Genomic DNA, 56,563 nt, shown 5'->3' on the forward strand with positions numbered 1-56,563 from the left:
GCGAGCGCGGGTGCCCCCGACGGCGGCGAGCTCGACGGCGACATCGCCGACGTGGAGTTCGCCGAGCTCGGCTACGACTCGTTGGCCGTGCTGGAGCTGTGCAGCCAGGTGGAGCGCCGCTACGGCATCACCATCTCCGACGACGCGCTGGGCGAGATGCCGACCCCGGCCCGCGCCGTCGAGTACGTGAACCTGCTGATCGAGAAGGCGAGGGTCTGACGTGGCCGGGCACACCGACAACCAGATCGTCATCGACGCGCCGCTCGAGCTGGTCTGGCGGATGACCAACGACATCCCGTCGTGGCCGCGGCTGTTCAGCGAGTACTCCGAGGCGACCGTCCTCGCGGAACGGGACGGCACCATCACCTTCCGGCTGGCGCTGCATCCGGACGAGAACGGCAAGGAGTGGAGCTGGGTCTCCGCGCGGACGCCGGACGAGGCCACGAAGACGGTGCGCTCGCAGCGCGTCGAAACCGGGCCGTTCAAGTACATGTGGATCTACTGGGAGTACCTCGAGACCCCCGACGGCGTCCGGATGCGCTGGGTGCAGGACTTCGAGATGAAGCCGGGCGCGCCGGTCGGCGACGCCGCCATGCAGGCGCGGCTCGACCACAACACCCCGATCCAGATGCGCCTGATCAAGGAGAAGGTCGAGGCGGCCGCGCGGAGCAGGGTCGGCTGAGGGGGATGACCGTGGGCCCGTGGCTGATCCCGCTCGTGGTGCTGGTCAACGGCCTCGCCGCCGGCGTGCTGGCCGGGACGCAGCTCGGCGGCTGGCCGTTGCTGCAGAGCCTGCCGGCGAAGGAGTACGTGCACGCGCACGCCTTCTTCGCCACCCGCTACGACCCCTTCATGCCGGTCTGCCTCGTGCTGACCGTGCTGGGGGACCTGGCGCTCGGCGTGGTCACGGCCGCGGGATTGGTTCGCGCGCTGTTCCTCGCGGCGGGCGCGCTGGCCGTGGCCACGGTCGTCATCTCGCTCGTCAAGAACGTGCCGGTCAACAAGTGGGTGCGGGCGCTCGATCCGGCGCACCTGCCCGGTGACTTCGCCGCGCGCGACCCGCGCCGGAACTGGGGCGGCTGGAACCGGGCGCGGACCGTGCTCTGCACGCTCGCGCTCGCGGCCAACTGCGTCGCACTCGGGCTCCTGTTGTGAGCCCGGCCAACGGAAAGGACGGCAGTCGGATGGAAGCACCAGCGGGCGGCGCGTTCCGCGTCATGCTCCGGATGCAGATCAAGCCGGGCGTCGAGCAGGAGTTCGAGCGGACCTGGCTGGAGGTCGGCGACTCGGTGACCTCGCACCCGGCGAACCTCGGGCAGTGGCTGGCGCGCAGCGAGGAAGAGGGCGTCTACTACATCGTCAGCGACTGGGTCGACGAGCCGCGGTTCCGCGAGTTCGAGACCAGCGACCGGCACCTGACCCACCGGCAGAAGCTGCACCCGTACCGCTCGGGCGGCTCGATGACGACCATGCGCGTCGTCGCGCACCTGCCCGGCAGCGCGGGATGAGCGGGGGCCTGCGCGTCCTGCTCTACCACGCGACCGACGACGTGGCCGGCATCGAGTCGGCCTACCACGAGGCGAGCGCGCGGCTCGCCGGCGTGCCCGGGCTCCTCGGCAACGAGCTGCTGCACTCGGCGCACGACCCCGAGGGGTTCGTGGTGGTCAGCTCGTGGCGGGACGTCGCGGCGTTCGACGAGTGGGAGCGGGGAGCGGAGCACAAGGAGCAGACGGCGCCGCTGCGGCCGTACCGCGACCTTTCGCTGAGCCGCCCGTTCGCCGTCTACCGCGTCACCGCGTCCTACCGGGAGTCCTGAATGGACGACGGACGGGAGCGGCCGGACACGGGGTTCCGCGGCCGGTGCCGGGTGGTCGGGCGGGTCCTGCTGGCGGCGTCGACCGAGTTCGGCACGGCGCTGGCCGGGCAGCCCCCGTTCGCCGGGCCACCCTGCCACGGCCACTGGGCCGAAGAGGACATCCACGACCACGAGGACGAGGGAAGCGGCACGATATGAGCACCACGGTGAACCGCTTGTCGGACGTGACAAGAGCAGCCCCGGAAGCCGGCGACTGGCTGTCCTGCCCGGACTGCCGATCGTTGTTGTACCGCCGGCGGTTCGAGCGGCAGGGCAAGGTCTGTTACGAGTGCGGCAAGCACTTCCGGCTGACCGCGGCGGAGCGGCTCGACGGGCTGCTCGACGCCGGCTCGGCCGAGTTCGTCGAGCCGGAGCCGTCGGTGCACGATCCGCTCGCGTTCACGGACCTGCAGCCGTACGCGCAGCGGCTGGCGCGGGCGCGGGCGAAGACCGGCAACACCGACGCCGTGCTGGTGGCGCGCGGCACGATCCGCGGCACGCGGGTCGTGGTCGCCGCGATGGACTTCGAGTTCCTCGGCGGCAGCCTCGGTGCCGCCGCCGGCGAGGCCGTCACGACCGCGGCCGAGACGGCGCTCGCCGACCGCGTGCCGCTGCTGCTCGTCACCGCCTCGGGTGGCGCGCGGATGCAGGAGGGCCTGGTGTCGCTGCTGCAGATGGCGAAGACGAGCAACGCCATGGCCGCGCTGGACGAGGCCGGCCTGCTGACCGTCACGCTGGTGACGGACCCGACGTTCGGCGGGGTCGCCGCGTCGTTCGCCACGCTGTCGGACCTGATCGTCGCCGAACCCGGCGCCCGGATGGGGTTCGCCGGGCCGCGGGTGATCGAGCAGACGATCCGGCGGCGGCTGCCCGAGGGCTTCCAGTTCGCCGAGTTCCTGCTGGAGCACGGACTCGTCGACGACGTCCGGCCGCGCGCCGAGCTGCCGCACGTGCTGGGCGCGCTGCTGGCGGCGGGCCGTCCGGTGAGCCGGACGTGGGGGCAGGGCGAGAGCGATCCGGTCGTGCGCGACCACACCGCGCTGGAACGCCGTGACGTCGGGAAGATCCTCGAGCTGGCACGCCACGCCGACCGGCCGACCACCCTCGACCACGCCGCCGCCTGGCTCGACGGGTTCGTCGAGCTGCACGGCGACCGGGCGGGCGAGGACTGCGCGGCGATCGTCGGCGGTCTCGCCCGGCTCGACGGCCTGCCGGTGGTGCTCATCGGCCACCAGAAGGGCCACACCACCCCGGAGCTGGTCCGGCGCAACTTCGGGATGCCGTCGCCTGCGGGTTACCGCAAGGTCGTGCGGCTGCTGCGCCTGGCCGGGAAGCTCGGCGTCCCGGTCGTGACCCTCGTGGACACCCCGGGTGCCTACCCCGGCCCGGAAGCGGAAAGCCACGGGCAGGCGAACGCGATCGCCGAGTGCCTGCGGACGCTCGGCGGGCTGCCGGTCCCGGTGGTCAGCGTGGTCACCGGGGAAGGCGGCAGCGGCGGCGCGCTCGCGCTGGGCGTCGCCGACCGGGTGCTGCTGTGCGAGAACGCGACCTATTCGGTGATCAGCCCGGAAGGCTGCGCCGCGATCCTCTGGCGTGACCCGGCCGCCGCGCGCACCGCCGCGCGCGCGTTGCGGCTGGACGCCCGGTCGCTGCTGGAGCTGGGCGTCATCGACGGGGTGGTCCCCGAACCACCCGGCGGAGCGCACCGGAACCCGGAACGGGCCGGGACGCTCGTGCGCGACGCGGTGGTCTGCGCCCTGCGGGAACTGCGCGACCACGACTGGGCGGGGTTGGTGGCGCGGCGGCGGGCGAAGTTCCGCCGGTTCGGCACGATCGAAGCGGCGCAGCGGATCGAGGTGGGAGTCCGATGACCGACACGCACGTGCCGTTCACGCCCGAGCACACCGCGGACGCCGAGGCCGTGATGGCGGTACTGGGCCGCACCCTCGCCGACGCCGTGAACGCGGCGCCCTCGATCCCCGCGCGGGCCCGGGTGCGCTACGGCGGCGCGAGCATCGAGGTCGAGTGGCCGGTCGCGGGGAGCGTGACGCCCGCCGCGGCGGTGCCGGAGACCGAACCGGACCGGGGCCTGCTTGAGGTGTCCGCGCCGGTCGTCGGGGTCTTCTACCGCGCTTCCGAGCCGGGCGCGCGGCCGTTCGCCGAGGTGGGTGACGAGATCGAGATCGGCACGCAGGTGGGGATCGTCGAGGCGATGAAGCTGATGAACCCGATCCTCGCCGAGCACGCGGGCACGGTGATCGAGATCGTCGCCGCCGACGCCGCGCCGGTCGAGTACGGGCAGCCGCTGATGCTGCTGCGCCCCCGGCTGGACGGGTGAGCACCATGAACCCCGAAGAACCGCCGTTCCGGAAGGTGCTGATCGCCAACCGCGGTGAAATCGCGCTGCGCGTGGTGCGGACGTGCCAGGAGATGGGGATCCGCACGGTCGTGGTGCATTCGACGGCCGACCGCGACTCCGCGGCCGTCCTGGCGGCCGACGAAACGGTACAGATCGGCCCGGGTCCGTCACGCAGGAGCTACCTCTACCCGCCGGTGATCATCGAGGCCGCGCTGCGCACCGGCGCGCAGGCGATCCACCCCGGGTACGGCTTCCTGTCCGAGGACCCGGACTTCGCCGAGATCTGCGCGCGCAACGGCATCGTCTTCATCGGGCCGCGTCCCGAGGTGATGGCGCGGCTCGGGGACAAGGTCGTCGCGCGGGAGCTGATGGCCGAAGCCGGCCTGCCGGTGCTCGCCGGGTCGGCCGAAGCGGTGACCGACGCCGCCGAGCTCGTCGAGATCACCAAGCGCGTCGGCCTGCCGGTGATCATCAAGGCGGCCGCGGGTGGCGGCGGCCGTGGCATGGCCGTGGTGCGCGAGTGGGACGACCTGGTGCCGGCGTTCCGGACGACCCGGGCGACCGCGCGCGGGGTGTTCAACGACGACCGGGTGTACCTCGAGCGGTTCTGGGAGGACGCGCGGCACATCGAGATCCAGGTGCTCGCCGACGGCCACGGCAACGTCGTGCACCTCGGCGAACGGGACTGCTCGGTGCAGCGGCGTCACCAGAAGCTCGTGGAGGAGAGCCCGGCCCCCGGCCTGTCCCCGCAGCTGCGGGCGCGGCTGACGGCGGCGGCCGTGCGCGGCGCGGCCGCCGTGGGCTACACGGGTGTCGGGACGTTCGAGTTCCTCGTCCACCGGGACGAGGCCGCGTTCATCGAGGTGAACTGCCGGATCCAGGTCGAGCACCCGGTCACCGAGGCCGTCACCGGCATCGACCTGATCCGGGAACAGCTGCGGGTGGCCGCGGGCCTGCCGCTTTCGCTGACGCAGGACGAGGTCCGGCCGTCGGGCGTGGCGATCGAATGCCGGGTCAACGCCGAAGACCCGGCCCGCGACTTCGCGCCCTGTCCCGGTGAGCTGACCGAGTTCGTGCCGCCCGGCGGGCCGTTCGTGCGGGTGGACACGCACGCCTACCCGGGCTGGTCCGTGCCGCCGTACTACGATTCGCTGCTGGCGAAGGTGATCGTCTGGGCGCCGACGCGGGACCAGGCGATCGCCCGGATGACCCGGGCGCTCGGCGAGTTCCGGGTGCGGGGGCCGGGGGTCCGGACCACCACGGGTGTCCTCCGGGACATCATGGGGCACCCCGTGTTCCGGGCGGGCACGCACAGCACGTCGTTCCTGCGGGACCTGGCGGGCAATCTCCAAGAAATGCGAAATAACGGATAAAACGGACCTGCGGTACGAGCGTACTCAATGCGGGCGCGGCGAGCGGGTTCCGCCCCGGCGTCCCCGGCACGCGTGAGCCGTCGCTCGCACCGCGGTCCGGCGGCCCGTCTGCCAGCACAGACAGCGCTTGCAAAGATCGTTTGCCGACCGAACTTTGTGTCATCGAATGGCCGATCGACGGTGTTCGGGTGGAGCAGTAACGTACGGCTCGTGCATCTTTTCCACTGGATGTGAAACAACTGGGGTAAGTGCTTTGGGAAACCGGCCGCCGTACGCGGCCGGAGCGGTTCGCGAGCGGGCAGGCTGACGCGGACCGCCTCTCGCCGTCTCGTTTTTCCGTCTGTGGGGAGGTGGACGTACCGGATGCAAACGAAGTCCTGGGGGAATTCGGTATGTTGCTGCAATTCAAGTTGCTGGGGCCGCTGAGCGTCCTTTCCGATGATCGGGACATCACGCCCAGCGCGCCGAAGCTGAGGGAGATCCTCGCGCTGCTGATCGTGCGCGCGAACCAGCGGGTGTCGATGACCGACCTCGTCGACGAACTGTGGGGCGCGCAACCGCCGCGCAGTGCGCAGGTGACCGTGCAGACCTATATTCATCGGCTGCGGAAAACCATGTTCCTGAATGAACCGGCCGAACCGCCGGCGGCGCTGCACACCACGTGGCAGGGTTACCGGCTCGAGATCGCGGCCGACGCCGTCGACAAATGCCGGTTCGAGAACATGGTGCAGCGCGGCAGCGCCGCGCTCGAGAACGGCGTTCCGCAGCAGGCCACGGAATTGCTGAGCCACGCGCTGCAGCTCTGGCGCGGCCCGGCGATGGGCGACGTCGAAACCGGCGAGCTGCTGACCGCCTACGCCGCCCGGCTCGAGGAGAGCCGGCTGCGGGCGCTGGAAGGCCGGATCGAAGCCGACCTCCAGCTGAGCCGGCACCGCGACCTGGTCAGCGAGCTCAAGGAGCTGACGATCACCCACCCGCTGCACGAAAGCTTCCACAGCCAGCTCATGCTCGCGCTGTACCGGTGCCAGCGCCGGGACGTCGCGCTCGACGTCTTCCGGCGCTTCCGCGGCCGGCTGATGGACGAGCTGGCCGTCGAGCCGTCGCAGTACATGCAGCGGCTGCACCAGTCGATGCTGGCCGGGGAGACCGAGACACGGCTGGACCCGGAGCCGCCGTCGGAGCGGATCACCGTCGTCGCCCCGGCCCAGCTGCCGAACGACATCGCGGACTTCGCCGGCCGTGAAGAGCCGATCAAGGCGGCCGAACGCTGGCTCTGCCCGGGCGAACGGGACGACGACGCGCTGCGCGTGGTGTCCGTCGGCGGCATGCCGGGCGTGGGCAAGTCGGCGTTCGCCGCCCGGCTCGCCCAGCGTTTGCGGCCCTCGTTCGAGGACGGCCAGTTCTACGCGACGCTCGGTGCGTCCGAGGCGCGGCCGACGGAACCGGAGGAGGTGCTGGGCCGGTTCCTCCGGGCGATCGGCTTCGGCGAGTCGCGGATCCCGGACGGTGTCGAGGAACGGGCCACGATGTTCCGCAGCTGGAGCGTCGACCGCCGGGTGCTGGTGGTGCTCGACGACGCGGCGTCGGACGTCCAGGTGCAGCCGCTGCTGCCCGCGGGGGCGCGCTGCGCCGTCGTGGTGACGGCCCGCTGCGGGCTCCAGGCGCTGCCGGGTGCGCACACCGTCGACCTCGAGCCGCTGACCGCCGACGAGGGGTTCGAGCTGTTGGCCGGCGTGGTGGGGCGTGAACAGGCCGACGCCGAACGGGACGAGGTCCGGCGTCTCGTGGAGCTGTGCGGGTACCTGCCGCTGGCCCTGCGGTGCGTCGGCGCGCGCCTGCGGTCGACCCCGCGCTGGCCGGTGCGGAACATGCGCCAGCACCTCGAGGCCAACAGCCGGCCGCTGGACCTGCTGCGGTTCAACGGACTCGACGTCCGCGCCCGGCTGGAGAGCTGCCTGCGCACGGTGCCGCCGCCGGCCCGTGGCGTCTTCCGCCTCCTGCCGACGCTCGGCGCCGACCGGTTCACCGCGGTCGAGGTAGCGGCGAAGCTCGACTGCTCACCGAAGTTCGCGGAAGCGATCCTCGCCCGGCTCGTCGGCCACGGCCTGCTGCGCATCCGGCGGGAGGACCGGGACACCACCGGCACCGACGAACCGGTGCTCTTCGAGTTCCACCCGCTGACGCGGCACTTCGCCGACGAGCTGCTCAACGTGGGGAACGGCCCGCTGCCCTACCTGTGGCCGTTGTGGCCGCTGTACCTGCGCTACGGACGGCAGAACGGCCCCGGCTGACAGTTCGCCGCTCGGAGCAGCCAACACGGTGACGGGAACAGCCGACACACCGCCCGGCTCCGACGGCGACCTCGGCCGTCGTCGTGTTGGCCGTTCCGGGTGATGTGTTGGCTCTTCTGGGCGGGACCCGGCGAGGTGGGGCCGTGTGGCCCCACCTCCCGGCGCTCAGTCGCGGAACCCGGCCAGCGCCGGTTCGGCCTGCTCGGCCCGCAGCCGGCGGCCGGCGGCCCGGAGGCTCGGCAGCAGGCGGTACCGGTGCTCGTCCCCGGGCGCGCCGCTGCGCTCGACGCTCAGCAGGTGCAGGCTCGCCAGCTCGTCGAGCACGGCTTCGGCGCGGTAGCCGTCGACGTCGAGTGCGGCCGCCACGTCCTCGAGGCAGACGTCCGGCACGTCGAGCGTGCTGAGCTCCAGGAACGCGCGGCGGGCGTCCGTCCCGGCCATCCGGTAGGACCGGGTGACGCTCGGCTGCAGGCCCAGCGGGTCGTCGGCCGAGTCGTGCGGGGCGGCCGTCAGGTCGGCCCAGGCGAGCATGCGGTGCACCGACCAGTGCGGCCGGAGCCGCAGCCGGGTCGCGATCGTGTGCAGGGCCAGCGGCAGGCCGTCGCACGGCGCGGCCAGCCGCCGCGTGCCCTCGAGGTCGGCCCCGCTGCGCTCCGCCCCGATGAGGTCGACGAGCAGGCCCGCGCCGTCGGCCGGGCCGAGCGGCCGGAGCTGGACCGTCGTGGTGACCCCGGGATCCGACAGCCGGCGGCGGCTCGCGACGACGACCCCGCAGTCGTGGCCCGCCGGGACCAGTGGGGCGAGCTGGCGGTCGTCGACCAGGTCGTCGAGCACGACCAGCACCCGGCGCTCCGCGGTCCAGGTGCGGAACCAGCGGCCCCGCTCGTCGACCGAGTCGGGGATCTGCGGTGCCGGGATGCCGACCGCGCGCAGGAACCCGGCCAGGACGTCACCCGGGTCGGCGGGGAGCCCGGCCGCGTCGGCCAGGACGGCGTGGAACTGCCCGTCCGGGTAGCGCTCCCGCGCCTCGTGCGCGGCGTGGACGCACAGGGCCGTCTTGCCCGACCCCGGCGGCCCCTCGACGGCGACCACCGCGGGACCGTGGCGGTCCGCGGGGCGCAACCCCGCGAGCACCGTGCCCAGCTCGGCCTTCCGGCCGACGAGCCGCGGCCCGGCCGACGGGAGCTGGCGCGGCGGTTCCGTGCGCGCCTGCCGCGCCGGCGCGGTGACGACCCGGTGGTCGAGGCTGCCGTTCGCGGCGAGCACGGCGCGGTGCACGCGCTGCAGCTCCGTCGCCGGGTCGAGGCCCAGCTCGTCGGCGAGGGCGGTGCGGGTCCGCTGGTAGATGTGCAGCGCCTCGGACCGCCGTCCGGACCGGTAGAGCGCCAGCATCAGCTTGGCCTGGAAACCTTCGTGCGTCGGCTGCTGCGCGGCGAGCCGGGTGAGCTCGCCGAGCACCTCCTGGTGCCGCCCGAGCCGCAGGGCGGCGTCGATCCGGTGCTCCAGCGCGTTCTTGCGCATCTCGTCGAGGCGCAAAGCCTCGGCCTGCAGCAGCGGCCCGGGGTTGACGTCGACCAGCGCGGGCCCGCGCCAGAGCCGCAGGGCGTCGTCGAGGGTGCGGAACGCCGCTTCGGCGTCACCGGCGTCGAGCTCGGCCCAGCCGCGCGCGGCCTCCCGGTCGAACCGGGTCGCGTCCAGCACCTCGGGGTCGACCGACAGCATGTAACCGCCGGTGAGGGTGAGGAGCACCGGCTCGCCGCCGGCCGCACCCCGGCCCTGCGGTCTCTGCGCCGCGTCGAGGTTGAGGGACTTCCGCAGCTGGTAGACGTAGGTCTGCAGGGTCGTCTTGACGCTGCTCGGCGGGTCTTCCTCCCACAGCTCTTCGATCAGCTGCTCGGTACGGACGATGTGGTTGGCGCAGAGCGCGAAGAGGCTGAACACGCGCCGGATCTTCGGCGCGGAAGGGGTCACCGCGACGCCGTCGCGAGTGACCTCCAGCGGTCCGAGAAGGTTGATACGCAACACTGAAGCCCCCAGATTTTAGGTTTCCGGCTGCTGTCCGCGCCGTCACACCGTTGTCCTCCCCAGGACTGCCCGGGTCCCCGGGCAGGAAGGGTGTGAGTAACCGTCACGGCACCTTTCCCGTCAAGGATGCCCCCACGAGCTTGACGATCATTCGCAGGGCGCTGACGGAGGCCGTCAGAGACGCTCCTCTCGGAGCCTTCGTTCACCCTGTCGATCTACATAATGCCTGGTCAGAGTCTTTCAGGCGAACGGCAAGGCCAGTCAATTATGTAACTGGTTGACACAGCCGCCTGAAACCTTGATTATGGTCTCATCCGACCAGCAGAAAGAGGGGGTTCCACCATGACCGGACCGCACGACCACGAGACCTCGGTGCTCGTCGTGGGTGGCGGCATCACCGGCCTGTCCGCGGCGTTCTTCCTTGCGCGGCAAGGAGTCGGGGTGACGCTGGTCGAGCGGCACCCGTCGACGGCGATCATGCCGCAGGCGCGGGCGTTCAACGCCCGGTCGCTCGAGATCTTCCGGACGTTCGGGCTCGAGGAGGAGATCCGCGAGCACCAGTCGATCCTGGCCGACATGCCGGAGATGATCGGCGCGGACACCCTGGCCGGCGACGAGCGCTTCCGCATCGACATGCTCGCCCAGGTCCGTCCAGGCGGGATCAGCCCGGTCGACTGGGCGATGATCGACCAGGACGAGCTGGAGCGCGTCGTGCGCGCCCACGCCGAGGAGGCCGGTGCCGACGTCCGCTTCGCCACCGAGCTCGTGTCCTTCGACAACGCCGCCGAGGGCGTGACGGCCACCGTCCGCGACCTCGGCACCGGCACCGAGTCCCGGATCCGCGCCGACTACCTGATCGCCGCGGACGGCAACCGAGCCGGCATCCGCCACCAGCTCGGTGTCGAGGCGGACGGCCCCGGCGTCCTGGGGCACGCCGCGCACTTCCTCTTCGACGCCGACCTCGGCGACGTGCTGCGGGACCGCCGGTTCCTGCTCGCCTACTTCGACCAGCCGAAGACCGGCACGGTGCTCGTCCCGCTGGGCCGGCTCGGCCGGTGGATGCTCGGGGTGCCGTTCCAGGCCGACCAGGGTGAGAGCCTCGACGACTTCACCGAGCAGCGTTGCGCCGAGCTGGCCCGCACCGCCGTCGGCATCCCGGACCTCGACCTCACGCTGGTGCCGCCGGTGCCGGGGTGGAGCCGGATGCTGATGGACGTCCGGATCGGCGCGATGGTCGCCCAGCACTACCGCGTCGGCCGGGTGTTCTTCGCAGGCGACTGCGCGCACGTCGTGCCGCCGACCGGCTCGTTCGGCGCCAACACCGGCATCGCGGACGCGCACAACCTGGCCTGGAAGCTCGCCGCCGTGCTCCACGGGCAGGCCGGGCCGGACCTGCTGGACACCTACGAGGCCGAGCGCCACCCGGTGGCCCGGACCACGATGGACACCGCGCTGCAGATCCTCGACGCCCGCCACTACGCCGAGGGCGACGAGGCCACGCGGATCGACGAGGTGACCATGGCCCACGGCTACCGGTACCGGTCCGCGGCCGTGCGCACCGAGCCGGGCACGCCCGACACACCGGTCGAGGACCCCCGGACGCCCAGCGGCCGTCCCGGGCTGCGCGCACCGCACGTGTGGCTGGAGCGCGGCGGCGCCCGGGTGTCCACAGTGGACCTGTGCGGCGGGACGTTCACCCTGCTGGCCGGCCCCGAGGGCGCGCCCTGGACCGCGGCGGCCGAGGCCGTGGCGGAGGAGCTCGGGATCGAGCTGGACGTCCACCGCGTGGAGGACGACGTCCAGGACCCGGACAAGCGCTTCCCGGAGGCCTACGGCATCGGCCCGTCGGGCGCGTCCCTCGTCCGCCCGGACGGGTTCGTCGCCTGGCGCGCCGACGAGGTCCCGGCGCGCCCGGAGCAGGACCTGCGGCAGGTGCTGCGGGAGATCCTCGCGCTGGCGTAGTGACGACCGGCCCCCGGCGGGAGCAGCGCCGGGGGCCGGCGTCCGGCGCGGGCTCACCGTGCACCTGCGAACAGGTGCGGCGGAAAGGTCCTCGGGCTCGTTTCCCCAGGCGTGGCGCGAGGACCGCACAGGCGAACCCGGGCGGGTACCCGCCCGGGTTCGCCGTGTTCCCGGTGCCGGTCCCGAGCGCCTTGGGTGCATCGCAGTCCGGCACCGCGACCCAGGAGCCCCGCAGCCCGGCAGATCCTGGTGAGACGCGTCCAAAGTCCACATTGGGGAGCATGACCGGACCGCTGTCGACCAACCGCGGACACACGACCGGCCCCGGCGCGAGGTGCGCCGGGGCCGCGATCGTCCGCCGTCCTACGGGCGGGTCGCCTCCAGGACGTACCACGGCCGGGACCGGGCCCGGCTCGCCACCGTCTTCGTGCTGTCGAACCGGTATCCCACGCTCTCGATGAGCGCCACGAACTCCGCCTCGGTCCGCACCCGGCCGCCCGTGACCACCTCCAGCGAGATGCTCATGATGTCCAGCTCGTGCGGGGCCGGGTCGTCCGGGCGGACCCAGTCGATCACCGCCAGCTTGGCGCCCGGCGGGGTGCAGCGGAACGCGTTGGCGAGGATGCGCGCGGCGTTCTCGTCACCCCAGTCGCAGAGGACCGTCTTCAGCAGGTACAGGTCGCCCTTGGGCAGGTCGCTGGCGAAGAAGTCCCCGCCGGTGAAGGAAAGGCGATCACCCAGGCCGTACGTCCGGGCCACCTCGCGTGCGTTCTCCACGATCGGCGGGCGGTCGACGACCGTGCCGTGGACGTGCGGGGCGGCCGGCAGGACCTTCGACAGCAGCAGGCCCATGCTGCCGCCGATGTCGACGATCTCCTGGTACGGCCCGAAGTCGTACTGCTCGGCCAGCGCCTGCCCGGCGTCGGCGGTCAGGTCGGCCATCGCGGCCGCGTGCCAGCCGCGCTCCTCCGGGTGACGGGTGTAGTAGTCGTAAAGCTCTTCACCGCGCTCGTCGCGGATCGGGCGTCCGGTCAGGACGGTCTCGTGGAGCCGGGCCATCCGGTTCCACATGCCCTCGCCCATCTGCATCAGCGCCATGTTGGCCAGCAGCCCGGTGTCCGCGCGCAGCGCGGCGCCGAGTTCGGTGAGGGCGTACTCGCCACGCGCGTTGCGCTCGACCAGGGAGAGCACCCCGCACGCGCGCAGGAACTGTTCGACCGTGCGGGGGTTCCCGCCGATCTCCGCCGCGAACGAGCTCGCGGAACGCGGCCCGTCGGCGAGCTTCTCGGCCAGTCCGAACCGGACGGCGGCGGCCACGAGCTGGCCGTCCCACGGGCGGTAGACGAGGTGGCTGAGCGTCCGGCCCGCCTCCGTCTCGTGCGCCGGGAGCGCGGGCTTCTTCTGGGTGGACGTCATCGCGGTACCTCCGTGTGGGTGGGCGTCACCAGGTGACCGGCAGCTCGTGGGCGCCGTAGATCTGCATGTCGTCGCGCATGGGGACGTCTTCGAGCGGCACGGTCAGCCGCAGCTGCGGCAGCCGCCGGACCAGCTCGCCGAACACGATCCCCAGCTCCAGCCGGGCGAGCTGCTGGCCGAGGCACTGGTGGGCGCCGTAGGCGAACCCGACGTGCCGCTGCCGTTTCCTGGTGACGTCGAAGGAGTCCGGGTCCTCGAACGTGCCCGGGTCCCGGTTGGCGGCCTCGATCGACAGCACGATCGGATCGCCGGCCCGGATCCGCTGCCCGCCGATTTCGGTGTCTTCCTTCGCGGTGCGCGGCAGCCCGAACGGCGCGACCGACAGGTACCGCAGGATCTCCTCGACGCCGTTCTCGACGAGCGCCGGGTCCGCGCGCAGCGCGTCCCACTGCTCCCGGTGGGTCAGCAGCGCGAGCGTGCCCATGGTGATCATGTTCGCCGTGGTCGCGTACCCGGCGATCATCAGCAGGTTGCCGATCCCGGCCAGCTCTTCGTCGGTCAGCGGGACGCCGTCGGACGGGGTGTCCCGGATGAGCCCGCTGATCAGGCCGTCGTCCGGGTTCGCGCGCTTGGTGCGGACCAGCTCGTGCATGTAGGAGCCCATCGCGGTCATCGCGCCCAGCAGCTCGTCCTTGCTGCGCTCGAGCCGCATCATGACGTCGACGTTGCGCTCGAACTCCGCGCTGTCGGCGTAGGGCATGCCGAGCAGCTCGCAGATCACCAGCGACGGCACCGGCTGCGTGAAGTCCCGGACCAGCTCCGCCGGCGGGCCCTTCTCGACCAGGACGTCGAGGTGATCGGTGACGATCTGCTCGATCCGCGGCGCAAGCGCTTTCAGCCGGCGCACGGTGAACTGCCCGGTGAGCATCTTCCGGTAGCGGGTGTGCTCCGGGGCGTCCATCCCGATGAACGAGTCGCCGAACCCGGACGCGACGAACTCCTCCGGCGTCAGCGTCACCGGCGAGACGTTCGTCTGGAACTTCCGCTTGGCGCTCACCGCGGGGTCGACCAGCGCGGCCGCCACCTCGTCGAACCCGGAGACGAGCCAGCCGACGTTGCCGTCCGGCAGCGCCAGCGGGCTCACCGGGCACTCGGCGCGCAGGCTGGTGTACTCCTCCGGCGGGTCGAGCGGGCACCGCCGGGCCAGCGGCAGCGGCCGCGGTGTCGTGTCGGGCATCTTCGTCCTCCCTGTGCGGTTCTCGGCGGTCATCGGTTCAGACGGCCAGTTCGACGTCGTAGTCGCGCAGCCACAGGTCGAGCTGGAGCACCAGCTCGATGTTCATCCGGCTGTGCCACCCGTACGCCTCGGCCGAGTCGTCGGCCGCGGCCAGGCGGGCGGCGTCGACGTCGATCAGCTGCCGCACCGGGGCGTCGGGATCGGCCAGCAGCGTCACCAGCTCGCGGTGCAGCGCGTGGGTGTAGGTCGGGTCCTGCGTCACCGGCCACGGGCTCTTGCGCCGCCACAGCACGTCGTGGGGCAGGACGTCCTCGACCGTCGAGCGCAGGATGCTCTTTTCGCTGCCGTCGAAGGTCTTCATCGACCACGGCGTGTTGTAGAGGTACTCGACGAGCCGGTGGTCGCAGAACGGGACGCGCACCTCGAGCCCCGACGCCATGCTGAGCCGGTCGTCGCGGTCGAGCAGCATCGGCAGCCAGTGGGTCAGGTGCTGGAAGCACACGTCGCGCATCAGGCGTTCTTCGGCGCTTTCGCCGTCCTGGTGCGGGGCGTTCGCGATGGCCTGGCGGTGCAGCGCGGCGTAGTGGCCCGGCATGTCGATCTTGTCGAGCAGGCCGGCGTCGAACAGGCCGCGGCCCAGCCCCGCGGTGCGGGAGCCGTCGTGCAGCTGTTCCCGCGCGATCCAGGGAAAGGTGCCCGCGCCGGTGAACTCCGGCTGGTGCATCCAGACGTACCCGCCGAACAGCTCGTCCGCGCCCTCGCCGAGCAGCGCGACGGTCGAGTGCTGCTTGATGCGGCGGAAGGTCTGGAAGAGCGAGGCGTCCATGTCGCCGTACGGCGTCGGCATGTCCTGGGCGCGGACGGTCGCCAGCCGGGTCGCCGGCTCGACGAGGTCCGCCGTGCCCAGCACGATGTCGACGTGCTCGGTGCCGAACGCGCGCACCACCTTCGCCGCGAACGGGCCGTCCGGCGCGCCGCGGGTGTCGTCGGGGCGGAAGTTGTCGCCGTACCCGTCGAACGTGGTGGTGATGGTCCGCACGCGGCGGCCGTGCGCGCCGAGCGCCTCCGCCGCGAACGCGGTGAGGGTGCTGGAGTCGAGGCCGCCGGACAGTGCCGAGCACAGCGGGACGTCGGAGTTGAGCTCCCGCTCGACGATGTCCTCCAGCAGGGAGCGCACGGTGGCGATCGTCGTCGGCAGGTCGTCGGTGTGCCGGGTCGCGCGCAGCTCCCAGTACCGGCGCTCGCGGATGCCCCGGCGGCTCACCACGGCGGTGTGGCCGGGCTTCAGCTCCCGCATGTCGCGGAAGACCGACGTGCCCGGCGCCTTCGCGGTGGACAGCAGCTCACGCAGGCCCTGCCGGTCGACGACCGGCCGCAGCGCGGGGTTCGCCAGCAGCGCCTTGGGTTCCGAACCGAACACGACGCCGTCGGGCAGCGGCGCGTAGAAGAGCGGCTTGATGCCGATCCGGTCGCGAGCCAGGAAGAGCTCCTCGCGCCGCGGGTCCCAGATCGCGATGGCGAACATGCCTTCGAGGTGGGTCGCGCAGTCCTCGCCCCACTCCAGGTAGGCCCGCAGCACCACCTCGGTGTCACTGTCCGTGCGGAACCGGTGCCCGGCCTTGCTCAGCTGTTCGCGCACTTCGCGGAAGTTGTAGACCTCGCCGCCGTAGGTGACCGCCGCGCGGACCTCGCCGTCGTCCTCGGCCACCATGGGCTGCAGCCCGCCGGCCAGGTCGATGACGGCGGTGCGGGCGTGCCCGAGCCCGGCGTGCCGGTCGAGCCACACCCCCTCGGAGTCCGGGCCCCGGTTGCCCAGGACCCGGGTCATCGTCTCCAGCGTCGCCCGCGCGAGGGTCAGATCGCGGGAGTAGTCCACCCACCCGGTGATGCCGCACATGCTCGCCTCCCTGTCCAGCGAGTCTCGGATGACGGATCGCGGACCACCGGATCGTCGGGGCCGCTGCTCGACTTCCCCTCGACCCGCCGTGAACCCGGGCGGCCGTCAGCGCGGCTCGAGCGCCACCCGCCACGGTGGGGCCATGGAACTGGGGCTCGCGGGGAAGAAGGCCGTCGTCACGGGGGCGTCGCACGGGATCGGGCTGGCCGTGGTCCGCGCACTCGTCGCGGAGGGCGCCGTCGTCGTCGGCGGCGCGCGGACCGTGCCCGAGGAGCTGCGTGAGCTGGCGCCCGCCTCGGCGGCCGTCGATCTGTCCACTGTGGATGGACCAGGCAGGCTGGTTGGGCACGCCGTCGAGACGCTCGGCGGGCTGGACCTGCTGGTGAACAACGTCGGCGGCAGCCCGCCACCACCCGACGGGTTCCTCGCCCTCGACGACGCCACCTGGGCGCACGTGTTCGACCTGAACTTCTTCAGCGCGGTCCGCGCCGCCCGGGCCGCGGTGCCGAGCCTGCTCGCCACCCGCGGCGCGATCGTCACGATCGCCTCGGTCAACGCGCGGCTCGCGACACCGCGGCTGATGGCCTACAGCGCGGCGAAGTCCGCGCTGGTCAGTTTCGGCCGCGCGCTCGGCGACGAGCTGGCGCCCGCGGGAGTCCGGGTGAACACCGTCTCCCCGGGGCCGGTGCGCACCCGGACCTGGACGGCGCCGGAACGCGCCGCCAAGGCGGGCCAGACCGGCGACGAGTTCCTGGCCGCGCTGCCGGCCCGGCTCGGGCTGTCGACGGGAGCCCTGGTCGAGCCCGAGGAGGTCGCGGCGCTGGTGCTGCTGCTGGCCTCGGACCGGGTGCCCAGCGCGGTCGGCACCGACTACGTCCTCGACGCGGGAATGCTCAAGACTTGGTAGAGGAGTGGGGATGGCGAACCTCGACGAGCTGACCGGCCGGTACCGCGACTACCGCGGGTTCCGGCGGACACGGCCCGTGGTGCTCGGTGACGACGGCTGCTGGCACGTGTACCGCCACGCGGACGTCAAGCAGGTGATCAACGACCACGAGCGGTTCTCCGCGAAGGTCCCGTTCGGGCAGAACCTGCTGGGCGAGACCATGATGCGGCAGGACCCGCCGGAGCACCGGCGGCTGCGGACGCTGGCCAACCACGCGTTCACCCCGCGCCGGATCGCCGCGCTGGGCCCGAAGATCGCGGAGCTGGCGGCGAAGCAGCTCGCGGGCACCGGGCCGGAGCCGGACGTCGTCACCACGCTCGCCGCGCCGCTGCCGATCATGGTGATCGCCGAGATCCTCGGCGTCGAACCGCACCGGCACGCCGACTTCAAGCTGTGGTCGGAGATCTTCATGTCCCACGACAAGCGCCCGGACGACGCGGAGGTCGCGCGGCGCCTCGGCGAGATGCGGGACTACGTCGCCGCGACCATCGAGCGCCGCCGCCGCGAGCCGGGTGACGACCTGATCGACGCGCTGATCCGGGCCGAAGTGGACGGTGGCGGGCTGACGCCGGAGGAGCTGGTCGCGTTCTGCTACCTGCTGCTGGTCGCCGGCAACGAGACCACGGCCAACCTCATCGGCAACACGGTGATCTGCCTGGCCTGGCACCCCGGGGTCCTGGCGGAGCTGCGCGCGGACCGGACGCTGATCCCGGCGGCCGTCGAGGAGGCCAACCGCTACCTGTCGCCGGTCCAGATCCTGGTCCGCGTGACGCGCACGGCGGTCCGCCTCGGCGACACGGTGATCCCGGCGGGGGAGCGGGTGTTCGCCTACCTCGGCTCGGCCAACCGGGACGAGGAGCACTTCACGGACCCGGACCGCTACGACCCGCACCGCCGCGAACCGCACCTGGGCTTCGGCCACGGCGTCCACTACTGCCTGGGTGCCCCGCTGGGCCGCCTGGCCGCGAAGGCGGCGGTGGAGGCACTGCTGGACCACCTGCCCGGGGAATGGGCCATCGCCAACCACCAGATGCGCCCGGTGCCGGCGTTCTTCCTGTGCGGCGTGACCAGCCTGCCGCTGACGACCCGCTGACCGCAACGCCCAAGTCCGTGAAGGCCACATCGAGGGACTCAGAGTCCCTCGATGTGGCCTTCACGGACTTTCCCTCAGACCGCGCTGGGCTGCTTCCTCGCCAGCAAGCCGACCAGCACCTCGCGCAGTGTCGCCTCAGGGTCGGCGACCGCGTCGGTGGAGCGCCAGCAGACGAAGCCGTCCGGCCGTACGAGAGTGGCGCCGGTCGCCGACAGGCCGTAGCTGCGTAGGAAATCCCCGTCGACGTCACGCAGTTCGCCGCCGATCCGCTGGGCGGACAGCTCGATGCCGAGAGCCGCGGCGGCGCGAGAAGCCGCGGGAATCCAGTCCTCGCCGTCCGCACCGGCCAGCAGGGTGAACGCGCCGGTGAAGAGGTCCACAGTGGACACCCGGTCGGCCCCCCGCTCCAGCCAGACGTGCGGGGCGCGCAGGCCCGGCCGTCCCGTCGGCGAGTGGGGGTCCTCGACCAGCCCGTCCGGCGCCGGGGCGTCCGTGCGGATCGCCGCGGAGTCGTAGCGGTAGCCGAACATCATCGCCATGTCGTCGATCGAGGCCAGCTCCTCCTGTGAGCCGCCGTGACGCACGTGGAGCAGCAGCAGTGCCTGGTCGAGCGTGACCCGCGCGACCGGCAGGCGCTCCTGCTCGTAGGTGTCCAGCAGCTCCGGCCCGGCCTCGCCCTTGACCACCGCGGCGAGCTTCCACGCCAGGTTGTGCGCGTCCTGGATGCCGGTGGTCGCCCCGTAGGACCCGGACGGCGGCACGACGTGGGCCGCGTCGCCGGCGAAGAACACCCGGCCCACCCGCAGGTTGTGCGCGACCCAGCCGCCGGTCGAGCTGTGCGAGACCTTCCGGTCCCAGCCCGGCACCGGCGGCACCAGGGTGACGTCGAGATCCGGGTCGCCGACGGCCTCGCGGACGAACTCGACGCACTGCCGGTCCACGGTCTCGTCCGACTTGTCGGCCGGCTCCGGCGGGTTCGGCACCCCCAGCATCCAGCGGCCGAGGGTGCGCAGCGGCACCAGCACCGTGCCCTGGGTCGGCCGGTCGAGGTAGGCCAGCAGGAACTTCCGGTCGCGGACGGCGTCGGTGAGGTCGGCGTCGAACACCGCGTACGTGGTCTCGACCGCCGGCAGGAGCACGTCGGCGCCGACACCGAGCAGCTTGCGGACGCCGGCGCGGTGCCCGTCCGCGGCCACGACGTACCGGGCCCGGATCCGCCGCTCGGTACCGGTTTGCAGCTCGCGGACGAGCACCGTGACGCCCTCGTCGTCGGCGTCGAGCGAGACGAGCTCGGTGCCGAACCGGACGTCGGCGCCGCACTCCTCCGCGTGCGCCCGCACGATCCGTTCGAGGTCGTCCTGGTCGATCAGCGCCCAGTCGGTCGGGCTGAGCGCCGCCGCGGGCCGGATCATGGCGAGCTGGTCGATGCGGAAGCGTTCCTGGCCGGTGAGCGTCTCGACGCCGATCATCTCGGGCAGCTCCGCCAGGATCGACGTGCGGCCGCGGATCTCCTCCTCCAGCCCGAGGCTGCGGTAGATCTCCATCGACCGCGGGTTGATCGCCCGCGCCTGCGGCAGGATCGCCGTGGACGGGTGCCGCTCGACCAGTGTCGAACGGACCCCGAGGCGCCCCAGGAAGAACGCCGTGGACAGCCCGGCGATGCCTCCTCCCACAACGAGAACGGTGGTCTCGAGGTCGTACGGCTCGGTCATGGCGTGACCTTCCTCTCCTGGTGCGGCCGGCCGGCCGCACCAGCGCGGCGGACGCTCGGCAGGGCCGCGGTGAACAGCAGGCCCACGACCAGTACTCCAGTGCCGAGCGCTAGCGCCGTCGTCGTGGCGGGCTCGAACCCGCCCGGCAGCCGCGCGAAGAACACCGTGCCGAACAACGCGATCCCGGTCGCCACCCCGAGCTGGACGGTCGTGTTCATCAGGCCGGACGCCGAACCCGCCTGGTACGGCTGGACTTCCGACATGGCCCGGATGATCAGGGAGTTCATCGCGGTCCCCATGCCGAGGCCGAAGGTGACCGCCGGCCCGAGCAGGGCCCACGCGTCCAGGTCGGGGCCGAGCGTCACGACGAGGAGCGCGATGACCCCCAGGCTCACGGCCAGCACCGCCATGGCGACGGCGACCAGCCGGCGGCCCAGCGGCACGGCCAGCCGCACCGCGACGACCCCGCCCAGCACGATGCCGGCGGCCGCCGGGAGGAACGTCAAGGCCGTCTGCAACGGCGAATACCCCAGCCCGAGCTGCAGGTGCAGGGTGAGGACGAAGAAGACGCCCGTCGCCGCGTTGATCGTGAACAGGACCGCCTGCCCCGCGGTCAGGTTCCGGTAGCGCAGCAGGTCCGGCGGGATCAGCGGTTCCCCGCCGCGCCGGGCCAGCGCGCGCTGCTGGTAGGCGAACGCGCCGAGCAGCGGGACGGCCGCGACGAGCAGCACGACCATCCACAGTGGCCAGTGCAGCTCGCGGCCCTGGACCACCGGGTAGAAGAGCGCGAACAGCCCGGCGGTCAGCAGCACGAGGCCGGTCCGGTCGATCCGCTGGCCCGGCGTGCCCGGCCGGGTCGGCATGGTCACCAGGGCGCCGAGCACCGCGAGGACGCCGAACGGCACGTTCACCAGGAAGATCGCCCGCCAGCCGAAGCCGAACAGGTCGCCCTGGGTGATCACGCCGCCCAGCAGCGGCCCGGCCAGCCCGCCGATCGGGAAGGCGCTGGAGCAGATCGCCATCGCGCGCGGGCGTTCGTCGTCGCCGAACTCGGTGTAGACGAACGACATCACCTGCGGGGCCATCAGCCCCGAGCCGACGCCCTGCACCACCCGGGCGGTGATCAGCGCGCCGATCCCCGGGGCCAGCCCGGCCACCAGGGACGCGATCGTGAACGTGGCCATGCCGAGCAGGAAGAGCTTCTTGGTGCCGTACCGGTCACCGAGCCGGCCCCCGGTGATCAGGGTGAGCGCGAACCCCAGCGCGTACCCGGCGGAAATCCACTGCAGCGCGGCTTCGCCGGTGCCGAGCTGGTCCTTGATGGTCGGCAGGGCCACGGTGACGATCTGGTTGTCGACCATGTCCACGAGGATGGCCACGACGGCCACCGCCAGCGCCCACCACCTGAGGGGATGTCTGTTCACGTCGCGGCCCGCTTTCCTGTCGTCCGGTGGGCGTCTTATAATCAATCACATGAGTACTTGTGTCAATCCATTGAGTACTTGACCTCGTTCGATCCACTGGTGACACCGTCACGCGCGGGTATCATTGGGCCGTGCCCCAGTCCAAGCCGCGCCGCTCGCCCAAGCCCCAGGAACGTCAGCGGGATCCCGAACGCACCCGGCGGCTGATCGTGGACGCCGCGGTGGCGGAGTTCGCCCAGCACGGGTACGCCGGTGCCCGCACGAGCACGATCGCGGCCCGGGCGGGGGTCAACCAGCAGCTGATCTCGTACTACTTCGACGGCAAAGAGGGCCTCTACCAGGCGATCTCGGAACGCTGGCGGGAGCGCGAAGGCGAGCTCCTGCACGAGAAGGGGTCGCTGGCCGAGCAGATCCGGCTGTACGCGCTCGAGGCGCTGAAGAACCCCGAGGGCGTCCGGCTGATGGCCTGGGGCGGCCTCGAGTACTCCGGTCCGGAGACCGACTACGACCACGCGCCCCGGTCCGAGCGGCTGCAGCGCAACGTCGACCAGTTCCGCGCCCTCCAGGCGGAGGGCAAGCTGGCCCCCGAGGTCGACCCGGCGTGCCTGACGATCATGCTGATGGGCGCGGCGATGGCGACCACCACGCTCCCGCACGTCATCGAAGGCCTGTGCCGGGCCGACCCCCGCTCGCCCGAGTTCATCGAGCACTACGCCGAGCAGATGGTCGTGCTGGGCAAGCTCCTCGGCCTCGACGTCGTGCCGGGCGAGGACGCGCCGGAGGCGAAGGACGACGAGGAGGACTGAACCTCAGTCCCGGCTCGCCACGACCATCCGGATGCTGCCTTCGGCGAAGTCGTCCTCGGTGGCGACCCGCACCGTGTAGCCGTGGCCTTCGAGCAGCGACGTCACCCGGCCCAGCTGGCCGTCGAGGTCGTGCACCTCGACCACGACCCGCCGGATGGCGGGCCAGCGGTGGGCGCCGACGCTGTCGAGGACGTCCAGCTCGGCCCGTTCGACGTCCACCTTGAGCAGGGCGACCTCGTCGATCCCACGCTCGGTCAGCTGCTGCTCCAGGGTGGTCACCTCGACGGTGACCGTCTGGGGATCGGCCCGGAACGTCGGCCAGAACTCCGCCCGCATGTCCGGCGGCACGTCCCGGTGGTTCATCACCGACTCCATGTTCCGCACGTCGTCGGCGTCGTCGACGAAGAGCGTCGCCAGCGTCGTGTGCCCCGGGTAGTAGGTGAGCTCCGCGGTGCCCGGGCGGGTGCCGATCGCCAGCCGCGAGATGGTCGTCGTCGGCAGGTGCCGCGCCTGGTTCAGCTCGAGACAGGCGTACGACCGCGGTGCCGGCTCGAAGCCGAGGATCTCCAGGCCGGGCACGAGATCGGTGAAGAGGATCGCGGCCAGTCCGATGTGGGCACCGACGTCGACGATCACGTCCCCCGCGCGCAGGCCGGCGACGGCCTCGGCGTAGAGGCCGCTGGTGCGCAGCTGCTCCCAGACGATCTCGGTCTCGAACGCGGCGTCGCAGGCGATCCTGCGCCCGCCGCCGATCTTGATCTCCTCGAACGCGGTCTTCGGTTCGGTGGTCATGCCTCACCTCGCTGTCCAGGCCCGTCGTAACACGGCGCGTACCGGTCGACGAGGCGGTTGAGATACCTTTCGCCGCCGAGTCCGGCGGCGAGCTCGGGCACGTACCGGCGCAGCTTCGCGATGGAAACCAGGGTGCGCCCGGAGCTCCCGGTGACGACCTCGCGGCCCACCGTCGTCCCCAGCCGCCGTTCCACACTGTCCACAACGGACTCGATGGCGAACGGCGTGCCGCTGGCGACGTTGACGATCTCGCGGTTCACCCCGGCTTCGAGCAGGCCGGTCAGGGCCGCGCGGACGTCGCCGACGTCGACGAGGTCCCGGTGCGCCCCGGCGTGCACGGTCACCGTGCCGGTCCGCAGCTGCCCGACCAGGCTGGGCAGCAGGTGCCACGGCGGCTGGTCGCCGCCGACGACGTGGGTCAGGCGCAGCACCAGCCAGTCCGGCACCGCGTCGGCGACGGCCAGCTCCAGCTCGCGTTTGTGCTTGCCGTAGGGGGAAGCGGGCGAGACGGGCGTGTCCTCCGCGGCCGGTTCGGCGGGAGTGCCGTACATGGCGTAGGTCGACGTGGACAGGAGCACCAGCTGACGGCCCTCCCGCCGGCAGCGCGTGGCGACCTGCTGCACCAGGTCCTTCTCGCGGTCGAACTCGGCTTCGGGCACCGAGCGGATCCGCGACACCCCGGCGGCCAGGACGGTCACGCCGGGGAACCGGTCCGCCTCCGGCCGCAGGTTGCGCGCGATGAACCCGGTGCCGACGATCTCCATCAGGACGTCCGGACCGGCTGCCGCACCAGCCGTTCCAGCTCGGCGACGACGGTGGCGGGCAGCGGTCCCGACCGGATCTCGTCCCGCAGCCGCTCGGCGCCCGCGCGGTAGGACGGGTCGTCCAGCACCGCCGCGATCGTGCTCCGGACGTGCGCGATGTCGGCCTGGCCCGCCCGGGTGTCGATCGACCGCCCGGCGCCCGCGGCCTCGAGCCGCCGGCCGTAGTCGAACTGGTCGAACCACTGCGGCAGCACGACCTGCGGCAGGCCGAACGACGTCGCGGTGAGCCCGACGCCGCTGCCGCCGAGCAGGACCATCAGGTCGCACGTGTCGAGGAAGAGGCTCAGCGGGAGCTGCTCGACGACGCGGAAGCTCTTCGGCAGCGGGCCGACGCGCACCCGGTCCGCCGGGGTCAGTGCCACGATCGCCTCGACGTCCGGGAGCCCGTCGATCGCCTCGGCCGCGCGCTGGACCGGCGCGGGCCCGCAGGTCGGCACCAGCGTCCGGCCCGGGCAGAGGCAGACGCGCCGCTTGCCGGACTTCGCCCGCGCCCACTCCGGCATGACCCCGGGGCCGTTGAACGGGAGATAGCGCATCGGCAGGCCGGGCACCGCGCTTTCGTGCTGCAGGCTGGGCGGGCACGGGTCGACGAGCGCGTCGGGATCGGGCAGGCCCGGGAGGCCGAGTTCCTCGCAGAGCGGCTGCAGCTGCTGCCGGGCGCGTTCGCGGTACAGCTCGCCGGTCGGGTCGACGCCCCACCGGTGCGTCACGACCGGGACGCCGAGCAGCGCGCCGAGCGGGCGGGCGATGAGCGCGGTGTGGTCGGCCAGCAGCAGGTCCGGGCGCCACGACTCGGCGAACGCGCGGTACTCGGCGATGTGGTCGGCGGCGTAGGCCGCCTGCATGTCGGCGATCGTCTGCCAGAGGAACCGGCCCAGCTCGGTCTTCTCCCGGTCCGTCCACTCCGGCGCGGGGAAGGTGTCTTCCGGCAGGCTCCCCGCCGCGTCTTCCAGGGGTTTCGCGGACCCGAGCTCGGCGAAGCCGAGCCCGGCCGACAGCGCCGCCTGTTCCAGGTCGGCCGAGCCGGCGACGAGGATGTCGTGGCCGGCCGTGCGCAAGGCCCAGATCAGCGGAACCTGCGCGAGGAAATGGGTCACGGCCATGGCCGGCGGGAGTACCAACACTCGCACGGGAAGCTCTCCTTCGCGCCTCACGACGGGCCCGGACGGCTCGTCCGGGCCGAGTCTGGGGCGGGCCGCTCGGGGCGGCCTGGATTCGTGTTGGGGTGATCACCGGCGACCGCCCGCACGTACGCCCCGTACGGCGAGCCGCCCATCCGCTCGCCGAGCCGGCGGCAGGCGTCCGCGTCGATGAACCCCATGCGCAGCGCGACTTCCTCGAGGCAGCCGATCCGGACGCCGGTGCGGTGCTCGAGCACCTGGACGTACCGGGCCGCCTCCAGCAGCGAGTCCGGGGTGCCGGTGTCGAGCCAGGCGAACCCGCGGCCCAGCCGGACCAGCTCGGCCGTGCCGCGCTCGACGTAGGCCGCGTTGACGTCGGTGATCTCCAGCTCGCCCCGCGCCGACGGGGTGAGGTTCTTCGCGAGGTCGACGACGTCGTTCGCGTAGAAGTACAGGCCGGTGACGGCGAGGTCGGACCGGGGCACCGCGGGTTTCTCCTCGATCGAGACCAGCCGTCCGTCGTCGTCCAGCTCCGCCACGCCGTACCGGCTCGGTTCGTCGACCGCGTGCCCGAAGAGCACACAACCGTCCACTTCGGACGCCTTGCGCCGCAGGAGAGGCGAGAAGTCCGGGCCGTGGAAGAGGTTGTCCCCGAGGATCAGCGCGACCGGATCGTCCCCGATGTGGTCGGCGCCGATGACGAACGCCTCGGCGATCCCGTTCGGCCGCGGCTGCGGGGCGTAGGTGAGTGACAGGCCGAACTGCTCGCCGGTGCCGAGCAGCCGTTCGAACCGGGGCAGGTCCTCGGGTGTCGAGATGACGAGGATCTCCCGGATCCCGGCGAGCATCAGCACCGAGAGCGGGTGGTAGACCATCGGCTTGTCGTACAACGGGAGCAGCTGCTTGGACACCGCTTGCGTGATCGGGTGCAGCCGTGTTCCGCTGCCACCCGCGAGCACGATTCCCTTCACCGGACCAGGGTGGGCCCGCGGGCTCTACCCGGCCTCGGGCGCCGGTGAGGCCGCGCCGCGCACGGCGTCGACCAGCGTGGCCTGGCGCCGGATCTCCTGGGCGTCCCCGGTGTCGTCGACACCGGCGCCGGCGAGGACGTCCCGGGCGAAGGCCGTGGCGGCGTTGCGGAACTGGTCGTCCGCGGGCAGGGCCAGCTCGACCGTCCGATCCGGACGTTCGAGCGTGACGGACGGCCGTTTCGCCGGCCCCGGGGTGAAGGCGTGCCGCACGGTGACGAGCCCCTCGGTGCCCCAGAGCCGGTAGACGTTGCGGTAGTAGTGGTCGAACCCGAACTCCAGCTGCGCCGTCACCTGGTTCGCCGACCGCAGGAGGGCGCTCCCGGCGACGTCCACGCCCCGCGTTCCCGGCCGCAGCACCGCCCCGGCCACCTGCCAGGGCCCGGCCTCGAAGAACTGCGCCAGCCGGATCGGGTAGACACCGACGTCGAGCAGGCACCCGCCGCCGAGCTCCGGCCGGTACCGGACGTCGCCGTCGGGCAGGGCCGGGTGCCCGAACACGGCGGCGATCGACCGGAGGTCGCCGATCTCGCCCCCGGCGACCAGCTCGCGCACGGCGGCGTGCTGGGAGTGGTGCAGGAACATCAGGTTCTCCCGCAGCAGCAACCTGTTCCGCCGGGCCAGCTCGACCAGCTCGGCAGCCTCGGCGAGGTTCGTCGCGAGAGGTTTCTCGGCCAGCACGTGCTTCCCGGCCTCGAGCGCCTGCCGCACCCAGTCGTGGTGCAGGCCGGTCGGGAGCGGCACGTAGACGGCGTCGACGTCGTCGCGCTCGAGGAGGTTCCGGTAGCCGGTGACGGCCGCACCGCCGAACTCGGCGGCGAACTCCGCGGCCCGCTGAGGAGTGCGGCTGGCCACGGCGGTGAGCTCCAGCTCGGGCACCGCGGCGACGGCGGGCAGGAACCGCCGCCGCGCGACACCCGCGCAGCCGAGAACACCGATCCGGACGTGTTTGCCTGGGGACAAGGGGTTTCCCCGATCTGGTCGCGGGGCGCCGGCCGCGGGGAGTCCCGCACACGACCGGCGCCCCGGGGTCTCGGGCGCTGCTCATCGCGCCGGCTTACGCCGACCGCGCCTGGCGTGCGCGCCTTGGGTGCTCCATCCATGCCCCGCCGCCACCCTCAACGGATGCGCTTCGCGCGCAGTGCGGATTCAACGCACCCAACGCCACATTGGCCCGCGAGGTGTCGATGGAGGATTTTGGACGTTCAACGTCCCAAATCCTCCATCGACGAACGCTGGCAGCTGTCCGGCACTGCGCCCCGAGGCGGAGCCGTCACCGGGTTTCGGCGGGACAAGCCCGTTCCAGCGTCCGAGCCCTGCGTCGCGCGAACCCTAAACGGGCCGGTACTCGAGCATCACCAGGCCACCCGGCTCCGGCTCGTTGACCGGCTCGAAGCCGGCCGCGCTCGCCACCTCGTCCCACTCCTGACGGCTGCGCTCGCGGCCGCCGATCACCGAAAGCGCTTCCACGTCGATCAGCTTCGCGGTGTCCCACTCGCCGGGGCCGGTGATCATCTGGTCGACGATGAGCAGCCGCGCCGCCGGGTTGTCGCCGACGGCCGCGCGCACCCGGGACAGGATGTGCTTCGCGGCGTCGTTGCCGAAGTTGTGCAGGGTGTGCTTGACGAAGTAAGCGTCATACCCCGCCGGGACCTCGACGAAGAAGTCGGTCGGCACGATCTCGACGCGGTCCGCGACGCCGGCGTCCTCAAGGACCTTCTTGGCCTCGTTGACGGTCTGCGGCTGGTCGGCCAGGACGCCGGTGACGCCGGGGTGACGGCGGAGGATCTCCGCCAGGAACTGGCCCTTGCCGCCGCCGATGTCGGCGATGGTCTTGAACCGGCTGAAGTCGAACTCCTCGAAGATCCGGTCCGACAGCGGCCAGTGGTTCTGCTCCATCGCCCGGTTGAGCAGCGAGCTGCTGGCCGGGTTGACCTTCAGGTAGTCGTAGAACGGCATCCCGAAGATGTGCTCGAACGCCGTGCCGCCGGTGCGCACGGAGTACGCGACGTCCTCGTACGGCCGCAGGAACATCGGGTCGGAGGCGAACAGGAACATGTCACGGATACCGCGTTCGGCGGTCGAGACCAGGCCCGCCGACAGCGGGGTCAGCTCGAACCGGCCGTCGGGGCGCTCGGCGATGATCCCCGACGCGGACACCGCGCGCAGGACGCGGTAGAGCGCGTCCGCGTGGGTGTCGGTCTTCGCCGCGATCTCCTCCGCGGTCAGCGGGCCATCGGCCAGCACGTCCGGCACCTCGAGCTCGACCACGGCGCGGAGCGCGCCGAGGATCCACTTGGCGTAGAACAGGCCGAGCACCTGCTGCTCCGGGGGCAGGTTCGGGTCGAACAGGTTGAAGGTGCGCCCGGTCTCCAGCGCCTCGACCTGTGTATCCATGGGTTTTCGCCTCTCGTCCGGGTGATCGCCTCCGGCAGCCTCGCGCGCCCGCCTCGAGCCGCGGTGGGAGAAGCGCTCGACCCCGGCCCGCGAAGCTGCGTCGCGGGAGGTCCGACGTGACGAGAGAACCGCAACACCCCGTGCCGGACGCGCTGCTCGACTGGTTTTCCACGCTCTGCCGCGACACCGCCACGCTCCTGCTGTGCCGGGACTCCCGGCGCAGCAGCCGGTCGGTCACCGAGCGGCACGTGCTGAACGTGGCCGCGTCCCACCCGCCCGGCACGCTCACCGCCGGCCGGATCGCCCGGCTGACCGGGCTGTCGACCGGTGCGGTCACGGGCGTCCTCGACCGGCTGGAACGGGCCGGGTTCGTGCGCCGCGCCCGGGATCGCGATGACCGGCGCAAGGTCCTCGTGGAGCTGCTGCCCGGCGGCGCTGAGACGCCGGCTTCGACAGTGCTGCGGCGCGTGCTCGAAGACTTTTCGCCGGCCGAACGGGCCGTCGTCGAACGCTTCACCATCGGGCTGCGGCGCGCGCTTTTCGCCGATCTGCAAGGAGAAGAGCACCGGCGCTCCACCGCGGATCGAGCATCGGACCAGGAGCGGCGGACAGCATCGAGCCCGCGGTTCAGGCGAGCCACCGGCCGGCCGGGGTGATCACGGCGGCCAGAACGGAGGACGGACATGGATCTCGGTCTCAGCGGCAGGACGGCGCTGGTCACCGGCGGTACCCGGGGTATCGGCCGGGGGGTGGTGCTCAAGCTCGCGCGCCACGGCGTCGACGTCGTGACGTGCCACCGGCAGGAGAGCGACGCCGCGGCCTCGCTGGCCCGTGAGCTCAAGGAGATCGGCGGCCGGCACCACGTCGTCCGGGCCGATCTCGCCGACCCGGAGCAGGTCGCCGAGCTCGTCGGCGAGTGCGAGCAGCGGTTCGGCCGGCTGGACCTGGTGGTCAACAACGCCGGGGTGATCAACCACGTCCCGTACGCGAAGCTGTCCTTCGAGGACTGGCAGCGCACGCTCGCCACCAACGTCACCGCGGTGCACCTGGTGATCCAGCACGCGCTGCCGTTGCTGCGCGAGGGCAGCTCGGTGATCAGCATCGGCTCGAAGTCGGTCGACGCCGGAATCCCGCTGCGCGCCCACTACACCGCGACGAAGGCGGCCCTGGTCGGGCTGAACCGTTCGCTCGCACGCGAGTTCGGCACGAAGGGCATCCGCTTCAACGTGCTGTCGCTCGGTGTCATGCGCACCGAGGCGATGGACGCGATGCCCGCCGAGCAGCGCGAGGCGATGACCAAGCGCTACACCGAAAAGATCGCGCTCGGCCGGTTCGGCACCCCGGACGAGGTCGGCGACGCCGTGCTCTGGCTGGCGAGCGACCTCGCCCGCTACGTCACCGGTGCGGTCGTCCCGGTGGACGGCGGGATCGGGTGACGTCGGGGACGGACCTGCTCGAGCAGCGGCTCGCCGACCGGTTCGCGCACTCGGCCGCGTCGCCGGGCGCCGGGGCGGACGACGTCCTCGCCTGGATGGACAAACGGGCGCGGGCCAACGACTTCAGCGTCCGGCGGGTGCCGTTCGCCGAGCTGGCGAACTGGGACTTCGACCCGGTCACCGGCAACCTCGGGCACCGCAGCGGCCGGTTCTTCTCGGTGCACGGCGTGCGCGCCACCGTCCGCGACGGCGCGGTCCCGCAGTGGGAGCAGCCGATCATCGACCAGCCCGAGGCGGCCATCCTCGGCATCCTGGCCAAGGAGTTCGACGGCGTCCTGCACTTCCTGATGCAGGCCAAGATGGAGCCGGGGAACTGCAACCTGGTCCAGCTCTCGCCGACCGTCCAGGCGACGCCGAGCAACCTCACGCGCGTGCACGGCGGCTCGGCGGTGAAGTACGCCGAGTACTTCGTCGAGCTCGACCGGGTGCGGGTGCTGGCCGACGTCCTGCAGTCCGAGCACGGCGCCTGGTTCTTCCGCAAGGCCAACCGGAACATGATCGTCGAGACCGACGAGGACGTGCCGCTGCTGGACGACTTCCGGTGGCTGACCCTCGGCGAGATCGGCGAGCTGCTCCACCACGACAACGTGGTGAACATGGACTCCCGGACCGTCCTCGGCTGCGGGCCCGCGACCGGGGCCGACGTCCCGTCGCGGGCCGCGGTGCGGGGCCTGGTCTCCTGGCTCACCGAGATCCGGGCGCGCGGAGTCCTGCGCGCGGCCCCGGCGCCGTTGACCGGGACGGCGGGCTGGCGGCGTGACGACATGTCGATCCACCACGTCAGCGGCCGGTACTTCAGCATCGTCGCCACCACGATCCGCGCCGCGAGCCGCGAGGTCGGCAGCTGGACCCAGCCGCTGCTGGAGCCGCACGGCCTCGGCGTCAACGCGTTCCTGATGTGCGAGCGGCGCGGGGTGCCGCACGTGCTGGTCCAGGCGAAGCCGGAATGCGGGCTGCAGCACGGGGTCGAGCTGGCCCCGACGGTGCAGGCCATCCCGGAGAACTACCCGGACGCGCGGCCGCGGTTCCTCGACGAGGTGCTCACCGCCGACCCGTCCCGGATCCGGTTCGGCACCGTGCTTTCCGAAGAGGGCGGCCGGTTCCTGAACGCCGTGAGCCGCTACCTGGTCGTGGAGAGCGACGACTTCGCGCCACCGCCCGGCTTCCGCTGGGTCACCCGCGGCGAGCTCTCGGCACTGGTCGAGCACAGCAACTACGTCAACGTCCAGGCGAGGACCCTGCTCGCCGCGCTCAACCTGACGGTCGATTGGAGTTCCCGTGAGCCCGGTGACTGAGCACGAGAGAAAGTCCGTGGCGGTGGTCGGCCTCGGCTACGTCGGATCCTGTGTCGCGGGCACGCTCGCCGATCGGGGCGCCACCGTGGTCGGGGTGGACACCGACGGCGACCTCGTCGAGGAGCTGAACCACGGCTACTGCCGGTTCCAGGAGCAGGAGCTGGCGGAGCTGCTGGGCCGCGCGGTCGGCGGCGGCCGCCTGACCTGCACCACGGACTACGCGGCCGTGGCGCGGGTCGACGTCGTGCTGCTGGTGGTCGGCACCCCGGTGCGCGACGACGGTTCGCTCGACGACCGCCAGCTGCGCGCCGCGTGCGAGACGCTGGCCCGGCACCTGCGCAAGGACCAGCTGGTCGTGCTCAAGAGCACGGTGCCGCTGGGGTCGACCCGGAACCTGGTGCGCCCGCTGCTGGAGCGCAGCGGGCTGACCGCCGGGCGCGACTTCGGCCTGGCGTTCTCCCCGGAACGCCTCGCGGAGGGCACGGCGCTGGCGGAGCTGCGCACCCTGCCGGTCGTCGCCGGCGGCCTCGACGCGGCGAGCACGATCTCGGCCGCGCAGTTCTGGCGGGAGTCGCTCGGCGTCGAGGTGCTCACCATGAGCACGCTCGAAGCGGCCGAGTGCGTGAAGCTCGCGGACAACTGGTGGATCGACCTGAACATCGCGCTCGGCAACGAGCTGGCGAAGTTCTGCGCGCTCTTCGACGTCGACGTGCTCGAGGTGATCAAGGCGGCGAACACCGTCCCCAAGGGCACGGGCAACGTCAACATCCTGCTGCCGAGCGTCGGCGTCGGGGGATCGTGCCTGACCAAGGACCCGTGGATGGTCTGGCGCTCGGCCCGCGACAACGGACTGGACATCCGGACCGCCGCCGTCGGCCGCGAGGTCAACGCGCAGATGCCCGAGTACACCGCCCAGCTGGTCTTCGACGAGCTGGCCGAGCTCGGGAAGAAGCCGGAGGGCGCCCGGATCGCGGTGCTCGGCCTGGCGTTCAAGAACAACACCGGCGACCTGCGCGCCACCCCGGTCAAGGACGCGGTCGACGCGCTGGTCGACCGGGGCGCGATCGTCCGGGTGCACGATCCGCTGGCCGACGACACCGAGGTCAAGGAGCTGTTCGGGATCCGGCCGTCGAACTCGGTGGCGGAGGCGGTCCGCGACGCCGACTGCGTCGCGATCCTCGCCCACCACCGCGACTTCGAGACCATCGACTACGGGTCGCTGCCGGTCGCCGAGTCGTGCGTCGTCGTCGACGGCCGCGCCTACTTCCCGGTGGAGAAGATCGAGTCGTTGCGCGCCATGGGTTTCGTCTATCGCGGGATCGGGAGGTAGACCGTGTCCGAAGTGGTGGTCACGGGTGGCTGCGGGTTCATCGGCAGCCACCTGGTGGAACAGCTCATCACCCGGGGCGACCGGGTCACGGTCTTCGACCGGACGCCGCCCCCGGCGGACCAGGCGCTGGCCCGGGAGCACGCGGAGTTCGTGGCCGGCGACGTCCGCGACGCCGACCGGCTCGCCGACGTCATCACCGGCCGGGTCGACGTCGTCTACCACCTGGCCGCCGTCGTCGGCGTCGACCAGTACCTCGCGCAACCGGTGGACGTGATCGACACGAACTTCTCGGCCACGCGCAACGTCGTCGACCTCACCACCGCGGCGGGGTCGCTGCTGGTGCTCGCCAGCACGAGCGAGGTGTTCGGGAAGAACCCGGTCACGCCGTGGCGGGAGGACGGCGACCGCGTGCTCGGCCCGACCTCGGCGTCCCGCTGGACCTACGCCACGAGCAAGGCGCTGAGCGAGCACCTGGTGACGGCGTTCGTCCAGCAGCACGGGCTCGACGCGACGATCGTGCGGTACTTCAACGCCTACGGCCCGCGGCAGCGCCCCGCCTACATCGTCAGCCGCTCGATCCACCGGGCGCTGAACGGCCGCGTCCCGGTCGTCTACGACGACGGCTCGCACACCCGGTGCTTCACGTTCATCGACGACATCATCGAAGGCACGCTCCTGGCGGCCGACAGCCCGAAGGCGCTCGGCGAGTCGTTCAACCTCGGCAGCATGACCGAGACGACGGTCGGGGAGGTCGTCGGCCTGATCCGCCGGCACACCGGTTTCGCGGAGGAGGCCGTCTCGGTCCGCACGGCCGAGCAGCTCAGCGACAGCTACCAGGACGTGCCCCGCCGCGTGCCGGACAACACCAAGGCCGCGGGTGTGCTGGGCTGGCACCCCGGGACGTCCCTGTCCGACGGGATCGCGAAGACCGTGGCCTGGGCTCGGGACGCCGGCTGGTGGCTGGCCCAGGCCGACACCGGGGCCCGCTGACGTGGCCGGGCCGTCGATCCGCCGCGTGGCCAGCAAGGTCGTCTACCGCAACCGGTGGATGACCGTGCGGGAGGACCGGATCGTCCGCCCGGACCGGTCCGAAGGGATCTACGGGTTCCTGGAGAAGCCGGACTTCGCCGTGGTGGTCCCGGCCGAACGCGGCGGGTTCCACCTCGTCGAGGAGTACCGGTACCCGATCGGCGCGCGCACGTGGAGCTTCCCGCAGGGCAGCTTCCCCGACCGGCGCGCCGTCGACCCCGAGCGGCTGGGCCGGGCCGAGCTGGCCGAGGAGACCGGCCTGCACGCCGCGACCATGACCGTGCTCGGGTTCCTGCACGGCGCGCACGGCACGTCCGACCAGGGTTTCACGGTGTTCCTGGCCACCGGGCTGACGCCGGGGGAGCCCGCGCGGGAACCCGAGGAGCAGGACATGGTGCACCGGTTCGTGCCGCGGGCGGAGTTCTGCCGGATGGTGCGCGCCGGGGTGATCACCGACAGCTCGACCCTGGCGGCCTACGGGCTGCTGCTCATGCACGAACAGGGCTGAACGCACAGAGGCGGGGCCGGGGCACTTCGCCCCGGCCCCGCCTCTGTGCGTTGGTACTACTGGAAAGTCCGGACCCCGGTGGGGCCGGCGTAGGCCCCGATGCTGGGCTTGTCCGGGATCGGGAAGGAGAAGTAGTCCCGCCCGCCGTTGTTCGCGACCGGGACACCCGCACTCAGCGCGGGCGAGCCCGCGAGCAGCCGGTAGCCGGCCGCGGTGCCGCGCGAGGAGGCGGAGCCGGGGCCGAGGAGCATCGGGTCGAGGACCAGCGCGTGCGCGTCGTTCGCCGGGACCGTGGTGACGTGGTAGTAGACGTTGTGGTCGTAGAGGCCGCTCGGGTCGTCGATGGCCGAACCGGCCGCGCGCCCGACGAAGATGTTGTCGGTGAACTTGAGCGCCGGGGACCCGGCGTTGGCGACCAGCCGCTCGGCGGTGGTGCTGTAGAAGGTGTTGCCGTACACGCTCATGTCGGTGACCGCGCCGCAGAGCAGGGTGACCACCCCGATCTTGTCCCCCCAGGGATAGGCACCGGTGCCGTTGTCGTTCTGGCTGATGTTGTAGCGGAACACGTTGTTCTTGGCCGTGACGCCGACGTCGTTGCACATGCCCATCGCGCCGCCGCTGTTGTTCTGGCTGTAGTTGTATTCGAAGACGGTGCCGTTGTTGGCCGTCTCGAAGTAGTACGGCTGGGCGGGCAGGGGCCCCGCGACGCTGGACGCGTCGTTGGAGCGGAAGACCGTGCCGTCGGAGTTGTAGGCGTACATTCCGCCGCTGTACTGCGCGGACCGTTGTGCGAAGTCGCGCAGCACGTTGGCCTCCACGAGCGCGTTCACGCTGTTGAAGACCGCGATGCCGTCACCGCCGACGTTCTTGATCACGTTGTCGTGCACCTTGAGCCCGGTGATCGGGGCGAAGCTCGTGCCGCGGCCCTGCGGGTACTCGGCGCGCTTCTCCCAGTCCGAAGAGGTCACGATGCCCTGGCGGTCGGCCTTGGTGATCGTGTCGTGGTCGACGGAGATGTCGTCGAAGGTGGTGGGCACGGTGGAACCGGCCGCCTTGAACCCGATGCCGCCGCTGGGCACGAGCTGGTGCGGGTTCTGGCAGTCGCAGCCGTTGACGTCGTGGACGTCGACGTTCTGCACTACATAGTGGTGCCCGGTGCCGAAGTCGGTCAGCACGACGTACAGCCCGAACCGGACGTCCGTCGCTTGTGGAGCGGCCCCGGTGTTGGACAGGTCCAGGTCGCGCACCTCCCAGCCCTGGACGTCCTTGAGCAGCACCGCGGCCAGCGCGCCGTTCGCCGCGATCTTCGGCTTGGCCCCCTGCCCGTACGCGCCGGCGTTGATCGGCTGGCTCGCCGTCCCGGACCCCTGTGGCGCGAGCGTCCCGGTGCACTGGGTGCCGCGCTTCAGCAGGATCTTGTCGCCGGCGTGGAAAACGGTGGTGTTGGCCCGGTTCAAGGTCTTCCACGGCTGGGCCGTGCTGGTGCCGGTGTTGCTGTCGTTGCCCCCGGCGCAGTCGACGTACCAGGTGGTCCCGGCCGCCGACGCGACGCCGGGGACGATGCCGAGCGCCCCGGCCGCCAAGGCGACCGCGGCCGCCAGCGACCACGGGCTGCGTGCTCCTCGCATGTTTCCTCCCTGCTTGGTGGGTGTCGGATCCTGTCGGCCGCTGCTCGAGCGGCACTGGAGCGGCGCGCAGAGACCGTTGCGAGGGGACGGTCACTGTGGTAAATACCCGACTGGTTGACAGAGTTACCCGTTTGAAAAATTCCAAGTGGACGGTCGACCGTCCGAAGGGGAGGGACGCCGCCGGGTCCGGTGAGGACGCCTCAGCCGCGCAGCAGCGCGTTGAGCCGCGCGGCCTGCCGGGTGAGGTGGTCGCGTTCCGGGACGCTGGCCGCCGCGCGGGCCGCCTCGGCGTAGAGCCGGGCCGCGAGCGCCGGGTCGCCGTCGCGCTCGTGCAGGTACGCCGCGACGGCCTGGTAGCGGGGCAGCGCGGGGTCGAGCTCGGCCAGTGCGGCCAGCCCGGCCCGCGGCCCGTCGGCCTCACCGACCGCGACGGCCCGGTTGAGGCGGGCCACCGGGCTGCCGGTCAGGCGCACGAGTTCGTCGTACCACTCGACGATCTGCACCCAGTCGGTCTCGTCGGCGGTCTGAGCGTCGGCGTGCAGCGCGGCGATGGCCGCCTGGGCCTGGAACTCGCCCAGGCGGTCGCCGGCCAGCGCCGTCTGGAGGATGTCGACGCCCTCGCTGATCAGCCGGGTGTCCCACAAACCGCGGTCCTGCTCGGCCAGCGGCACGAGGCTCCCGCCGGGGCCGGTCCGCGCGGGGCGCCGTGCGTGGTGCAGCAGCATGAGCGCGAGCAGGCCCGCGACCTCGGCGTCGTGGGTCCGGACCGCCAGCTGGCGGGTGAGCCGGATCGCCTCGGCGGCGAGGTCGACGTCGCCGCCGTAACCCTCGTTGAAGACGAGGTAGAGCACGCGCAGCACGGTGGCGAAGTCACCGGGCTCGGCGAACCGGACCCCCGACACGGTCTTCTTGGCCCGGCTGATCCGCTGGGCCATGGTCGCTTCCGGGACGAGGTAGGCCTGCGCGATCTGCCGGGTGGTCAGGCCGCCGACCGCGCGCAGCGTGAGCGCGACGGCCGAGGCCGGCGTCAGGGACGGGTGCGCGCACAGGAAGTACAGCTGCAGCGTGTCGTCCACCGGCTCGCCCGGGCCGGGCGCGGGCTCGCTCTCGACGCGCACCTCGCGCCGCAGCCGGGAGGTGTCAGCGCGGGCGGCGTCGAGGAACTTGCGCCAGGCCGTGGTGACCAGCCAGCCCTTGGGGTCCCGCGGCGGGGCGTCCGGCCACACGCGCAGGGCCTCGACCAGGGCGTCCTGCACGGCGTCCTCGGCCGACGCGAAGTCGGCCCCGCGGCGCACGAGGGCGCCGAGCACCTCGGGGGTGAGGGTCCGCAGCAGGGCTTCGTCCACTGGACGTCACTCCGTGATGGTCGGCGGCACGGTCATGATCGGGCGCACCTCGAGCCACTCCTGGACCGGCTTCCCGCCCGCGCCCGGAGCCGCGGACAGCTCGCCGGCCAGCTCGATCGCGCGCTCGTAGGAGTCGACGTCGATGATCGTCCAGCCGGCGATCAGGTCCTTGGTCTCGGCGAACGGCCCGTCGGTGACCGGCGGCCGCCCCTCGCCGTCGGACCGCACGAACGTGCCGCCGGGGGACAGCGGCCGGTGCTCGACGAACTCGCCGGTCTCCTCCAGCCGCTCGGCGAAGTCCTGCATGTACTTGATGTGCGCGGTGACCTCCTCCGGCGTCCACTGGTCCATCGGGACGTCGTTCACCGAGGCCGGCGCGCCGCGGTAGTGCTTGAGCAACAGGTACTTGGCCATCGTTTTCTCCTTCTCGGGGCTATTTTGGCGGATGCCAGGGACTCAGGCGCTCTGACGCGCGGCCCGCCGAGCGGCGAGTTCCTCGACGGCGCTGGGCAGGGTCGTCTCGAAGTCGATCAGCTTCGCCCAGGTGGGCGTCACGACGATCCGCACCATGCCGTCGTAGAGCGACCGCACCTCGGCCTCCCACTCGATTCGTTGCTCCGGCGTCATCTCGTAACTGCCGTTCATCTGCAGGTACTCGTCGGGGATGCCGTCGACGACGTCCAGCTCGACGGTCCCGCGGACGAGCAGGATCCGGGGCGGGTGCACCTCGGTGTCGATGGTGAGCGCGACCGCCGGGTTGGCGCGCAGGGCGTGCAGCTTCGGCGCGTTCGTCGAGGTGCACATGACGATTTCCGAGCCGTTCCAGGTGAAGGCGATCGGGATCGACCGCGGAGTCCCGTCCTTGGCGACGTAGGCCAGCCGGGTCAGGTCGCGCTCCAGCAGCTCCCGGCTGATCGGCCGGTTCAGGATTTCGGTGATGGTGTTCTGGTCCATGGTTTGTCTCCTCTTCGGGAAGTTCAGCCGAGCTGTTCGAGTCGTTCAGCGAAAGCGACGATGATGCCCTCGGGGCCGCGGACGTAGCAGAATTTGTGGCTGTCTTCGTACTGCACGACCTCGCCCATGAGCTGGACCCCACGAGCCCGCAGGTCGGAGACGACGCCGTCGAGGTCCGTGACCCCGAACAGAACGCGGCGCAGGCCCAGGGCGTAGACCGGAGCATCGGGCCGGCAGTCGACGGCCACCGGGGCCCGGAACCGCATCAGCTCGAGCCGCCCGTGACCATCGGGCGTCCGCACCATGGCAACGTCGAGCTTGAGGCCGTCGATCCCGACAACCCGGTCCACCCAGGACCCCTCGACCGGCGCCGTGCCCTCGAGCACCATGCCAAGCCCGACGAAGAACGCCACGGCGGCGTCCAGGTCCTCGACGACGACACCGACGTTTTCCAGCCGTTCGATCATGACGCTCCCCGGGTCCCGGCGGCCCTCGCGGCCACTGACACCCCTGGGACGGAGCCGTCACCTCGTTCTCGACATCCGGCGGCAAGAAACTTTTCCGGGATCTGGTCCGGCCCGCGGACATGAATCGGCCCCTACCGCGTGTTCGCTGGTAGGGGCCGGTTTTTCGCAGTGGTACTGGGTGCCCTCGGCAGGATTCGAACCTGCGACACCTGCCTCCGGAGGGCAGTGCTCTATCCCCTGAGCTACGAGGGCCCATCGCTGGGCGACTCCGAAAGCTTAGCGCATCCCCCGCAGCCTGCGCGGGCAGGGCGGGGCAAACCGTATCCGCTGGTCAGCGTCGGAAAGTTGATCGAATCCCACGACAGTCATAGCGTGGAGGGCCCACCTGAAGGAGCTGTCGTGGTTGAGCCGTTCCGGGTCCCGCTCGATGAGGCCGATGTCGCGGATCTGCGGGAGCGGCTGCGGCAGACCCGCTGGCCGGAGGCCGAGACCGTCGACGACTGGTCGCAGGGCGCGCCGCTGTCCTATGTGCAGGACCTGTGCCGCTTCTGGGGTGAGGAGTACGACTTCGGGTTCGCCGCGCGGGTCAACGCCTTCCCGCAGTTCCGGGCCACCGTGGACGGTGTCGGCGTGCACTTCCTGCACGTCCGCTCGCCCGAACCGGACGCGCTGCCGCTCGTGCTGACGCACGGCTGGCCCGGGTCCGTGCTCGAGTTCCTCGACGTCCTCGGGCCGCTGACCGACCCCCGCGAGCACGGCGGGGATCCGGCCGATGCCTTCCACGTCGTCGCGCCGTCGCTGCCCGGGTTCGGGTGGAGTGACAAGCCCGCCCTGAAGATCCCGCGGGTCGCCGCGTTGTGGGACGCGTTGATGACCTCGCTCGGCTACGACCGCTACGGCGCCCAGGGTGGTGACTGGGGTGCGGCCATCACGAACGCGCTCGCCGGCGTCGCGCCCGAGCGGGTCGCCGGGGTGCACGTCAACTTCGTGCCCGTGCGGATGGGGCAGGACGACCCGACGCCGGAAGAGCGTCAGGCCCACTCCGACCTGGAGGAGTTCCGGCGGACCGGCAGCGGCTACTCCGCGCAGCAGGGCACCCGGCCGCAGACGCTCGGCTACGGCCTGACCGACTCGCCGGCCGGGCAGGCCGCCTGGATCGCCGAGAAGTTCTGGGCCTGGACCGACCACAAGGGACACCCGGAGGACGCCGTCTCCCGCGAAAAGCTCCTCGACGCGATCTCCGTCTACTGGTTCACCGCGACGGCCGCCTCCTCGGCGCGGATGTACTGGGAGAACAACGACCGCGACCTGTCCCGGATCACCGTGCCGGCCGGGATTTCCGTGTACCCCAAGGAGATCCTGCGGCCGTCGCGGCGCCAGGCGGAGCAGCGCTACGCCGACCTGCGCTGGTTCGAGAGCCTGCCCGTCGGCGGCCACTTCGCCGCGCTCGAGCAGCCCGGCCTCTTCGTCGAGCAGGTTCGCGGCTTCTTCCGGCTGGTGCGCTAGCCGGCGCCGCAGTGTGACCAGTCCGACTGACGGGAAACCCCTCCTGGTGGATTGGTCCGTGCGAGTGAGCGGAGTAGCTTTCCGGGGGTGAACTTAGGGTGCCCTGTATTGCACATATGCGCATCTGACTATATGTTTGCTCTCGACGGCGAACCGGGAACGGAGGCGAAATGGGGCACGGACACGGGCACGGCCAGTCGGTCACGCCGGCGAGCGCGTCGGGCAAGTACACCCGCGGCCTGACGATCGCCCTGTGCGTCGGCGCCGGGTTCATGGTGCTGGAGTTCGTCGTGGGCTTCACGACCGGCTCGCTGGCCCTGATCTCGGACGCGGCGCACATGTTCACCGACGTCCTCGGGGTCGGCATGGCCCTGACCGCGATCATCCTGGCCCGCCGCTCCGGCCCCACGGTCAGCCGCACGTTCGGCCTCTACCGCGCCGAGGTGCTGGCCGCGCTCGGCAACGCGATCCTGCTGTTCGGCGTCGCGGCCTACGTCCTGATCGAGGCCGTCGGCCGGATCAGCGACCCGCCCGCGGTGCCCGGCCTGCCGGTGCTCCTGGCCGCGACGGCCGGCCTGGCGGCGAACATCGTCTCGTTCGCGGTGCTGCGCTCGGGCGCGAAGGAGAGCCTGAACGTCCGTGGTGCGTACCTCGAGGTGCTGGCCGACCTGATCGGCTCGGTCGGCGTGCTGCTCAGCGGCGCGCTGACGCTGCTCACGGGCTGGCGCTACGCGGACCCGATCATCGGCGTCGCGATCGGCCTGTTCGTGCTGCCCCGCACGTGGACCCTGGCGCGGCGGGCGTTGCGCATCCTCTTCCAGCACGCCCCCCAGGGCGTGGACGTCGGCGCGATCAGCGCGGAGCTGTCGGCGCTCCCGGGCGTCGCGGACGTGCACGACCTGCACGTCTGGACGTTGACGTCGGGCATGGAGGTGGCTTCGGCGCACCTGACGCTGGCCCCGCCGGCGCAGCAATCGGACGTGCTGACCGAAGCCCAGAACCTGCTCTCGACGCGGTACGCGATCGAGCACGCGACCCTGCAGGTGGAGGCGCCGCACTGCGCGCGCCGCTGCCAGGAACTGTCCTGGTGATCAGGGCAGCGGCTGCGCGCCCCGGCCGGTGAGCATCAGCTTCATCTGGTCCATCTCCGCGCCCTGGGACGCGAGGATGCTGTTCACCAAGGCCTTCAGCGCCGGCAGGTTCGAGTGCTGCGACGCGTACTGCGCCATCGACGTGCCGCCCTGGTGGTGGCGGAGCATCAGCTGCAGGAAGTAGACGTCGAACGCGCGGCCCGACAAGGACCGCAGCTTCGACAGCTCCGTGTCCGTCGCCATGCCCGGCATCAGGGCGCCGCCGGACGGCGATACCGACTGGGGGGCCATCGACATGCCGTCGTGGCCCGACATCGGCTCCGTCATCCACTTCATCGGCGCGCCGATCGACTGCTCGGGCTGGTCCCACAGCATGAGCCAGCCCTTCATGCGGCCGACCTGCTCGAGCTGCGTGCGCTCGATGTCGAACGCGAGCTGCTTGATCTCCGGGTCGGTCGTGCGGTCACGGGCGATGCCCGCCATCGTGACCGCCTGCAGGTGGTGCGTCGACATGTCCTGCGCGAAGCCGACCTCGACCGAGTCGCGGGCCGGGGTGGCCGTGGCCGCCGGGTCGTCGACGGCGCGGGTGACGAACATCCCCGCGACGCCGCCGATCAACAGGACCGCCAGCAGCGTCCCGCCGATGATCACCCAGCGCGACCACGTCGGCTGCTCGATGACCTCGTCGGTGTCAGTGTCGAGGTCGGCTTCGGAACTCACTGCGACGGCGCGCCCGAGGCCGGGGCGGAGACGGGCGCGGTCGGCACGCCGCCGGGGGCACCCTGCTCACCCTGGGCGGCGGTGCTGCCCTTGTAGTCCATCGGCTTCGCGTCCGGGCCCGGCTTCGACGGGTCGAACGGCGGCGGGTTGTCCGGGTCGAACGAGCCCGGCACCGCGTCGCAGGACGCGCCGACCTCGGGGTAGACGCCGTTCGGGTTGCTGCGCAGGGCCGCGATGAACTCGTCGATCCGCGGGTCGTCGGCCTTGTCCAGCTTCAGCTGGTGGCCCCAGGACTGCAGCGAGATCGGCTTGTCGAGACCGGGGTAGGGCGACAGCATCGTGAACGGCTTGTCCTTGGCGCGGACGCTCAGCAGGTTCAGCGCGTCACCCGAGATCTGCTGCGGGTTGTAGGCGATCCACACGGAGCCGTGCTCGAGCGCGTGCACCATGTTCTCGGTGCGGACGGCGTTCGGGTAGACGATGCCGGTGCAGGTGGCCCACGTCTGGTCGTGCGGGCCGCCGAACGGCGGGGTCTTGTCGTAGGCGACGCGCTCGGTCGGCAGCACGTGCACGCTGCCGGTGTAGGTCGCGGTGACCACGCCGGGGATGCGCTTCGACGGGTCCGGGTCGGACGCGGTCGGCGCGAACGCGGCGGCGGCCTCTTCACGGCCCTCCTGGTCACGCTTCGGCGCCGACGCGATCATGTAGTAGGTGATCACGGAGGCAGCCAGGGCGACGATGGCCACGACCGCGATGATCGTGCCCCACGGCGTGCCCTTCTTGCTCACGACGGACCCGCGGGCCGCCTTCACGGCCGACCCCTTTTTCCGAGTTGTCCGGTTCGCCATGGCTCCCGCGTTCTCCTCTGGTGACTGCGGACGGATTCCCGCCCGGGCCAGTGTAGAGACCACGCGTCTGATCACGGTTAACACCTCACGTGGATCGCTCCCGTGACGTGGCCGAGACCGCCGAAAGCGTCCGACCTGGGCACACCTAGAATTCGCGGAGTGACTCCCGCCGCTCTCGCCGACCTGGTCCGCAGCTCCGCCGTGCAGGTACTGACCGCACGCGGCATCGACGACGCCGTGCTGCCGGAGCAGGTGACCATCGAACGCCCGCGCAACCCCGACCACGGCGACTACGCGACGAACCTGGCCCTGCAGGTGGCCAAGAAGGCGGGGCTGAAGCCGCGCGAGTTCGCCGAGGCGCTGGCCGAAGCGGTCGCGGCCACCGACGGTGTCGCCTCCGCCGAAGTGGCGGGCCCGGGCTTCCTCAACTTCCGCCTGGCCGCCGCGGCGCAGGGTGACATCGTGCGCCAGGTCCTCGACGCCGGCGACGCCTTCGGCCGCGGCGACGCGCTGGCCGGCACCAAGATCAACCTCGAGTTCGTCTCGGCCAACCCCACCGGCCCGATCCACCTGGGCGGCACCCGCTGGGCCGCGGTCGGCGACGCGCTGGGCCGCGTGCTCGGCGCGCAGGGCGCCGCGGTCACCCGTGAGTACTACTTCAACGACGCCGGCGCCCAGATCGACCGGTTCGTCCGGTCCCTGATCGCCGCCGCGAAGGGCGAGCCGGCCCCGGAGGACGGGTACGCGGGCGGCTACATCAACGACATCGCCGCCGAGGTCATCAAGGCCGAGCCGAGCGCGCTGTCGCTGCCCGAGGACGAGCGCCACGAGACGTTCCGCCGGATCGGCATCAACCTGATGTTCACCGAGATCAAGCAGAGTCTGCACGACTTCGGCACCGACTTCGACGTCTACTTCCACGAGAACTCGCTGCACGAGTCGGGCGCGGTCGACGCCGCCGTCCAGCAGCTGAAGGACTCCGGGAACCTCTACTTCGAAGACGGCGCCTGGTGGCTGAAGTCGTCGGAGTACGGCGACGACAAGGACCGCGTCGTCATCAAGCAGGACGGCAACCCGGCCTACATCGCCGGTGACCTGGCCTACTTCAAGGACAAGCGCAACCGCGGCTTCGACCTGTGCATCTACATGCTCGGCGCGGACCACCACGGCTACATCGCCCGGCTCAAGGCCGCCGCCGCCGCGTTCGGCGACGACCCGGCCACGGTCGAGGTGCTGATCGGCCAGATGGTCAACCTGGTCAGCGAGGGCAAGCCGGTGCGGATGTCCAAGCGGGCGGGCACCGTGATCACCATGGAGGACCTGGTCGAGGCCGTCGGTGTCGACCCGGCCCGCTACGAGCTGATCCGCTACTCCGTCGACTCCACTTTGGACGTCGACCTGGACCTGCTGCGCAAGCACTCCAACGACAACCCGGTCTACTACGTCCAGTACGCCCACTCCCGGATCCGCTCGATCGAGCGCGCGGCCGCCGACCTCGGCCTCGAGTCCGATGTGGACGTCGACTTCGGACTCCTGACGTCGGACGCCGAGGGCGACCTCATCCGCACCGTCGGCGAGTTCCCGGAAACCGTGCGCCGTGCCGCCGACATGCGGGAGCCGCACCGGATCGCGCGCTACCTCGAAGAACTCGCGGGCGCCTTCCACAAGTCCTACAACTCGAGCCGCGTGCTGCCGATGGGCGACGAGGAGGCCACCCCTCTGACGTTCGCGCGGCTCGCGCTCTACAAGGCCGCACGTCAGGTGCTCGCCAACGGCCTCGCGCTGCTCGGCGTCACCGCACCGGAACGGATGTAATCGATGGCGCACCCCGCGGGCCCACGGCACGCCGACGTCTACCCCCACGCCGACTCCTCCGGGTTCCCGCCCGCGAGCGGCGACGAGCTCGACCACCTCTACCCGAAGGTCTGGCCCCGCAACACCTTCCGCGGCGCCGACGGCGTCGTGCGGATCGCCGGCGTCGACGTGCGCGAGCTGGCCGAGCAGCACGGCACGCCGCTGTTCGTGGTCGACGAGGCCGACTTCAAGTCCCGCTGCGCGGACTACGCCGAGGCGTTCGACGACCCGGCGCTCGTGCACTACGCGTCCAAGGCGTTCCTCTCCATCGAGATCGCCCGCTGGGTGGCCGAGCAGGGGCTGAGCCTGGACGTCTGCAGCGGCGGCGAGCTCGCCGTGGCGCAGCGCGCGAACTTCCCGGCCGAGCGGATCACCTTCCACGGCAACAACAAGTCGCCGGCGGAGCTCGAGGCCGCGGTCGTCGCGGGCGTCGGCACGGTCGTGCTCGACTCGTACTACGAGATCGCCCGGCTGGCCGACATCGCCGCGCGCCACGACGTCGCGCAGGCGGTGCTGATCCGGGTGACCGTCGGCGTCGAGGCGCACACCCACGAGTTCATCGCGACCGCCCACGAGGACCAGAAGTTCGGCTTCTCGCTGGCCTCGGGCGACGCCGCCGAGGCGGTGCGGCGGGTGCTCAACGCGCCGTCGCTGAAGCTGGCCGGCCTGCACAGCCACATCGGCTCGCAGATCTTCGACGCCGACGGCTTCGAGGTCGCCGCCCGCCGCGTCGTCGGGCTGCTCGCCGACCTGGCCAAGGAGCACGGCCCCGAGCTGCTCGACCAGCTGAGCCTGGTCGACCTCGGCGGCGGGTTCGGCATCGCCTACACCGACAAGGACAACCCGCCGCCGCCGGCGCAGATGATCACGCAGATCCGCGAGATCGTCCGCAAGGAGTGCGCCTACGCCGGGCTCCCGGTGCCGCGCATCGCCGGCGAGCCGGGCCGCGCGATCGCCGGTCCCGGCACGATCACGCTCTACGAGGTCGGCACCATCAAGGACGTCGCGCTCGGCGACAACGCGGTGCGCCGGTACGTGAGCGTCGACGGCGGGATGAGCGACAACATCCGGACCGCGCTCTACGACGCGGTGTACGACGTCCGGCTGGTGTCCCGCTCCGCGAGCGACAACGATCAGCCGGTGCACGCCGTGCTGTCCCGGGTCGTGGGAAAACACTGTGAGTCCGGCGACATCGTCGTACGAGACTGCTGGCTGCCCGACACGCTGGCTCCCGGCGACCTGCTGGCGGTCGCGGCGACCGGGGCCTACTGCTACTCGATGGCGAGCACGTACAACCGGCAGCCGCGCCCGGCCGTGGTCGCCGTGCGCAACGGCGGCGCCCGGCTGCTGCTGCGGCGCGAGACGACCGACGACATGCTGCGCCTGGAGGTCTGAGAAACCGTGTCTGCCCCAGAAGAACGTCCGGCGATCAGGGTCGCCCTGCTCGGCTGCGGGACCGTGGGCGGCGAGGTCGCCAGGTTGCTGACCGAGCAGGCCGGCGAGCTGGCCGCCCGGGCCGGTGTGCCGGTCGAGCTGGCCGGCATCGCGGTCCGCCGCCCGGACAAGCACCCCGAACTGCCGCCCGAGCTGCTGACCGCCGACGCCGAGAAGCTCGTGACGTCCGACGACGTCGACGTCGTGGTCGAGCTCGTCGGCGGGATCGAGCCGGTGCGCAGCTGGCTGCTCGCCGCGCTGAAGGCCGGCAAGTCGGTGGTCACCGCGAACAAGGCGCTGCTCGCCGAGCACTCCGCCGACCTGTTCGAGGCGGCCGACGCCGCCGGGGCCGACCTCTACTTCGAGGCCGCGGTCGCCGGGGCCATCCCGCTGCTGCGCCCGCTGCGCGAGTCGCTGGCCGGTGACCGGATCACCCGCGTGATGGGCATCGTCAACGGCACCACGAACTACATCCTCTCCGCGATGGACTCCACGGGCGCCGGTTACGCCGAGACGCTCGACGAGGCCAGCCGGCTCGGGTACGCCGAGGCCGACCCGACCGCCGACGTCGACGGCTACGACGCCGCGTCCAAGGCCGCGATCCTCGCGTCACTCGCCTTCCACACCCGGGTGACGGCCTCGGACGTGCACCGCGAGGGCATCGCCGACGTCACGGCCGCCGACCTCGGCGCGGCCCGCCTGCTCGGCCGCACGGTCAAGCTGCTGGCGATCTGCGAGCGGGTGACCGACGACGACGGCGTCGAGTCGGTGTCTGCCCGCGTGCACCCGGTGATGATCCCGCGCAGCCACCAGCTGGCCGGTGTCGGCGGCGCGTTCAACGCCGTCTACGTCGAGGCCGACGCCGCGGGCGAGCTGATGTTCTACGGCCAGGGCGCGGGCGGCGCGCCGACGGCCAGCGCGGTGCTCGGCGACCTGGTCGCGGTGGCCCGCAACCGGGTGGCGGGCGGGCGCGGCCCGCGCGAGTCGGCGCACGCGGCGCTGCCGGTGCGGCCGATGGGCCAGACCCCGACCCGGTACCACGTAAGCCTTTCCGTGACCGACCGCGCCGGGGTGCTCGCCCAGGTGGCGCAGGCGTTCGCCGCGCACGGCGTGAGCATCGCGGCGGTGCGCCAGCTCCACGTCGCCGACCGCGCGAGCCTGGTCGTCGTGACGCACCAGGCCCCGGACGCGGCCCTGCAGTCCACTGTGGACGAGATCGCGAAGCTCGAGGTCGTCCACGAAGTTGTCTCCGTGATGCGCGTGGAAGGCGAAGAGGCATGATCAGCCAGCCGTGGCCGGGAATCATCGAGGCCTACCGGGACCGCGTCCCGGTCCCGGACGGTGCGCGGGTGGTCACCCTGGGGGAGGGCAACACCCCGCTGCTGCCCGCCCGGTACCTGTCGGAGCTGACCGGGTGCGACGTCCACCTCAAGGTCGAGGGCGCGAACCCGACCGGCTCGTTCAAGGACCGCGGCATGACCGTGGCCATCACGCACGCGCTCGCCAGCGGCCTCAAGGCGGTGATCTGCGCGTCGACCGGCAACACCTCGGCCTCGGCCGCCGCCTACGCCGTGCGCGCCGGGCTCACCTGCGCCGTGCTGGTGCCCCAGGGCAAGATCGCCATGGGCAAGCTCGCCCAGGCGGTGCTGCACGGCGCCAGGATCCTGCAGGTCGACGGCAACTTCGACGACTGCCTCGAGCTGGCCCGCAAGACCGCCGCCGACTACCCCGTCACCCTGGTCAACTCGGTCAACCCGGTGCGCATCGCCGGCCAGAAGACCGCCGCCTTCGAGATCTGCGACGTCCTCGGCACGGCCCCGGACATCCACTGCCTGCCGGTCGGCAACGCCGGGAACATCACCGCCTACTGGGCGGGGTATTCGGAGTACGCGGCCGACGGTGTGGTGAAGAACACCCCGCGGATGTTCGGCTTCCAGGCGGCCGGCGCGGCCCCGCTCGTGCTCGGCGAGCCGGTGGCCGAGCCGGACACGATCGCGACCGCGATCCGGATCGGCAGCCCGGCGTCGTGGACCGCGGCGGTCAAGGCGAAGCAGGAGTCGGACGGCCTCTTCGAAGCCGTCACCGACGAGAAGATCCTCGAGGCCTACCGGCTGCTGGCCGGGCGGGAAGGCGTGTTCGTCGAGCCGGCGTCGGCCACCAGCGTGGCCGGCCTGCTCGCGACGGCCGCCGACGGCCGGCTGCCGAAGGGCGCCACGGTCGTCTGCACCGTCACCGGCCACGGCCTGAAGGACCCGCAGACGGCGCTGGCGGGCAACGTCGAGGTCGAACCGCTGGCGGTGGACCCCTCGGCGGTCGCGGCGGCGCTGGACCTGCGGTGACCGCGTTCAAGGTGACCGTCCCGGCGTCCACCGCGAACCTGGGCCCGGGCTTCGACGCGTTCGGCCTGGCGCTGGCGCTCTACGACGTCGTCGAGGTGCAGGTCACCGACGCCGGCCTCAAGGTCGAGGTGATCGACGCGGGCGCGGGCGGTGTCGCCGACGTGCCCACCGACGAGACCCACCTCGTGGTGCGGGCCATCCGCCGGACCTGCGCGCACCTCGGTGTCGAGCCGCCCGGCCTGCACCTGCGCTGCTTCAACGCGATCCCGCACGCACGCGGGCTGGGGTCGTCGGCGGCCGCGGTCGTGTCCGGCGTCGCCGCCGGGTACGCACTGGCCGGCCGCGAGATCGACGAGTTCGACGCGCTGCAGCTGGCGGCGGGCTTCGAGGGCCACGCCGACAACGCGGCGGCGAGCCTGTTCGGCGGGCTCGTGCTGGCCTGGTGCGCGGGCGCGGAGTTCCACGCCGAGCGGCTGGTCCCGCACGCCGCCATCCGGCCGGTCGTCGCGGTCCCGGCGGTCCGCTCGGCCACCGCGACCACCCGCGGCCTGCTGCCGGCGACCGTGCCGCACGCCGACGCCGCGCACAACGCCGGCCGCGCCGCGCTGGCCGTGCACGCGCTCACGGCCAAACCGGAGCTGCTCCTGGCGGCCACGGAAGACCGTCTGCACCAGCACTACCGCGCGCCCGCCTACCCGGCGAGCACCGGGCTGGTGGACACGCTGCGTGCACAGGGCGTGGCCGCGGCGATCTCCGGCGCGGGCCCGACGGTGCTCGCGCTGACCACGACGGGAATATTGCCGCCAGGGGCGGGTGTTGAAGGCTTCGACGTCTACGAGCTGCCCGCGGATCTCGCGGGCGTGCAGGTTGCGGCTCAGTAAAGGCTGGGTCACGTGCCTGCGGTGGGGCCCGCCACGCGGGGGGTGGTTGTTGCACCCGGCACCGCCGCGGTCTACCCTCGGGGGCGTTCGATCACCGTGCGTTTCCGCACCCGGTGCCGGTCCTGGGAGCTTTCCCGGATGGCATCCTTCGTCGATCCGCCAGATCCGCACCGCCTGGCAAGCGGGGTAACGCGGAGGGACGCAGGCGGGTTTCCGGTTTCGGCGGTGCCGAATTTCGTGTCCTCCGAATGGAGGACGCAAACCCCTGTGGTGGAGGCGCTCCAGCTGTGTTTCGCACGGCCGAAGAGCTCATCTCCCGTATCGGGGGGCAGTTACGCCGGTTCGCGATCAGAAGCGAGCGGCAGTCCGCTGATCCGCCTGGAGGCGTGGATCGGTCAGGAAGGACATGTGTGAGCAACACCGATCTTTTGAGCGACGTGGGTAACGGCGCCGCAGAGTCGAACGGCACGGCCCCCGCTCCCAAGAAGACGGTCGGCGGGTTGACCGGCAAGACTGTGGCCGAACTGCGTTCGCTGGCTGGGGAGCTCGGCGTCGGCGAGACGACGGGCATGCGCAAGGGCGACCTGATCGCCGCGATCCGTGAGCGTCAGGGCAAGTCTCGTAAGCGTGCGGCGAACGAGACCCTGCCTCTGGAAGGCGTCGGCGAACCGCCGAAGGCGGCCCCGAAGAGCGAGCCCAAGGCTTCGGCCCCGGTCGAGACGAAGCCGGAGCCGAAGAAGGCCGTGGCCGCGGAGGCTTCCGTCGAGGCGCCGGCCGCTCCGGCGGACACCCAGCCGCAGGCCGAGCGCCCGCAGCAGGACAAGCAGGACGGTCAGCAGGGCCAGGACGGCGCGCCCGAGGAGGGCGGCCGCAGCCGGCGTCGCCGCGGTTCCAACCGCGCCGCCGGTGCGCCCGAGAGCCAGAGCGGCGGTGACCGTCAGCAGGGTGACCGGCAGAACGGCAGCGACCGCCAGGGCGGCGGCGACCGGCAGCAGAGCGGCGACCGGCAGAACGGCGCGGACCGGCAGCAGGGCGACCGCCAGCAGGGCCAGGGTGGCGGCAACCGCGACCAGCAGCGTCAGGGTGGCGGCAACCGCAACGACCGCCAGGACGGCAACCGCCAGCGCAACCAGCAGGACGGCGGCAGCCGCGGCGGTCAGGACAACCGCGACAACCGCGCCCAGCAGCCGCAGGACGACGACGAGGAAGGCGGCCGTCGCGGCCGTCGCTTCCGCGACCGTCGCCGTCGTGGCAGCGGGGGCGGCCAGCGGGAAGCCGGTTCGCCGGACACCGAGATCCGCGAGGACGACGTCCTGCTGCCCGTGGCGGGCATCCTGGACGTGCTCGACAACTACGCGTTCGTCCGCACCTCGGGCTACCTCGCCGGGCCGAACGACGTGTACGTCTCGCTTTCGCTTGTCCGCAAGTACGGCCTGCGCCGCGGTGACGCCATCACCGGTGTCGTGCGCCAGCCGCGCGACGGCGAGCAGCAGCGGCAGAAGTTCAACCCGCTGGTGCGCGTCGACTCGATCAACGGCCTGGAGCCGGACGAAGCCAAGCGTCGTCCCGACTTCACCAAGCTGACCCCGCTGTACCCGAACGAGCGGCTGCGCCTCGAGACCGAGTCGCACAAGCTCACGACCCGCGTGATCGACCTGATCATGCCGGTCGGCAAGGGACAGCGTGCCCTGATCGTGTCGCCGCCGAAGGCCGGTAAGACCACGATCATGCAGGACATCGCGAACGCGATCTCCACGAACAACCCCGAGTGCCACCTGATGGTCGTCCTGGTCGACGAGCGTCCGGAAGAGGTCACGGACATGCAGCGCTCGGTCAAGGGTGAGGTCATCGCCTCCACCTTCGACCGGCCGCCGGCGGACCACACCTCGGTCGCGGAGCTGTCGATCGAGCGGGCCAAGCGCCTGGTCGAGATGGGCCACGACGTCGTCGTGCTGCTCGACTCGATCACGCGTCTCGGCCGCGCGTACAACCTGGCGGCCCCGGCGTCCGGCCGGATCCTGTCCGGTGGTGTCGACTCGACCGCGCTCTACCCGCCGAAGCGGTTCCTCGGCGCGGCGCGCAACATCGAGAACGGCGGCTCGCTGACCATCTTCGCCACGGCGATGGTGGAGACCGGGTCGACGATGGACACGGTCATCTTCGAAGAGTTCAAGGGCACCGGCAACGCGGAGCTCAAGCTCGACCGCAAGATCGCCGAGCGCCGGGTGTTCCCGGCCGTCGACGTCAACCCGTCGGGTACTCGTAAGGACGAGCTGCTGCTCAACCCGGACGAGCTGGCCGTGACCGTGAAGCTGAGCCGGGTGCTGCACGCGCTCGACTCGCAGCAGGCCATCGACCTGCTGATCTCGCGGCTGCGCAAGACGAAGACGAACACCGAGTTCCTCATGCAGGTTTCGAAGACCGCCCTCGGCGGCAACGAAGACGACTGAGACTCGTGCTGAAAGGGCCCTCCCGATGCGTCGGGAGGGCCCTTTTCATTGGTGCGGGACCGCGCCGGGTGCCCAGCTGTGGCGATCGCGCCGACGCTGGAGGTGGGGGAGCCGCCGCTGCCGTCGGCGATGCCCGAGCCGGCGCGTACGCGCTGATGTTCCAGTGCGCGAACGAGCCGGGTGCCGGTGGAGTGCTCCGGGCTCGCGTCGACCGAGGCCGGAACGCCGGTGGTGCCGTCACCGGCCCGGCGTTCGCGCGGGGGCGGTGAGCAGCGCGGCGGCGTACGAATTCGATCTTCGGACCGCTGGGAATACCAGGTCAACGGGGTCTGTTCAAGTAGTCGTCAGCCTGTCTGGCAGAATTACCCGCTGAAGTCCGGCGCCGGTTCACCCCGCTCGAAGACTGGGGACCCGGAGCCAACGAGAGAGGACACCATGAAGAGCGGTATTCACCCCGAGTACGTGGTCACGAGCGTTGACTGCGACTGCGGTAACACCTTCACGACGCGCAGCACCAAGACCAGCGGCACCATCCACGTCGAGATCTGCTCCAACTGCCACCCGTTCTACACGGGCAAGCAGAAGATCATGGACACCGGTGGCCGTGTGGCGCGCTTCGAGGCTCGCTACGGCAAGCGTCAGAAGAAGGACGCCGACGCCAAGTAGCTTTTTTCACGGCGCCCACCCGCACGCGCGGGTGGGCGCCGTTGCTTTATGTCCAGAACGAGCCGAGAGGTGGCAGAGGTGGATTCGAGCTCGCTCAAGGGGCTGCTCGCCGAACACGCCGAGCTGGAGACCCAGCTGGCGGACCCGGCGGTGCACGCCGACCAGGCGCGCGCCCGCAAGCTCGGCCGCCGCTACGCCGAGCTGACGCCCGTGGTGCGGGCCGTCCACGAGCTCGACACCACCCGTGACGACCTCGCGGCGGCGAAGGAGATGGCCTCGGAAGACGCGGAGTTCGCCGCGGAGGCCGAGCAGCTGAGCGCGCGGATCCCCGAGCTGGAGTCGAAGCTCACCGAGCTGCTGCTGCCGCGCGACCCGTACGACGGCTCCGACGTCGTGATGGAGATCAAGTCCGGTGAGGGCGGCGAGGAGTCGGCGCTGTTCGCCGGCGACCTGCTGCGGATGTACCTGCGCTACGCCGAGCGGCACGGCTGGAAAGCCGAGGTGCTCGACTCGGTCGACTCCGACCTGGGCGGCTTCAAGGACGTCACCCTCTCGATCAAGACGAAGGCGGCGGTCGTCGACGGCGTCTGGTCCCGCCTGAAGTTCGAGGGCGGCGTGCACCGCGTCCAGCGGGTGCCGGCCACCGAGTCGCAGGGCCGGATCCACACGTCGGCGTCCGGGGTGCTGATCTACCCGGAGCCCGAAGAGGTCGAGGTCGAGATCGACCCGAACGACCTGCGCATCGACGTCTTCCGCTCGTCGGGCCCGGGCGGCCAGAGCGTCAACACGACCGACTCGGCGGTGCGGATCACCCACCTGCCGACCGGCATCGTCGTCTCGTGCCAGAACGAGAAGTCGCAGATCCAGAACCGCGCCCGCGCGCTGCAGGTGCTGCAGGCCCGCCTCCAGGCGGTCGCCGAGGAGGAGGCCGCGGCCAAGGCGTCCGACGCCCGCCGCTCCCAGGTCCGCACGGTCGACCGCTCGGAGCGCATCCGCACGTACAACTTCCCCGAGAACCGCATCTCGGACCACCGGGTGAACTACAAGGCGTACAACCTGGACCAGGTCCTGGACGGCGAACTGGACGGCGTCCTGGACGCCCTGGCGACGGCGGACCGCGAAGAACGCCTGGCGCTCTCGGCCGGCTGACGCCCCGAAACGACTGAAGGCCGTGCAGCTCTGCTGCACGGCCTTCAGTGTGTCTGCGCGGAAGCTCAGCCCGCCCAGTTGCCCGAGATGAAGCGGAGGAAGATCGCGCCGCAGAGCAGCGAGTTCGCGTAGAGGACGACGTGCACCGTGCCGCGCAGCTGCGGGCGGCGTTCGCCGAACAGCACCAGCGCCACGTACATCACCAGGCACGGCAGCAGGTAGCGGTGCACCGACACGACGTTGCTGTTCATCGTCAGCATCACGATCGAAGCGAACCCGAACAGCGCCAGCGGAACGCCCTTTGAGCGCAGCGCGACCAGGACGTACACCGACGACACGAAGAGCAGCACCAGGCCGATGAGCGGCAGGACGTGGCTCAGCAGCGTCCACGAGTCCATCGGGGTGTCCCCGAGCAGCGCGTGGCCGGTGATCTTGCCTTCGGTCCAGAGCGTCTTGACGATGTTCGGGTCGAAGTGGTGGTACGACCAGGTCGCCACGCCCTTGAGCGCGTTGAAGCTCGCGAACGCGCTGCCCGTCTGGACCTTCATGTACGCCATCACGGCGCCGAGCCCGAGGAACGCGGCCGGGAACCACAGCAGGTGCCACGAGAGCAGGCCTCGCAGCTTCCAGTCCTTGGAGCGCCAGAACTCCAGGAAGCACAGGCCGACGAACACCGCCGCGGTGACGCGCGAGGCCGTCAGCGGGATCAGGGTCAGGCCCATCCACAGCCACTGGCGGCGCAGCGCGAACAGGTAGGCCCAGAAGCCCAGCGCGCAGAACACCGCCTCGCTGTAGAACGAGTGCAGGAAGAACGCGGCGGGTGCGGAGAGGAACGCCGCGACGACCAGCCACGGGGCCCGCTCGCCCGCGAAGAAGTGCCGGCCGATCTGGAGCAGCGCCACCGCGGCCAGCCAGGTGGCCACGACGTTGACCAGGAACCCGGCGGCGAGCAGGCCGAGCGTGCCGAAGCTGACCGTCTGCACCAGCCAGACCAGGATCGGGAACACCGGGTAGAACGCCCGGGTCGGCACGTAGCTGCCGGTGTAGGCGTGCGCGGCGATCTCGCCGTAGTTGCCGGCGTCCCAGCGGTAGGTGTGCGACAGCAGGCTCAGCGTCGAGCCGATGCCGGTCTTCGGAATCCCCTCGCTGGCCGGGGTGGAGGGCCCGAACAGCCACGCCACGGCGATCAGCACGACGTTCCAGGCCAGCACGATGGCCAGGACGCGGGCGTAGTCGCTGCGCAGCCAGCCCCAGCGGTTCCCGCGGACGGGTTCCGTGGTCTCCGGCTCGGCCGCTTCGGCCGCCCGGGCCGGGACGGCGGTGCTAGTCATGCGAAACCTCCGGGACCGGCGCCTCGGCCGCCGAGGGCCGCTGCCGGAAGACGACCTTGTGGTAGAGCACGTAGTTCCAGACCAGGCCGACCGCGATCCCGGCGAACTTCGGGATCAGCACGTGCACGCCGGGGAACGCCTTGGTGACGGCCAGGATGATCAGCGCCTGCACCACCCAGAGGCCGAACGCAGTGACGGCGAAGAACAGCAGCGCCTGGCGGCGGACGTCACCGTCCTTCGCGCGGAACGTGAAGCTGCGGTTCAGGCCGAAGCTGAGCAGCATGCCCGCGGTCGTCGAGATGAAGTTCGCCACGAACAGCGGGACGCCCAGCGTCACCAGCAGCGCGTAACCGAGCGCGTCGACCAGCGTGTTCGCCACTCCGACGATGGCGAAGCGCAGCTGAGTGGGGGTGATCAGCTTCACCGGGTGCCACTTCCCAGGTCGGCGCCCTCGCGGGCCTCGGCAGGCTCGGCCCGGCCCGTGCGCACCGACGCGACGCCGTACAGCGGCCGGTTCTGCACCTGGGAGTACGTGCGGCCGATGTAGCTGCCGAGCACGCCGAGCATGATGATCTGGATCCCGCCGAGGAAGAACATCGCGACGCCGAGGAACGCCCAGCCGGGCACCGCGGTCTCCGGCGCGAACAGCTTGACCCCGCCGACGTAGAGGATGCCGAGGAAGCTCAGGAACGAGATCAGGTAACCGAAGCGGGTGATCATCCGCAGCGGCGTCACGGAGAAGCCGAGGATGCCGTCGGCCGCGAAGCGCAGCATCTTGCGCAGCGGGTAGCCCGTCACGCCCGCGTGCCGCTTGTCGCGGTCGAAGAGCACGGCGGTCTGCTTGAACCCGATGTAGCTGACCAGCCCGCGCAGGAAGCGGTCGCGCTCGCGGTACTTGCGCAGCTCGTCGACGACCTTGCGGTCGACGAGCCGGAAGTCGCCGGTGTTCTTCGGGATGTCGACCGCGGCCATCTTCCGCAGGAACCAGTAGAACGCCCCGGCGGTGAACTTCTTGAACGCCGAGTCCTGGCGCGAGCGGCGCTGGGCGTAGACGACGTCGAAGCCCTCTTCCCACTTCTCGATCAGCTCGAGCGCCACCCGCGGCGGGTCCTGCATGTCGCTGTCCATGATGACGGTGGCGTCCGCGTCGACCAGGTCGAGCCCGGCCGTGACGGCCATCTGGTGCCCGAAGTTGCGGGACAGCTCGACCACCGTGACCCGGTCGTCCCTGGCGCCGAGCTCGGTGAGCTTCTCCAGCGAGCGGTCCCGGCTGCCGTCGTCGACGTAGATGAAGCTGAAGGCGTACCGGTCCGCCAGCGGCGCGGTCACCTCGTCCACCGTCCTGTGCAGCAGGTCGATGTTCTCTTCCTCGTTGAAGATCGGGAAGATGAACGCCACCCGGCGGGTGATCGGCTCAGTGGGCACTGCGGGGCTCCCCGGAGTTTCGGTGCGAAAGGTGCGGGCGGCGCCGTGGAGCAGGCGATTCCCCGACCCGGTGCCCTGCATCCTAGGAGATCGGACCGGCCGTCACGCCGGGACCCGGTCAGCCGGCCGCGGCGGCGAGTGCGCGCATCCGGCTTTCGCTGCCCTCCTCGCCGCCGAAGTGGACGGCCACGGCGTCCGCGCCGGCGTCCCGGTAGGCACGCGCGTCGCCGGCGGTCGTCGCGGCGTCGTCCCGCCACT

Annotated in this window: 53 protein-coding genes and 1 tRNA gene (2 of these 54 running past the window's edge); 30 read left to right on the forward strand and 24 right to left on the reverse strand. The window is 71.6% G+C overall.

The window, feature by feature from the left end; all coding sequences use genetic code 11:
- From ACIOD2_RS11045 to ACIOD2_RS11090, 10 genes are all read left to right on the forward strand, one after another.
- Positions 1-219 carry the 3' portion of an acyl carrier protein gene (locus tag ACIOD2_RS11045; RefSeq protein ID WP_400536614.1) on the forward strand. It extends 42 nt beyond the left edge of the window, so only the last 219 of its 261 coding nucleotides appear in the window; the start codon falls outside the window, past its left edge; its stop codon occupies positions 217-219.
- A 1-nt stretch (position 220) separates the two neighbouring features.
- Positions 221-682, forward strand: a complete 462-nt coding sequence (locus ACIOD2_RS11050) for an SRPBCC family protein (protein WP_400536615.1) — start codon at positions 221-223, stop codon at positions 680-682.
- 5 nt (positions 683-687) lie between these two features.
- Positions 688-1,155 carry an anthrone oxygenase family protein gene (locus ACIOD2_RS11055; RefSeq protein ID WP_400536616.1) on the forward strand — a complete coding sequence of 156 codons (468 nt, stop codon included), beginning with the start codon at positions 688-690 and terminating at the stop codon, positions 1,153-1,155.
- Positions 1,156-1,184: 29 nt separating this feature from the next.
- Positions 1,185-1,508, forward strand: coding sequence for an antibiotic biosynthesis monooxygenase family protein (locus ACIOD2_RS11060; protein WP_400536617.1), 324 nt, complete (start codon positions 1,185-1,187; stop codon positions 1,506-1,508).
- Positions 1,505-1,816 carry an antibiotic biosynthesis monooxygenase family protein gene (locus ACIOD2_RS11065; protein ID WP_400536618.1) on the forward strand — a complete coding sequence of 104 codons (312 nt, stop codon included), beginning with the start codon at positions 1,505-1,507 and terminating at the stop codon, positions 1,814-1,816. The genes ACIOD2_RS11060 and ACIOD2_RS11065 overlap by 4 nt, the downstream gene beginning before the upstream one ends.
- Positions 1,817-2,014, forward strand: a complete 198-nt coding sequence (locus tag ACIOD2_RS11070) for a hypothetical protein (RefSeq protein ID WP_400536619.1) — start codon at positions 1,817-1,819, stop codon at positions 2,012-2,014.
- On the forward strand, positions 2,011-3,726 hold the full coding sequence (gene accA, locus ACIOD2_RS11075; RefSeq protein WP_400536620.1) for an acetyl-CoA carboxylase carboxyl transferase subunit alpha: 1,716 nt from the start codon (positions 2,011-2,013) through the stop codon (positions 3,724-3,726). The genes ACIOD2_RS11070 and accA overlap by 4 nt, the downstream gene beginning before the upstream one ends.
- The gene (locus ACIOD2_RS11080) at positions 3,723-4,193 is read left to right on the forward strand and encodes an acetyl-CoA carboxylase biotin carboxyl carrier protein (protein ID WP_400536621.1); all 471 of its coding nucleotides are present in this window, start codon (positions 3,723-3,725) and stop codon (positions 4,191-4,193) included. Before accA ends, ACIOD2_RS11080 begins: the two co-directional genes overlap by 4 nt.
- A 5-nt stretch (positions 4,194-4,198) precedes the next feature.
- Positions 4,199-5,587, forward strand: coding sequence for an acetyl/propionyl/methylcrotonyl-CoA carboxylase subunit alpha (locus ACIOD2_RS11085; RefSeq protein ID WP_400536622.1), 1,389 nt, complete (start codon positions 4,199-4,201; stop codon positions 5,585-5,587).
- A gap of 392 nt (positions 5,588-5,979) precedes the next feature.
- A complete protein-coding gene (locus ACIOD2_RS11090) occupies positions 5,980-7,878 on the forward strand; it encodes a BTAD domain-containing putative transcriptional regulator (protein ID WP_400536623.1) in 1,899 nt (632 codons plus the stop codon).
- A 165-nt stretch (positions 7,879-8,043) separates the two neighbouring features.
- Here the strand turns inward: ACIOD2_RS11090 and ACIOD2_RS11095 are convergent, their stop codons facing one another.
- Positions 8,044-9,849: a BTAD domain-containing putative transcriptional regulator gene (locus tag ACIOD2_RS11095; protein WP_400536624.1), complete on the reverse strand. Its 1,806-nt coding sequence runs from the start codon at positions 9,847-9,849 to the stop codon at positions 8,044-8,046.
- 396 nt (positions 9,850-10,245) lie between these two features.
- Here ACIOD2_RS11095 and ACIOD2_RS11100 point away from each other — a divergent pair, with 396 nt between their 5' ends.
- Positions 10,246-11,865 carry an FAD-dependent oxidoreductase gene (locus tag ACIOD2_RS11100; RefSeq protein ID WP_400536625.1) on the forward strand — a complete coding sequence of 540 codons (1,620 nt, stop codon included), beginning with the start codon at positions 10,246-10,248 and terminating at the stop codon, positions 11,863-11,865.
- Between the two features lie 363 nt (positions 11,866-12,228).
- Here ACIOD2_RS11100 and ACIOD2_RS11105 read toward each other — a convergent pair whose 3' ends face one another.
- Genes ACIOD2_RS11105 through asnB form a run of 3 tightly spaced genes read right to left on the reverse strand, consistent with a single transcriptional unit; the run spans position 12,229 to position 16,415 of the window.
- Positions 12,229-13,281 carry a methyltransferase gene (locus tag ACIOD2_RS11105; RefSeq protein WP_400536626.1) on the reverse strand — a complete coding sequence of 351 codons (1,053 nt, stop codon included), beginning with the start codon at positions 13,279-13,281 and terminating at the stop codon, positions 12,229-12,231.
- 25 nt (positions 13,282-13,306) lie between these two features.
- Complete coding sequence (locus tag ACIOD2_RS11110; protein WP_400536627.1) at positions 13,307-14,518, reverse strand: cytochrome P450; 1,212 nt, start codon at positions 14,516-14,518, stop codon at positions 13,307-13,309.
- 37 nt (positions 14,519-14,555) lie between these two features.
- Positions 14,556-16,415: an asparagine synthase (glutamine-hydrolyzing) gene (gene asnB, locus ACIOD2_RS11115; RefSeq protein WP_400536628.1), complete on the reverse strand. Its 1,860-nt coding sequence runs from the start codon at positions 16,413-16,415 to the stop codon at positions 14,556-14,558.
- Positions 16,416-16,557: 142 nt separating this feature from the next.
- Between asnB and ACIOD2_RS11120 the strand changes: the two genes are divergently transcribed.
- Both ACIOD2_RS11120 and ACIOD2_RS11125 read left to right on the forward strand, forming a co-directional pair.
- Entirely contained in the window at positions 16,558-17,322 is a 765-nt protein-coding gene (locus tag ACIOD2_RS11120) for an SDR family oxidoreductase (protein ID WP_400536629.1), read from the forward strand.
- Positions 17,323-17,332: 10 nt separating this feature from the next.
- The gene (locus ACIOD2_RS11125; protein WP_400536630.1) at positions 17,333-18,454 is read left to right on the forward strand and encodes a cytochrome P450; all 1,122 of its coding nucleotides are present in this window, start codon (positions 17,333-17,335) and stop codon (positions 18,452-18,454) included.
- 74 nt (positions 18,455-18,528) lie between these two features.
- Here the strand turns inward: ACIOD2_RS11125 and ACIOD2_RS11130 are convergent, their stop codons facing one another.
- Entirely contained in the window at positions 18,529-20,166 is a 1,638-nt protein-coding gene (locus ACIOD2_RS11130; protein WP_400536631.1) for an FAD-dependent oxidoreductase, read from the reverse strand.
- Positions 20,163-21,590 (reverse strand): MFS transporter, encoded by a 1,428-nt coding sequence (locus ACIOD2_RS11135; protein WP_400536632.1) that lies wholly within the window; start codon positions 21,588-21,590, stop codon positions 20,163-20,165. Before ACIOD2_RS11135 ends, ACIOD2_RS11130 begins: the two co-directional genes overlap by 4 nt.
- Before the next feature lie 131 nt (positions 21,591-21,721).
- Between ACIOD2_RS11135 and ACIOD2_RS11140 the strand changes: the two genes are divergently transcribed.
- Complete coding sequence (locus tag ACIOD2_RS11140) at positions 21,722-22,396, forward strand: TetR/AcrR family transcriptional regulator (RefSeq protein ID WP_400536633.1); 675 nt, start codon at positions 21,722-21,724, stop codon at positions 22,394-22,396.
- A 3-nt stretch (positions 22,397-22,399) separates the two neighbouring features.
- Here ACIOD2_RS11140 and ACIOD2_RS11145 read toward each other — a convergent pair whose 3' ends face one another.
- The 6 genes from ACIOD2_RS11145 to ACIOD2_RS11170 form a co-directional block, all read right to left on the reverse strand.
- Positions 22,400-23,188 (reverse strand): FkbM family methyltransferase, encoded by a 789-nt coding sequence (locus ACIOD2_RS11145; RefSeq protein WP_400536634.1) that lies wholly within the window; start codon positions 23,186-23,188, stop codon positions 22,400-22,402.
- On the reverse strand, positions 23,185-23,952 hold the full coding sequence (locus tag ACIOD2_RS11150) for an NAD-dependent epimerase/dehydratase family protein (protein WP_400536635.1): 768 nt from the start codon (positions 23,950-23,952) through the stop codon (positions 23,185-23,187). The genes ACIOD2_RS11145 and ACIOD2_RS11150 overlap by 4 nt, the downstream gene beginning before the upstream one ends.
- A complete protein-coding gene (locus ACIOD2_RS11155; protein ID WP_400536636.1) occupies positions 23,952-25,142 on the reverse strand; it encodes a nucleotide disphospho-sugar-binding domain-containing protein in 1,191 nt (396 codons plus the stop codon). The genes ACIOD2_RS11150 and ACIOD2_RS11155 overlap by 1 nt, the downstream gene beginning before the upstream one ends.
- Before the next feature lie 20 nt (positions 25,143-25,162).
- The gene (gene rfbA / locus ACIOD2_RS11160; protein ID WP_400536637.1) at positions 25,163-26,104 is read right to left on the reverse strand and encodes a glucose-1-phosphate thymidylyltransferase RfbA; all 942 of its coding nucleotides are present in this window, start codon (positions 26,102-26,104) and stop codon (positions 25,163-25,165) included.
- A 24-nt stretch (positions 26,105-26,128) separates the two neighbouring features.
- Positions 26,129-27,124: a Gfo/Idh/MocA family protein gene (locus tag ACIOD2_RS11165; protein ID WP_400536638.1), complete on the reverse strand. Its 996-nt coding sequence runs from the start codon at positions 27,122-27,124 to the stop codon at positions 26,129-26,131.
- Between the two features lie 369 nt (positions 27,125-27,493).
- Positions 27,494-28,558 (reverse strand): methyltransferase, encoded by a 1,065-nt coding sequence (locus ACIOD2_RS11170; protein ID WP_400536639.1) that lies wholly within the window; start codon positions 28,556-28,558, stop codon positions 27,494-27,496.
- 116 nt (positions 28,559-28,674) lie between these two features.
- On the opposite strand from ACIOD2_RS11170, the gene ACIOD2_RS11175 reads away from it, so the two are divergent.
- The 6 genes from ACIOD2_RS11175 to ACIOD2_RS11200 are packed head-to-tail and all read left to right on the forward strand — an operon-like array spanning position 28,675 to position 34,216.
- A complete protein-coding gene (locus tag ACIOD2_RS11175; protein WP_400536640.1) occupies positions 28,675-29,214 on the forward strand; it encodes a MarR family transcriptional regulator in 540 nt (179 codons plus the stop codon).
- A 27-nt stretch (positions 29,215-29,241) separates the two neighbouring features.
- Complete coding sequence (locus ACIOD2_RS11180) at positions 29,242-29,994, forward strand: SDR family NAD(P)-dependent oxidoreductase (protein ID WP_400536641.1); 753 nt, start codon at positions 29,242-29,244, stop codon at positions 29,992-29,994.
- A complete protein-coding gene (locus ACIOD2_RS11185; protein WP_400536642.1) occupies positions 29,991-31,349 on the forward strand; it encodes an NDP-hexose 2,3-dehydratase family protein in 1,359 nt (452 codons plus the stop codon). The genes ACIOD2_RS11180 and ACIOD2_RS11185 overlap by 4 nt, the downstream gene beginning before the upstream one ends.
- Complete coding sequence (locus ACIOD2_RS11190; protein ID WP_400536643.1) at positions 31,342-32,679, forward strand: nucleotide sugar dehydrogenase; 1,338 nt, start codon at positions 31,342-31,344, stop codon at positions 32,677-32,679. The genes ACIOD2_RS11185 and ACIOD2_RS11190 overlap by 8 nt, the downstream gene beginning before the upstream one ends.
- 3 nt (positions 32,680-32,682) lie before the next feature.
- Positions 32,683-33,669, forward strand: a complete 987-nt coding sequence (locus ACIOD2_RS11195; RefSeq protein ID WP_400536644.1) for an NAD-dependent epimerase/dehydratase family protein — start codon at positions 32,683-32,685, stop codon at positions 33,667-33,669.
- A gap of 25 nt (positions 33,670-33,694) precedes the next feature.
- Entirely contained in the window at positions 33,695-34,216 is a 522-nt protein-coding gene (locus ACIOD2_RS11200) for an NUDIX domain-containing protein (RefSeq protein ID WP_400536645.1), read from the forward strand.
- Positions 34,217-34,272: 56 nt separating this feature from the next.
- Here ACIOD2_RS11200 and ACIOD2_RS11205 read toward each other — a convergent pair whose 3' ends face one another.
- From ACIOD2_RS11205 to ACIOD2_RS11230, 6 genes are all read right to left on the reverse strand, one after another.
- Entirely contained in the window at positions 34,273-35,844 is a 1,572-nt protein-coding gene (locus tag ACIOD2_RS11205) for a right-handed parallel beta-helix repeat-containing protein (protein WP_400536646.1), read from the reverse strand.
- A 200-nt stretch (positions 35,845-36,044) separates the two neighbouring features.
- Positions 36,045-37,190, reverse strand: coding sequence for an RNA polymerase sigma factor (locus tag ACIOD2_RS11210; RefSeq protein WP_400536647.1), 1,146 nt, complete (start codon positions 37,188-37,190; stop codon positions 36,045-36,047).
- A gap of 6 nt (positions 37,191-37,196) precedes the next feature.
- On the reverse strand, positions 37,197-37,604 hold the full coding sequence (locus tag ACIOD2_RS11215) for a YciI family protein (protein ID WP_400536648.1): 408 nt from the start codon (positions 37,602-37,604) through the stop codon (positions 37,197-37,199).
- A gap of 42 nt (positions 37,605-37,646) precedes the next feature.
- Positions 37,647-38,144 carry a pyridoxamine 5'-phosphate oxidase family protein gene (locus tag ACIOD2_RS11220; RefSeq protein ID WP_400536649.1) on the reverse strand — a complete coding sequence of 166 codons (498 nt, stop codon included), beginning with the start codon at positions 38,142-38,144 and terminating at the stop codon, positions 37,647-37,649.
- Positions 38,145-38,167: 23 nt separating this feature from the next.
- Positions 38,168-38,611, reverse strand: coding sequence for a VOC family protein (locus tag ACIOD2_RS11225; RefSeq protein WP_400536650.1), 444 nt, complete (start codon positions 38,609-38,611; stop codon positions 38,168-38,170).
- A 179-nt stretch (positions 38,612-38,790) separates the two neighbouring features.
- Positions 38,791-38,863 (reverse strand) — tRNA-Arg (locus ACIOD2_RS11230).
- Between the two features lie 147 nt (positions 38,864-39,010).
- Between ACIOD2_RS11230 and ACIOD2_RS11235 the strand changes: the two genes are divergently transcribed.
- Both ACIOD2_RS11235 and ACIOD2_RS11240 read left to right on the forward strand, forming a co-directional pair.
- Positions 39,011-40,117, forward strand: a complete 1,107-nt coding sequence (locus ACIOD2_RS11235; protein ID WP_400536651.1) for an epoxide hydrolase family protein — start codon at positions 39,011-39,013, stop codon at positions 40,115-40,117.
- A gap of 170 nt (positions 40,118-40,287) precedes the next feature.
- A complete protein-coding gene (locus ACIOD2_RS11240) occupies positions 40,288-41,208 on the forward strand; it encodes a cation diffusion facilitator family transporter (protein ID WP_400536652.1) in 921 nt (306 codons plus the stop codon).
- On the opposite strand, the gene ACIOD2_RS11245 is transcribed toward ACIOD2_RS11240, so the two are convergent.
- Both ACIOD2_RS11245 and ACIOD2_RS11250 read right to left on the reverse strand, forming a co-directional pair.
- The gene (locus ACIOD2_RS11245; protein WP_400536653.1) at positions 41,209-41,928 is read right to left on the reverse strand and encodes a DUF305 domain-containing protein; all 720 of its coding nucleotides are present in this window, start codon (positions 41,926-41,928) and stop codon (positions 41,209-41,211) included.
- On the reverse strand, positions 41,925-42,740 hold the full coding sequence (locus tag ACIOD2_RS11250) for a DUF3105 domain-containing protein (protein ID WP_400536654.1): 816 nt from the start codon (positions 42,738-42,740) through the stop codon (positions 41,925-41,927). Before ACIOD2_RS11250 ends, ACIOD2_RS11245 begins: the two co-directional genes overlap by 4 nt.
- Positions 42,741-42,935: 195 nt before the next feature.
- Between ACIOD2_RS11250 and argS the strand changes: the two genes are divergently transcribed.
- The 8 genes from argS (at position 42,936) to prfA (ending at position 53,549) form a co-directional block, all read left to right on the forward strand.
- A complete protein-coding gene (gene argS / locus ACIOD2_RS11255) occupies positions 42,936-44,591 on the forward strand; it encodes an arginine--tRNA ligase (protein WP_400536655.1) in 1,656 nt (551 codons plus the stop codon).
- Between the two features lie 3 nt (positions 44,592-44,594).
- Entirely contained in the window at positions 44,595-46,025 is a 1,431-nt protein-coding gene (gene lysA, locus ACIOD2_RS11260) for a diaminopimelate decarboxylase (RefSeq protein WP_400536656.1), read from the forward strand.
- Positions 46,026-46,031: 6 nt separating this feature from the next.
- On the forward strand, positions 46,032-47,345 hold the full coding sequence (locus ACIOD2_RS11265; protein ID WP_400536657.1) for a homoserine dehydrogenase: 1,314 nt from the start codon (positions 46,032-46,034) through the stop codon (positions 47,343-47,345).
- Positions 47,342-48,403, forward strand: a complete 1,062-nt coding sequence (thrC, locus tag ACIOD2_RS11270; RefSeq protein WP_400536658.1) for a threonine synthase — start codon at positions 47,342-47,344, stop codon at positions 48,401-48,403. The genes ACIOD2_RS11265 and thrC overlap by 4 nt, the downstream gene beginning before the upstream one ends.
- Positions 48,400-49,284: a homoserine kinase gene (gene thrB / locus ACIOD2_RS11275; RefSeq protein ID WP_400536659.1), complete on the forward strand. Its 885-nt coding sequence runs from the start codon at positions 48,400-48,402 to the stop codon at positions 49,282-49,284. Before thrC ends, thrB begins: the two co-directional genes overlap by 4 nt.
- Positions 49,285-49,694: 410 nt before the next feature.
- Positions 49,695-51,734, forward strand: coding sequence for a transcription termination factor Rho (rho, locus tag ACIOD2_RS11280; RefSeq protein ID WP_400536660.1), 2,040 nt, complete (start codon positions 49,695-49,697; stop codon positions 51,732-51,734).
- 435 nt (positions 51,735-52,169) lie between these two features.
- The gene (rpmE, locus tag ACIOD2_RS11285; RefSeq protein WP_400536661.1) at positions 52,170-52,400 is read left to right on the forward strand and encodes a 50S ribosomal protein L31; all 231 of its coding nucleotides are present in this window, start codon (positions 52,170-52,172) and stop codon (positions 52,398-52,400) included.
- 78 nt (positions 52,401-52,478) lie between these two features.
- Positions 52,479-53,549, forward strand: a complete 1,071-nt coding sequence (prfA, locus tag ACIOD2_RS11290) for a peptide chain release factor 1 (protein WP_400536662.1) — start codon at positions 52,479-52,481, stop codon at positions 53,547-53,549.
- Positions 53,550-53,614: 65 nt separating this feature from the next.
- Here the strand turns inward: prfA and ACIOD2_RS11295 are convergent, their stop codons facing one another.
- From ACIOD2_RS11295 to ACIOD2_RS11310, 4 genes are all read right to left on the reverse strand, one after another.
- On the reverse strand, positions 53,615-54,880 hold the full coding sequence (locus ACIOD2_RS11295) for a mannosyltransferase family protein (RefSeq protein WP_400536663.1): 1,266 nt from the start codon (positions 54,878-54,880) through the stop codon (positions 53,615-53,617).
- The gene (locus tag ACIOD2_RS11300; protein WP_400536664.1) at positions 54,873-55,304 is read right to left on the reverse strand and encodes a GtrA family protein; all 432 of its coding nucleotides are present in this window, start codon (positions 55,302-55,304) and stop codon (positions 54,873-54,875) included. Before ACIOD2_RS11300 ends, ACIOD2_RS11295 begins: the two co-directional genes overlap by 8 nt.
- Positions 55,301-56,305 carry a glycosyltransferase family 2 protein gene (locus ACIOD2_RS11305; protein WP_400536665.1) on the reverse strand — a complete coding sequence of 335 codons (1,005 nt, stop codon included), beginning with the start codon at positions 56,303-56,305 and terminating at the stop codon, positions 55,301-55,303. The genes ACIOD2_RS11300 and ACIOD2_RS11305 overlap by 4 nt, the downstream gene beginning before the upstream one ends.
- A gap of 118 nt (positions 56,306-56,423) precedes the next feature.
- Positions 56,424-56,563: the 3' end of a TIGR03619 family F420-dependent LLM class oxidoreductase gene (locus ACIOD2_RS11310; protein ID WP_400536666.1), read on the reverse strand. 640 nt of this gene lie beyond the right edge of the window; 140 of the gene's 780 nt are visible here — the last part of the coding sequence; its start codon lies off the right edge, out of view; its stop codon occupies positions 56,424-56,426.

It is taken from the genome of Amycolatopsis sp. NPDC088138, from assembly GCF_044741685.1.
In the GTDB taxonomy this organism is placed as follows: domain Bacteria; phylum Actinomycetota; class Actinomycetes; order Mycobacteriales; family Pseudonocardiaceae; genus Amycolatopsis.

Excerpts from the sequence above, each read along its gene's own strand:
- ACIOD2_RS11215 (WP_400536648.1), bottom strand. The coding sequence starts at position 37,604 with ATGGCCAAGTACCTGTTGCTCAAGCACTACCGCGGCGCGCCGGCCTCG.
- ACIOD2_RS11060 (WP_400536617.1), top strand. The coding sequence starts at position 1,185 with ATGGAAGCACCAGCGGGCGGCGCGTTCCGCGTCATGCTCCGGATGCAG.
- lysA (WP_400536656.1), top strand. The coding sequence starts at position 44,595 with ATGGCGCACCCCGCGGGCCCACGGCACGCCGACGTCTACCCCCACGCC.
- ACIOD2_RS11225 (WP_400536650.1), bottom strand. The coding sequence starts at position 38,611 with ATGATCGAACGGCTGGAAAACGTCGGTGTCGTCGTCGAGGACCTGGAC.
- ACIOD2_RS11090 (WP_400536623.1), top strand. The coding sequence starts at position 5,980 with ATGTTGCTGCAATTCAAGTTGCTGGGGCCGCTGAGCGTCCTTTCCGAT.
- ACIOD2_RS11055 (WP_400536616.1), top strand. The coding sequence starts at position 688 with ATGACCGTGGGCCCGTGGCTGATCCCGCTCGTGGTGCTGGTCAACGGC.
- ACIOD2_RS11110 (WP_400536627.1), bottom strand. The coding sequence starts at position 14,518 with ATGCCCGACACGACACCGCGGCCGCTGCCGCTGGCCCGGCGGTGCCCG.
- ACIOD2_RS11145 (WP_400536634.1), bottom strand. The coding sequence starts at position 23,188 with ATGACCACCGAACCGAAGACCGCGTTCGAGGAGATCAAGATCGGCGGC.
- ACIOD2_RS11080 (WP_400536621.1), top strand. The coding sequence starts at position 3,723 with ATGACCGACACGCACGTGCCGTTCACGCCCGAGCACACCGCGGACGCC.
- ACIOD2_RS11120 (WP_400536629.1), top strand. The coding sequence starts at position 16,558 with ATGGAACTGGGGCTCGCGGGGAAGAAGGCCGTCGTCACGGGGGCGTCG.
- ACIOD2_RS11220 (WP_400536649.1), bottom strand. The coding sequence starts at position 38,144 with ATGGACCAGAACACCATCACCGAAATCCTGAACCGGCCGATCAGCCGG.
- ACIOD2_RS11180 (WP_400536641.1), top strand. The coding sequence starts at position 29,242 with ATGGATCTCGGTCTCAGCGGCAGGACGGCGCTGGTCACCGGCGGTACC.
- ACIOD2_RS11070 (WP_400536619.1), top strand. The coding sequence starts at position 1,817 with ATGGACGACGGACGGGAGCGGCCGGACACGGGGTTCCGCGGCCGGTGC.
- ACIOD2_RS11085 (WP_400536622.1), top strand. The coding sequence starts at position 4,199 with ATGAACCCCGAAGAACCGCCGTTCCGGAAGGTGCTGATCGCCAACCGC.
- ACIOD2_RS11065 (WP_400536618.1), top strand. The coding sequence starts at position 1,505 with ATGAGCGGGGGCCTGCGCGTCCTGCTCTACCACGCGACCGACGACGTG.
- rpmE (WP_400536661.1), top strand. The coding sequence starts at position 52,170 with ATGAAGAGCGGTATTCACCCCGAGTACGTGGTCACGAGCGTTGACTGC.
- ACIOD2_RS11240 (WP_400536652.1), top strand. The coding sequence starts at position 40,288 with ATGGGGCACGGACACGGGCACGGCCAGTCGGTCACGCCGGCGAGCGCG.
- ACIOD2_RS11100 (WP_400536625.1), top strand. The coding sequence starts at position 10,246 with ATGACCGGACCGCACGACCACGAGACCTCGGTGCTCGTCGTGGGTGGC.
- ACIOD2_RS11105 (WP_400536626.1), bottom strand. The coding sequence starts at position 13,281 with ATGACGTCCACCCAGAAGAAGCCCGCGCTCCCGGCGCACGAGACGGAG.
- ACIOD2_RS11125 (WP_400536630.1), top strand. The coding sequence starts at position 17,333 with ATGGCGAACCTCGACGAGCTGACCGGCCGGTACCGCGACTACCGCGGG.
- thrC (WP_400536658.1), top strand. The coding sequence starts at position 47,342 with ATGATCAGCCAGCCGTGGCCGGGAATCATCGAGGCCTACCGGGACCGC.
- ACIOD2_RS11295 (WP_400536663.1), bottom strand. The coding sequence starts at position 54,880 with ATGACTAGCACCGCCGTCCCGGCCCGGGCGGCCGAAGCGGCCGAGCCG.
- ACIOD2_RS11170 (WP_400536639.1), bottom strand. The coding sequence starts at position 28,558 with ATGGATACACAGGTCGAGGCGCTGGAGACCGGGCGCACCTTCAACCTG.
- asnB (WP_400536628.1), bottom strand. The coding sequence starts at position 16,415 with ATGTGCGGCATCACCGGGTGGGTGGACTACTCCCGCGATCTGACCCTC.
- ACIOD2_RS11130 (WP_400536631.1), bottom strand. The coding sequence starts at position 20,166 with ATGACCGAGCCGTACGACCTCGAGACCACCGTTCTCGTTGTGGGAGGA.
- accA (WP_400536620.1), top strand. The coding sequence starts at position 2,011 with ATGAGCACCACGGTGAACCGCTTGTCGGACGTGACAAGAGCAGCCCCG.
- ACIOD2_RS11150 (WP_400536635.1), bottom strand. The coding sequence starts at position 23,952 with ATGGAGATCGTCGGCACCGGGTTCATCGCGCGCAACCTGCGGCCGGAG.
- ACIOD2_RS11205 (WP_400536646.1), bottom strand. The coding sequence starts at position 35,844 with ATGCGAGGAGCACGCAGCCCGTGGTCGCTGGCGGCCGCGGTCGCCTTG.